Genomic DNA, 56407 nt, shown 5'->3' with positions numbered 1-56407 from the left:
ATCGTTCCCGGTTCCGTTGCCCCGTCCGCCGCCAGGTGATTTTTAGAGACCGCGCCGGGGTATCTTCTGGTATAAGAGCGAGGCAATACATGTGCCGGGTGAAATGGAGCCGCCGCCTAAGAGGCGTGAGACCGCGAGGATAGCGGCGCGCCATTTTCGCATCCGCGTGTGCGAAGAGGCCAATCGCCGCCCGGGCTGTGCGGGTTCAAAGGTGCCGCATGCCCGTCGAAGAGGATTCCCCGCGAATGGGTCCCTCCCGCGCGGGGCACGGAAAGCCGTCGGCGCGAACGGCATCGGGCGAGGTATGGGAGAGATGAAAAAAGCCATCATTGTCGGGGCATCCTCCGGAATCGGACGGGAATTGGCTGCAATCCTCTCCCGCGAAGGCTACGCGGTGGGCCTCGCCGCCAGGCGGCTGCATCTTCTCGAAGACCTCAAAAACGAGCTGCGGGGGCCGGTTTTCGTCCAAGCCATCGACGTGTCCGACCTCCCGGCTTCGATGGGTCTTCTGGAGCGGCTCATCGAAGCAATGGGCGGGCTCGACCTGATGGTCGTCAGCGCCGGCACCGGGTTCATCAACCCCGACCTCGGCTGGGCCGAGGAAAAAGCGACCATCGATGTGAACGTTTCCGGGTTCGCCGCCATGGCGAACGTCGCCTTCCAACATTTCAAACGGATCGGCCGCGGGCACCTGGTGGGGATAACCTCCATCGCCGCCCTTCGCGGCGGGTGGGATGCCCCGGCCTACAATGCATCCAAGGCATTTGCCGCCAATTACCTCGAAGGGCTCAGGATCAAGGCCGCCAGAGCCGGCCTGCCCATCGTGGTGACCGATATTCAACCCGGATTCGTCGATACCGCTATGGCCAGGGGCGAAGGACTCTTCTGGGTGGCACCGCCGCGCAAGGCCGCGGAACAGATCGTCGCGGCCATCCGGCGCAAGGCCGCCCGCGTTTACGTCACCCGGCGCTGGCGCCTCGTCGCGTGGCTGCTGAGGCTGCTTCCGGGCTTTGTCTATCGCAGGCTTTGACCGCCGCCGGGGGCCCAACAACGAACGGGAAAGGACCACGAACGATGAATCCGGCACTCATACTCATCGACATTCAGAACGATTACTTCCCCGGCGGGAAAATGGAGGTGGAGGGAAGCGTCGAGGCGGGTCTTGCGGCACGAGACGTTCTTTCCCTCTTCCGGCGCAGACGGCTGCCGCTCGTGCACATCCGGCACTTCTCCGTTCGACCCGGGGCAAGCTTTTTTCTCCCGGAAACGAAGGGCGTCGAAATCCACGAAACCGTGGAACCGCTGGCCGGCGAGACGGTCTTCCCCAAGAATTTCCCCAACGCCTTTCGGAACACGCCCCTCCTGGAACACCTGAAAGGTCTTGAAATCGACCATGTGGTCGTCGTCGGAATGATGACGCACATGTGCGTGGATGCCACCACCCGCGCGGCTTTCGACCACGGGTTCGGCTGCACCGTGGTGCACGACGCCTGCGCCGCCAGGGCGCTCACTTTCGGAGATGAGCTCATTCCCGCCGTACACGTGCACAAGGCGTTCCTGGCGGCGCTCGGCTCCGTGTACGCCAGGGTGGTCGGTGCCGCGGATCTTTTGCGGGACTTCCCGCGATGACGATGCGCGCCGAACCGCACCGAACCGGGGCGGCGAGCGTGGTTTTACCGCTTCCGCCCTTTTGGCTCACAATGGCGACAGTTTCCGTGTCATGGCCTCATAGTGTCATGGTGCTGTGCAATCATTGAATTGTGACGTCATTGGCGCATAATCCCTTAATATGAAATGATCTTGTCGATTCGGGAAGAGGAAAACCGAAAGGGAAGGACTCAAGAAGGCGCTTCGCGAACGGGGTTGAAAATTATAGTTCGTAGCACTATAATTCATTGAACGATAGGGCGGTGCGTGCGAGTATTCAAAACGAAATGGTTTGTTCGCTATGCGCGGCGCGAACGAATCAAGGATCAAAGCTTGTGCGAAGCGATTGAACGCGCGGAGCGTGGGATGATCGATGCGGACTTGGGCGGCGGGGTCATTAAGCAGCGCGTGGGGCGGGCAGGGCGTGGCCGCTCGGCTGGATATCGGGTTCTCGCGGCTTACCGTTGCGGAGATCGAGCTGTGTTCCTGTATGGATTTGCGAAGAATGAGCGCGACAACATCGAGGACGACGAGCTCGCAACGCTAAGCGAGATCGCGACGGGCTGGCTCACCGCAAACGATCAAGGCCTTATGCGCGCCCTTGATGGAGGATTCTTACAGGAGGTGGGTTATGACGAAGAAAAACAAGACTCCTAGCGGGCTGGCCAAAGCCATGCTGGAGACGGCCAAAGATATGGGGCAGGCAGGGCTTTTGGACAAAGAAGCCTACGAAAAGATCACCATGCGGCACCTTGGCGTAAAGGAAAGGGCCAAATTGGAGCCGCTAAGCGGTGATGATATCCGGGCACTGCGTGAGAAAGCGCATATGAGCCAGGCCGTCTTTGCTCATGTTCTCAACTTGACGGTTGGCTATGTATCGCAGTTGGAACGCGGCCTTAAACGCCCAGCGGGCGCGGTTTTGGCTCTTCTCAATGTGATCCGCACCAAAGGGATCGACGCCATCCTTTAACTCGCTCTGAGCCACATCAAAGCTTGATGTCATAATATCATGACACCATATCGTCTCGCTCAGGACCGATCCTGGCAAGCAGAACGGGAAGGGGTGCCGCGGATCTTTTGCGCGAATTCCGGCGATGACGATGCGCGCCGAACCGCACCGAACCGGGGCGGCGATGATCCCGCCGGATCAGGCCCGGACCGCCTGCGTCCGCTTCCGGGCCTCAAACGGCAGACCGGCGGGAGGCGCTTTCCTCCGCCTTATTTGGAAGGATCCTCATCCCCCGCGTATCGCCCTTCATAGACGAACAGCCGTTTGAACTTCTCCCAGAATTCACTCCCCGCGACAAAGAAACTCACGATGAACAGGACGTCGGCCCCCGCGAGGATCTTGATTTTCACCGTGTCCTGCGTCGGCATCGCGCCGGGGAAATAACCGTAGAGGTAGAGCGGGAGAACGCTTCCAATCATCATGGTCAGCCCGAGATAGTAGCGAAGCCTCGATACGGGCCGTGAAGGAATCCTGATCTTCATGAGGGAACGGATCTTCGCCATGTAATGGTTGAGGGTTTCCCGCCCCCAGAAAAGGACCGCCAGGATCATGAAGACTTCCGGTCCTCCGACCAGGAGGGCGCCGATGACGAAGGCCGTGACAGCTTTCGGAAGCTGCAGCCAGATCACCAGAGGACTGAAGGCCGGGAGAATCCAGGCCAGCACGAAACACGTCATCCCCGCATAAAACCGCCAGTTTTTGCGCAGTTCCGGGGCGGGGGTTCGCTCTGCGTTCACCTGTGCGTCGCTCATATCAAGATGTTCCTCTTCGGTGGACGGCAGCCAAACCCGACCGGCGGCGAATGGGCATCCACCGGACCTGTCCCCGGGGAAAGGCCGGTCTCATCGCGTCTGACGGTCGGCCCTGATGCAGTCCGGCAGACCCCTGAGCATTTGCGCGTCGATCCCGATGCCGTCACAGTCAGTCCTTCCCGCGGCACCTGCCGAACGCGGCTGTCGACAGGTCCGGACCGCCGCAGGCCGGTCCACCGGGAAAGAAGCCGTTGCGGCGCATCGGGTTTGTTGCCTCACGGAAGTGGGGGCAGAGGGTGTCAAGGGTTGTCTCAAGGCTGATCGCCCAAAGCCCCGTCGGTTGATTCAGCCGCTTGTCCCCGCGCACTTCCTTCCGGGTTCGGCTCGTATTACGAGCGGTCTCAATCACATGCTCCGCGTGCCGACGGGGGCAGGCGGGGTTCTCGTGCCGCGGCCACAACGGCGCGCGGTCATGGCGACATTATTGCTCAGGCAATGGGTTTGTCAACCGTGGTCGGAGTCGGACTCAGCGACTTTTGACGGCATACCCCATGTAGGACGCTCTCAGGTCTTCGCTTTCACGTAACGCGAAGACGGCAGCCATCTCCCGATTGCTCAGCCTTCCTTTCTTCAGGGCATGCAGACCGGCGATCAGTGCCAGGGGATTCCTTCTCGCGGAAATGCCTCTCAGCTCCTGGTTCGCGAGCCCGCAGCGGTTCATGACCGCAATAAGCTCGGCCGGTTTGATGAATTTCTCCCAAACATGGACATTGGGTTTGCTCCAGCTGGTGAAGCCCCAGTCCTGGCTGATCTTGATCAAAGCGAGCTTGCTGAACCAGGTCCGATTGACCGTGTCGTAGCAGAATACTCCCCCTGCCCTCAACGTGCGCGCGACTTCTCCGATCACCAGGCCGAGGTCGTCCACGTGCTCGAGCACATCGCAGCAGGCAACGATATCGAAGGAGCCGTCGGGAAACGGTAAGGCTTCCCCCTTTCCCTCACGATAATCGATCTCCAGGTTGGTGTCGGCCGCATGCTTGCGCGCCGCTTCGAGGGAACGAGTCGCCGGATCGATACCCGTTACGGCAAAACCGTCCCGCGCGAATTCCTCCGCCAGAAGACCGCCTCCACAGCCGACGTCCAAGATCGTCCCGCCCGGAAGGCGCAGCTCCCGCAGCTTGCGTTTGAAATACCCGTACCTCACGGGATTCATGCAATATCTGAGGCTGAACACATTGAAGCCGGCATTCTCGGACCACCATTCATGGCCGTACGTCTGGTATACTTCATTGTCGATCCGCATGAATCCTCCCCGTGTTCGAGTGATCTCCCCTCGATGAGGCTGAGTCGTGGAGCTCCTAGTGAATCGCGTGGCCCACCGCAATGGACAGCATTACCACGACAAGGATGACGGCCCCGATGGCTTCTTTGCTTATGCCCGGACGGACGGCACGACCTCGGACGTGGTTGAGGAATGTGCGACGATTGAGAAGCGCGTGCGAGACGCTCGATACAATGAAGAGGACGCCCAGAACGTTGTGTGCCGACATCCAGGCGTGTCGCGAGACGGACAGCATGGATTCCATCTGGTGCCAGTGGTTGGCCAGACCGGTGATCGGCAGCCCGAGACCGGAAACGGCCGCTGTGAGCATGACGAAACCCCGCAGGTTGAACCACTTCGTGCCGGTGTTTTTCATTCGGTTTGCTCCTTTCAGGGCAACGCTTCGAGAGCGGCACGCAGGCGAACCAGGACACGTGCCGCTGCGGCCATGTCTTCCGCGGATACGTCGGCGCCGAGTGCCCGCTCGAAAGCGTGCGCCCGCTCGTGCACCTGGAGGAAAGCCCTCAGCCCGTCATCCGTCAATTTGACGTGACTGCGTCGACCATCCCTGGCATCTTTGCAGCGCTCGACCAGCCCCTCCCTTTCCATGGCTTGCACCTGGCGAGTGACCGCCGCCGCATCGATGCCCAGTTGCCGGGCGATCCACATGACCCCGACGGCCTCCGAGCGGCAAGTTCCAAGGAGTCGCATCAGCGCCAGCCGCGCTGCCGGCATTCCCACCCGGCGGCTGAACACGTTCAGCACCGCCTGGTGCGTGCGCATGATCTCACGAATGAGATGCGGCTCATCCCCGGCGTGGTGCAAGTCGAAATCTCCGGTTGTCATCGGCTTGTTCTCCTCGCTACATATCATTGTTTATATCATTGACATTGTCAAGTATTTTTGACGGAGCGATTTGCCCGGACCCGGAATCCTGCCTGCATGCTGAAGCAGCCGCGTCCCGGTCTCCGTCGATCGGACCCGCTTCCCCGGACGGTCGAATGACTGCACGTCTTCCTCAAGGCTGTCCGGCCGAAGCGAAACACTCGATTACACGTGATGAAGCCGCCCCGCCGATTTATCGAAACTCAACGGATTTGCCGCTGTCGCCGTTTTGAGTCGCTTGAGTTGCCGAAGCTCCATTTCATATTCTCTTTTATCAAAAAAATCGATTGATATGTTCGAAACAATTCGTTGGACCCGATAAATGGAATTCAATATTCTCAACCTACGATCCGGATCCGACTTCAGCCAAGTAAGGTGGAGACCCTCTGATGGACGCCGCTCCGGCGGACTTGTTTGAGAGATTTCGAAGCCTTTCGCTTGAGCTTCGTTGTACCGGACCGGCCTGATCCGGCGGTCTGCCGGGTCAAGGTCCGGGCCGGTCGCGCGCAGGCAAGGACAAGAAAAGCGAAGGCAGCCCGGAGTGCGGCAAATCGATTCCGTAAAGCATCACAAGGAGGAGAAGATGGCAGAGAAGAATCAAGGTGAGCAGAAAAAACAGGCTTCTGGTGCCCCGGGCGCGGAAAACAAACAGGATGACAATAATTCCATGAAAACCCTGGTCATCCTGGCGACCGATTGCGTCGGAAGGGGAAACGACGAACTGGGACGGGGCATAGTCATCAGTTTTGTCAAGACGATGAAAGAGATGAAGGACGAATTGTGGCGTCTCGTGCTGTTGAATGGTGGAGTCAAACTGGCGGCGGAAGGCTCTGAAGCACTGGCCCCCCTCCAGGAACTGGCCCGGGATGGTCTCGGCATTCTCGTTTGCGGCAAATGCCTGGAGACTTTCGGCCTGGTGGAGAAAAGGCGGGTGGGTGCCGCCGCAAACATGCTGGATATCGTGACCGCCATGCAGGTGGCGGAAAAAGTGATTTCTTTCGGCTAAATGTTTGCGACACATCGTTCGGACGCAGACTGGAAACCACAAGGGGGACGGTGTGGTCAGTACCGCCCCCCCGCATTCAATATGCTGAAGAAAAACCATCGTCTTTTCCGGCGCCGCAAGAAATTCCCGCGCACCGGCGGGGGCCTCCGGTTTCCAATCTCGCTGCAACAAAGTTCTTTTGTCCTGACCAGAGTTGCGATATTCGTGACACGGCCGTGCGTACAATCTCCTTATCACGGCGATTCGGAAGCAGACCGGGTCAGGCAGGAGCGGTAGACGAGCCTGGAAGGTCTTTTACTCTGAAAGAGCCGGTCGGACTGGACGGGTTTTTGCCGCTTGTGTCCCAATCCGTTTTCTCGAATTGCTAGGGGGGAGGCTGGTGAGCCTGATCATCGGACTTATTGGAGGTGTTTTTGGCGGCCTGGTCGGATTTGGCGGCGGAGTCATCATGATACCCCTCATGGTGGATTTCCTGAAAATGACACAGCATCGGGCGCACGGCACAAGTCTTGTTGCAGTCGTTTTCACGGGACTCGCAGGGGCTGTGACGTACTTCCAGAACGGGTCGGTCGACCTCACCGCCGCCGGTATTCTGGCCACGGCCGCCATTTTCACCACAAGAATCGGCGCACGATTCGCACACGCCTTGCCGGAGTGGAAGCTGAAAAGATCCTTCGGCGCCTTTCTCCTCTTCGTGTCCGCGATGATGCTGGCCAAACCCTACCTTCCCCATCTCGAATCGTTTTTCCCCAGCCAGGAAGCACGGGCAGTGATCCTGCCGGCATCGGGCACTCTTGCCGGCTTCGCTTCAGGCATGATGGGAGTTGGAGGCGGCACGATCATGGTTCCCGCAATGGTTCTGTGCCTGGGTTTCACTCAACATGCCGCGAACGGCACTTCACTTGCCGCCATGGTCGTTGCAGGCTCGGTGGGGGCATGGACCCATTTCAGGCTCAACAATGTTCAAACGGGACATCTGATCGGCCTGGTTCCCGGCGTGATCGGAGGCGGCATAATTGGAGGGATGGCGGCAAACCATATGCCTGAGGCGTACCTGAGGGTTCTTTTCTCGGCAGTCCTCATCTGGCCCGGTATTCGCAACCTTAAGGCCAATCCCCCCCGTAAGACCGCCTTCGTTGCCGGAAACACCCCGCACGGGCAAGCGATCGACACCGAACGGAGTTGTTGAAACCATCCGCTGCCCCGTCCCGTTTGCCTCGTCCAGGCATCGAGCTTATCCTGATACCGGCGACTATTCGAGAGATTCCGACCGACTGCGGTCGGGGCGGGAAGCGGGCCGGGGGCACTGTAACCGCGACCCCGGCCCAATCGCGCCTCAACGGCTTTGCATCAGGTAGAAGACATAGCCATACCAACTGGAGTACTTGCGATAGATGTCGACCTCCTTGCGGATGGATTCGACTGTTTCGCTTCCGGCACGGTCCGCGGCATACTTTTCCTGGAGTGACCGAAGCCGATTCTCGATGGGGCGATAAAAGCTTTCCAGCCATGCCGATTCCGGCAATGCAAAGTATCCCAGCACCTCGTATCCGCAGTTTTCGACGGTCGCCAGGTTAGCGGCGCTATCGACCATGGGAGGATAGACGCCGGCAAAATACTCTCGACACTCGGCCGGCGGGTCGGGCCGGAACCAGGTGAGCTCGGATGCGGCCATCAACCCGCCCGGCACCAGCAGCTTTCGACAGGCGGCCAGCCCTTCCGCAAATCCCATGAAGTACACGGCTCCTTCCGACCAGATCAGATCGAAGCGTTCCTCTCGCTTCGTGAAGTCGCGCATATCGTCGAGGCAGGTATGGATTTTGTCCGAAACGCCCTGCGCGACGGCCCTCCGCCTGAGCTCGGTCAGGTATTGCTCGTGGTTGTCGACCGCCACGATGGTTCCGTCGAGGTGCTTTGCCAACTGGATGGTCTGAGCCCCGTTTCCACACCCCAGATCAAGGATCTTGAGCCCCAACGGGCCCGGAGGATTCATCCGTTCCGGCTTTGCCGCGCGCAGCAGGCTGATGGCCTTTTGTGTGGAAAGATCGTCTCCAGGCCCCAGACGAGGCAAAGAGGCGTCGAAGACATCATAAAAGCAAACCGTCAGTTCGGATTGGTCCATCGCTCATATCTCCTCTGATATTCCGATGAAATGTGCTCAAACAGCAGTATTTGCGGGGATTGCCGAACGAGGAGACCAGAAGCCGCACCACCACATTCGCATTGGACGGGTCATCGGCCCGATGCGTTGGAGTTCGCTTAACGCTGCGCGGCTTCTGTTAGAGGACAATTGCCATAGGCCTTCAGTCTATGACCGTGTGAAGGGTTATGTCAAGGCGGTGTTTCGGCGCCCCCGGCGCGGGGAACCCGGGGAAGGCGATCATGGGGGGGAACCGGCGGTAATTTCCCCCAAGTATTTCAACGCACGAGGCAGTTGCGATTTCAGGCAAAACCCGCGAAAAATCGAGCACTTCAAAGGCGGAAACCGTCGTTCCGAACAGACCGGGACTTCGGATTCGCGGCTGAAATGTCGATGCCGATGCATCTATTTATCGATATTTTCGATTTGACGCATCGGTAGAGTATATTTATTAAGCATCCTAAACCGCCGTGGTTGACAAAACGGCAGGTGTCGAAGTGCCGGAGACGAGCGGCGCCGCATCATGAACCTGCACTCAACTGCCAACCGCGTCGGAATTCCATCTCCCTTTCCGCTCCGGGAGCAAAGTGGTGCCGAACATGCTGCGGCCGGCATCCACCTCTCGGGAGAGGTTCAATGATACGTTTCGTCAACAGGGATGCGGTTTTCATCAAGCGCCGGAAGGTTCTCCTCAAGGCCGGAGGCCGCGCGGCCCTGGCCGCTGAGCAGGCGGACCGGATCATCGACGGCCTGATTGCCGAAGGGCCTCGCGGTCTCAAGAACATCGGGCGGCCCACCAAATACGGAGAAGGAAGAATCAAGAACTGTCTCAAGTACGATCTGGGCAACGGTTACCGACTGGTCGGCCTGAAAAGGGAAGATGAAATCGTATTTCTGTATATCGGAACTCACGACGACTGCGACCGTTGGATCATGGACAACAAGGGTACGCGGGCGATCCCGTCGAAAAACCGGAACGCGGCCGAAGAAGTCCGAGCGGAAACCCTCGCGATCGAACGCGAGGACCCGGAGTCTGCCGCAGCGGAAGCGGACCGTTACGAGCAGGTATTCTCCGAAATCGATGAGAAGGACCTCAGGGAGATTTTTTGCGGCCTCACGGGTGCAACCTCCAGGTGAACGCGGACGACGTTCTTCCATTCCTCGCGGCTCAGCCGGAAGCGTGCAATCCCCAGGTGAATGCAAACCACCGCTTGCAATCCCCGCCGAGTGAATTAGATTCCAAAACAAGTCCCGTTTTCCGGCACGGCGAATTTCAGAGCCATGGGTTCGCCGTTCCGTAGGTTGCCCGCCACTGAAATTTCTCGTCGATGGAGGTCATGCCATGATACGCGTCAACCAGGACGATTGCACCCCGGGGTTGTCCCGCCGCAAGTTCCTAGGAGTGGCTTCGGGCGCAGCCTGCCTGCTTGCCTTCCGAAGCTTCCCCGGCATTTCGAGGGCCGCTGCAGCCGCCCATGAGCTGCCGCCGCTGCCGTACGCCGAAAATGCGCTGGAGCCCGTGCTTTCCTCGGCGACGCTCGGTTTCCACTATGGAAAACACCACAAGGCCTACCTGGACAACGTGAACAAGCTCATTGCCGGCACGGAATTCGCGCAGATGCCCATCGAGCAGGTCATCTCCTCCACGGCCGGGAAATCCGACAAGGCCGCCATTTTCAACAATGCGGCGCAAACCTGGAACCATACATTCTATTGGAAGTGCCTGAGCCCGAAGGGTGGCGGCGATCCGCAACCCGCTCTGAAGCAAAGGATCGAAACGTCCTTCGGCAGTCTCGACGCGTGCCGGAAGGAACTGGCCAGTGCGGCCGTCACCTGTTTTGGAAGCGGCTGGGCCTGGCTGGTCCTGGACGGGGACAAGCTGAAGGTCGTCGCCACGAGCAACGCCGACAATCCCATGACCCGGAACATGAAGCCTCTTCTGACCATCGACGTCTGGGAACATGCCTACTACCTCGATTACCAGAACCGACGGGCCGACTACGTCAACGGCGTGATCGAAAAACTGATCAACTGGGAATTTGTCGCGGCGAATCTCGGGCGCAGCTGATGCATCGGATGCCCGCCCACGCGCGGAGGATGCGGCGCAATCGGGAATGCAAACCTGCTCTCCGCGGATGCCCGCCCGTGCGCGGGTGATGCTACCGGAACGTCCGCCATGCAAGGATACGGCGTGGACAATCTCAGAACGCACGGTACGGGTCCGTTTTGCGTGGCCGTCGTCCACGGTGGCCCCGGAGCAGCCGGGCAGGCGGCTCCGGTGGCACGGAGGCTGTCGCGCGGCCGCGGCGTTCTCGAACCGCTCCAGACCGCCGCTTCGCTCCGGGGGCAGATCGAAGAGCTGGAAACGGTCCTGCGACGGCACGGGACACTCCCCGTGATCCTCATCGGCTTCTCGTGGGGGGCGTGGCTCAGTTTCATGGTGGCGGCCCTGTACCCGCCCGTGGTGAAAAAGCTGGTGCTCGTTTCCAGCCCGCCTTTCGAAGCCGGGTATGCCCGCGGAATTCAGGAAACCAGGCTGAGGCGTCTCGAGGAAGGGGAACGATCGGAGCTCGAATCCCTCATCCGGCAATTGGACGATCCCGCCATGGAGAACAAGACTGCCGCCTTCGCGCGTTTCGGGGCCTTGTTTTCCAAGGCCGACGCCTACGATTCGGACGATGAGGATCCCGCTGCAATCGACTACCGGCCCGATATCTTTGAGAGTGTGTGGCGCGATGCCGCGGGCCTGAGACGAAGCGGCCGGCTCCTGGAGCTCGGAAAACGGATTCGCTGCCCGGTTGTGGCGATCCACGGCGACTACGACGCCCACCCGGCGGAAGGGGTCCGCACGCCGCTGACGGACGTCCTCGAGGATTTTCGGTTCATCCTGCTGGAGCGTTGCGGACACGTGCCCTGGACCGAGCGGCATGCAAGGGACGCGTTCTATCGACGGCTCGAGGAAATACTGGCCTGCGGTATTTGACGAGGACCGTCCGGCATCCCTCCCTGCCGGCGGGCACCCGGTGAAGATACTCGGTCCGGCGGGGAATGAGCCCTGACGCAAGCTTTGAGCTTCGGTCCGGTCGTGGCCGCGCCACCCGTCGGTTTCCCGAAGTCTCCCGGCATCCGCGGCAGCCCGGAATTCGCTCCTCATTGGAGCCTCTCCCGGCTGCGTCCTTCGATTCCCGCGTTTTCGACCCCCAAACGAGTGACCCGTCCCTCCTGATGTTGCGTCTTGGCCGGGCCGGCTTTTTCCTCTATGATGCCCGTGCTTGACATTCCCGCGAAAATTGGGGCCAACGAGCCCGAGCGGCTTGCGGGCCCGGACGATCTTCCGTTCGGACAGCCGGGGCGAACGGTGGGGATGCCGCGCGGATTCGGGCAAGGAATACAAATTCTTCGGGGAAGCGATTCCGAGAGTGATCTCCATAGACTCCATCAAGAAGCTGGTGTGGGAAGCCACGGACATCACCCTGAGCCTCTTCAGGATCATGGTCCCCATCCTGATTGCCGTCAAGATTCTCAAAGAGCTGGGCATGATCGAGATTCTCGCCGGCTGGCTGGCTCCCGTCATGCAAATGGTCGGGCTTCCCGGGAGCATGGGGCTGGCGTGGGCATCGGCCATGTTGAACACGTTCTATGCCGGGCTGATCGTGTTCGCCTCCCTGAGCGCCGATAATCCGCTGACCGTCGCTCAGACGACGGTGCTCTACTCCATCATGCTGGTCGCCCACGGCCTTCCGATGGAATTGGCCATTGCCCGAAAAGCGGGCGCGCGCCCCGTCGCGATGGGTTTGTTTCGCGTCGGCTGCGGCTTCCTGTTCGGCCTGTGCCTCCACCACCTCTACCAATGGGGAGGCTGGCTCCAGCAACCCAACGTCCTCGCCTGGGTCCCCCCCTCCCAAGAGCCGTCTCTCGTCTCCTGGGCCGTCAACCAGGCCAAAACCCTGGCCATGATATACGTCATCATTCTTGCCCTGGTCATTCTGCTGAGAATCCTGGCTCACCTCGGGATTACCGGCATCATCACCCGCCTGCTGCAGCCCGTGCTCACCGTGCTCGGCATCGGCAGCTCCGCGGCCACCATCACGATTGTGGGCATGACACTGGGGCTGGCATATGGAGGAGGTTTAATTATCCGGGAAGCAAACTCCGACCGAATAGACAAAAGGGATATTTTCTCGGCCCTGGCCCTGATGGGATTGTGTCACAGCCTCATCGAAGACACCCTGCTCACGGTCATTCTGGGTGGCGACATGTCGGGCGTATTCTGGGGAAGAATCGTGTTTTCAATGGCTTGCGTCTTTCTTCTGGTCCGTGTAATATCTCGAATCTCCGACGCCGGCTTTTACCGCTATTTTTTCATGCCTGGAGCCGCCGCCACCGAGTCCGAACAAGGAATGCCGCATTGACGTTAAAAATTTGAAATAATCGCTGCGTGCCCGTTCATCAAACCGGAGTATAAGACATGCTGAACGATCCTGTAACAGCCGCCGCAATTCACTTGCTGAAGAGCCTCGCCGAAGCTCCCGGCGCGCCGGGTCATGAAGACGCCGTGCGCCGTATCTTCCGGACGGAAGTGGGGGGGGACACCACCACGGACAAAACCGGGAGCATCATTTACACGAAAAAAGGAACTTCCGAAACCCCTCGGATCATGCTTGCCGCGCACATGGATGAAGTCGGGTTCGTGGTGCAGAGCGTCACGCGGGAAGGACTGATCCGGTTCCTCCCGTTGGGCGGCTGGTGGCCGCATACGATCCTGGCCAAACGGGTGAGGATAATCACCCGCAACAACACGGAGATCATCGGCGTCGTGGGGGCCAAGCCACCCCATTTCCTGACCGACGCCGAACGTGAAAAAGTGATGAAAATCGAAGATATGTTCATCGATGTGGGAGCGCGCGACGCGGTGGATGTCCGGGATCGTTTCGGGATCGAGGTGGGAGACAGCATCGTTCCCGACAGCAGCTTCACCGTGCTGCACGATCCCGACGTCTTCCTGTGCAAGGCGTTCGACAACCGGGTGGGGATGGCCGTGGTCATACATGCCGCCGCCATGCTGATGTCGATGACGCACCACAACACGGTTTGCGCGGTGGGAACGGTCCAGGAGGAAGTCGGGGTGAGGGGCGCCCAGACCGCGGCGCACGCCGTCAATCCCGACGCGGCCATCATCCTGGAAGGCACGCCGGCGGACGATCTGCCAGGAACGACGGAAGAGGAGCGACAGGGAAAACTGCGGGGAGGCGTCCAGATCAGGCTCATGGACCCGTCGGCGATCATGAATCGCAAGTTCAGCCGATATGCCGTCGAACTGGCCCGAGAACACGGAATCGCGCACCAGGTCGCAGTCCGCCGAAGCGGATCGACCGACGCCCGTGCCGTTCATCTGACGCGGGAAGGCGTGCCGACCATCGTTCTCGGCGTACCCTCCCGTTACATCCATACCCACAACGGGCTCGTTCACATGGAGGACTACCTGAGCGCACTCGACCTGGTCATGAAATTGCTCGAACGGCTCGACGAGGATGCCGTTCGGTCGTTTGTTACCTACGACGACAAGTAGAGATCCCCTCGTCGGCGAGGAAGCCGTCTCGAACGGCATCCTCGCCGCGCATCCGGCCCGACATGAGACGGGCGCGGGGAAATCCCGCCCGGCTGCAAATCGAGGGAAAGCACCGCGTCCGCCGTCTCAAGGCGACCACCGAGCCGACCTGCGGAATACCCCCCCTGCCTGGCGGGCGTGCGCCGCTCCCTTGCCTGATTAACGGGCGGCAGGCTGAGCACGTTTCCCATCCACGCATTCCTTGTGCAACGTGCAACCCACATCACGGCGACGATACGAAAGCCAAACGACTGCCGGAGGACAGGAACAGTCCCGGGATGCACGACTCCGATTCCCCGCCTTGATCCCGCCGTCCAAGCCGCGGCAAAACTTCTCGGACGGAACATTGTGAGCCCTCCTCGGGAACATTTTGTACCTTCAGCCCACCTTTCGTTCGTTCCGGCGGGATGCGTATTCCCGCAACCCTCGTGTTGTTCTCTCCTCCGGCATGAATTTTGCCCCGGACAGGGTCGGGTATCGGCTCAGAAACGGGCTACCGGAGCCGGCGCGCTTCACGGGCGCTTGCCCCCGCAAGGACGGTGTGCGCTCCTCGCATTTCATGCAACCGGCTTCGATCCGCTTCTGACGGAAACAATCCTTTTGAACCAGGGAGGAACGACCATGCCGGGCAAAGACAGAACCGGTCCGCAAGGACTGGGCCCCATGACGGGCAGGCAACTCGGTTTTTGCAGTGGTGCAGTCGAGGGCGACGCACTGGAGGGATACCACGGACCATTCTTTGGTCGGGGCCCGGGTCGCGGCCGAGGGTGGAGACGATTCACCGCCGGGATGGCGGCTCCCGTCCGGCCGTGCGCCGGAAGAGGCCGCTTCGAAGCCGCGGGCTATACCCGGTCGGCTCCCCGGGATGAACTCAATGTCCTCAGGGACCACATCGCGCACCTTGAAGGGGCGCTTGACGCCGCCAGGGCAAGGATAGCCCAAATCGAGAGGGATCGGAACGCAGAGTGACGGATAACATGACGGGAGAGCTTCCGAGAGGAGGCTGCCCCATGGGTGCGATCCTGAAAACCCCCATGCGGATCGGATCGATCCCGACGGAAAGGGATGTGAATGAGAATCGCTGTATCAGCACCGGAACCGAATCTGGACAGCGAGGTATATCCTCGCTTCGGAAGAAGCCGTTATTTTCTTTTGATCGATCCCGAAACAATGCGGTTCGAGACCGTGACGAATCCCGACATCGACGCCCCAACCGGGGCGGGGACCAGTGCGGCTCAGCTCGTGTACAACAAGGGCGCCGCGGCCGTCATTACCGGCACGATCGGCCCCAAGGCACACCAGGCGCTGGCGGCGGTCGGCGTCCGCATGATAACGGGCATGAGCGGGTCCATTCGCGAGGCGGTCGCACGCTTCAAGGCGGGCGGATTGTCGAGTGAGGCCGATTCGGCAACGGATACGGGAACGGGACCCGGCGCGGGCATGCTCGGCTGCGGAGGAAAAGGCACGGGGCCTGGACGCGGCATGGGTCGAGGCCGGGGATGTGGAGGCGGAAAAGGAATGGGAAAGGGAAACGGACGCAGAGGAGGCGGCGGAAACGCTCCCCGCCGGTAGAATGTTCCCTGTTCCGATGCCGTGATGCCGATGAGCCGCCATGACGATCGGTGCCTTGACGGACAGAACCTTTGCAGCCCGAGCGATGCGCCCAGATGAATCGAGCGGCCATCGAGCGGACGAAAGAGCCGCCCGGGCCGATCGGTGGGGGCGCTGTCCGGCAGGGCGGCGCGGAGAAACGGGAGCGTCTTGCCGTCCGGAATAGCCGAGAGAGCGACCGTGTTGGATCAAAGGGTGCCTGCGGCGGCGTTCATAAGCAGGTCCAACGGAGCAGGTCCGGTCATCGCCGCCCGGAAAGGGCCGGTCAGGCTCGCGCCGAGACAGCGGCGCCCCGGTGCCGGTCGGCTGCTTGCTTACGAGATCGGTGGAGCTTCAGATCTGCAGAGCAAATGGGAACATTTTGTTCCCTCTCCTCAGGGCATGGGTCCAGTTTGCACCCATGCCCATCTCTTCTGAAAGCCCGCACCAAGTACACGCATGCCGAATTATCCTCGCCGTCCCGGTGGAATCCGGGAGAAACACCTCCACCTGGAATGAGTATTGCACCACCACCGGGGTCCATGACCGGGTGTCATTCCGGTTGCGTTGAGTGAACAGCGATGGCAGCGGAGCTGCAGCGGAGAATCATGCACAAAGGATTGCGGCAGATGAGCGACCTGGAGAAACTGATCAGCAGTCAGACCCAAAAAAGCTACGGCCCCAAAGAGCCGAACACGAATCCGCGACAGATCAAATTCGGGAAATTGCCCAAGGCGACTTCTTCCGCCAAGGTGACCGGCCCTTGCGGGGAAACGATGGAGATCCACCTCGAGATTCAGGAAGACGAAATCGTCGACGGCTCTTTCGTGACCGACGGATGCGGCCCCAGCAAGGCCTGCGGATTTCTCGCCGTGATGCTCGCGATAGGGAGGAACCTCGACGACGCGGCCATGATCGAAGGAGACACGATTCTCGACATGATCGAGGACCTGCCCGAAGACCATCATCATTGCGCGTATCTGGCCGCCGCGACGCTGCAGACGGCGATCCACAACCATGTGGCCGCGCCGCCGCATCGCCACCATCTCGCGACGCCCACGGCGGAAGAATAGGAGCGGGCATGCCCGTCATGCCCTATTTCGGAGAGGGAGCACGAAGTGAGAAAAATTGCCGTTACGAGTGAAGGGCCCGGTCTCGATGACCGGGTGGATCCCCGGTTCGGCCGGACTGCCGGGTTCGTGATCGTGGATCTTGAAACCATGGAGACCCGGTACATCGACAACGGCCGATCGCAAATTCTGGCCCAGGGCGCTGGAATACAGGCCGCCCAACTCATCGTGCAGGCCGGCGCCGAGTGCCTGCTCACCGGATATGTCGGCCCCAAGGCTTTTCAGGCCCTGACCGCGGTAGGAATTCAGATCGTGCAGGACCTGGATGGAATGACCGTACGGGAGGCCCTGGAGCGGTTCAAGAGCGGTTCGGTGCGCGTTGCCGACGGCCCGAACCGGGAGGGCGAAAAATGATCGTTTCCGTGGCGAGCGGCAAGGGCGGAACGGGCAAGACCACGGTGGCCGCATCTCTTGCCACGATCTGGGATCGGCCGCTGGTGGCCGTGGACCTCGATGTCGAAGAGCCCAACCTGCATCTCTTCCTCAGACCGAATCTCGAGGAGAGCGAAGCGGCCCATATGGAGGTCCCCGTCGTCGACGCCTCCAGGTGCACCTTTTGCGGCGCCTGTTCCGAGCTTTGCCAGTTCAAGGCCATATGTGCGATGGGCAAACTCATACTGACCTTCCCCGAGATGTGCCACGGCTGCGGCGGCTGCATCGCCTTGTGCCCGGAGAAGGCGCTTTCCCCCGGCACGCGCGAACTGGGGGAAATCAACCGGGGCCGGGCCGGGACAATCGGATTTCTCATGGGTCGGCTGCGGGTGGGCGAAGCGATGAGCCCGCCTTTCATGCGCCTGGTCAAGGCAAAGCTCAACGAAATGATCGCGCAAAGCGCTCGGGACGCCATCATCGACGCCCCGCCGGGCGTCAGCTGTCCCGCGGTAAATGCCGTCATTGACAGCGATCTGATCCTTCTGGTCACCGAACCCACCCCCTTCGGCTTTTACGACTTCCGGTTGGCATGGGAAGCCTTTTCCCCTCTGGGAAAACCCATGGGCGCCGTGGTCAACCGCGCGGGGCTTGGCACCGACGACCTCTATCGGTTCTGCCGGGACAAAGGACTTCCGATCCTGACCGAGATCCCTTTCGACAGGGCCATCGCCGAGGCCTACGCCCGCGGCAGGGTCATTGCGGAAGTATCCCCGCGGCTCAAGGAGACCTTTGTCTCCCTGCGCGATGAAATCCGTGACCTGGCGGAGCGGTCCCGCCCGCGGGAGGCGGCCCATGCGTGAGATCGTGATCATCAGCGGCAAGGGCGGAACGGGCAAGACCTCGCTTACCGGCGCCTTCGCTCACCTGGCTGCAAACAAAGTCGTTTGCGACCTGGACGTGGACGCCCCCGACCTCCACTTGCTTCTCCGCCCCGTTCGGGAACGGGAGGAGCGTTTCCTCTCGGGCTACGAAGCCCGGATCGACGGCGAGCGGTGCACCGGATGCGGTGTGTGCGCCTCGCTTTGTCGATTCGATGCGATACGTGAGGGGGAGCGAGGGTATACCGTCGATCCCATCCGGTGCGAGGGCTGTAAGGTGTGCGTGGCCTTCTGCCCGGCCGAGGCGATCCGCTTTGAACTGAGACACTGCGGGCACTGGTACGTCTCGTCCACGCGGTTTGGTCCCATGGTCCACGCCCAGCTCTTTCCGGGAGCGGAAAACTCCGGCCGGCTGGTCATGGTGCTCAAACAACAGGCCCGGGAACTGGCCACCGCCAAAGGGCTGGACCTGGTGCTCTGCGACGGGGCGCCGGGCATCGGCTGTCCCGTGATCAGTTCCCTCTCGGGAACCCATCTGGCAGTGGCGGTCACCGAGCCCACCCCGTCGGGACGGCATGACCTGGAGCGGGTGGCCGATCTGTGCAGGCACTTTCAGGTTGCCTTCGCGGTTATCATCAACAAGCACGACCTCAACCAGGATGAAGCCTCCCGCATCGAGGCGTACTGCCGGGAGAGGGACTATCCGGTGCTCGCCCGTCTTCCACACGATCCGATCGTCACCCGGGCCATGATCCAGGGGCTGGTGGTAACGGAACTGCCCGAGGCGGCCTTCAGCCGGGAGCTCACGAGCACCTGGGCGCGAATCGAGGCGCTGATGAACGGAATCGGCTAGACGGGCGAATCTCCCGTGCGGAACCAGGCATGTATGAGTGTCGGCGGGAGAACGACCTGTCCTCCATCGCCGTGTGTAACCGATGTTTATTTGGCAGAGTGCGGCGTTTCATGACGTTGCAGAAGATCAAGCGCAATCAGGAGAAAGAACCATGAAAAGCACAGTTGTCGCCATTCCCTCGACCCATCCGGGCGGTCTCGAATCCGCCCTCGGCGCCCATTTCGGCCACTGTGATCTTTACACACTGGTGGAAGTCGCGGACGGAAAGGTCGTGAAGGTCAAGACCCTGCCCAACGTCCCGCATCAGCAGGGCGGCTGCATGGCCCCCGTCAATCACCTGGCCCGGCACGGCGTCCAGGTCCTCATCGCGGGGGGCATGGGCATGCGGCCGCTCATGGGGTTCACTCAGGTGGGAATTTCCGTCCTCTACGGCGCCGACGCTCTGACCGTGGGCGACGCGGTAAAGGCGTACCTGAACGGAAGTCTGCCGCAGTTCACCAACGATTTCACCTGCGGAGGGGGCGGCGGACGTTAGGCGGGCACCATGTGATCCTCCGAACGGGGACGGCGGACACTTCCACCGAAGACCATCCTCCACGAGGGCGCGGGGCGGCGCACCGTTTCCCGGACACGCCGCAAGACCCGGGAAACCGCTCTGCACCACGGGCATTACGAGCGGTCGGCAATGAGCGTTCCGAAAAAGGCTCGCCGACGATTGCAGGCCTTATTCGAGCTCCGGTTCAGGAAATGTGGCGGGGCGGGCTGAGCCGTCGTGGAGAAATCCGATCCGGTTCTGAGTGACCGCGGGGAATGCCGCAATGAGCGTCAGCCGGATGGTTCCCCGATCGCCCCGGCCGGCGCATTTCACTTCGACGGGGACGCTGAGGGGGTTCTCCCTGGAAAACCCGCCCGCCCTCTTCACCCATCGAAAAGGAGAAATCATGCTCCGCATTCTTTTGGTCAGCGCACGCCCGGAAACCCTTCGCGCCTTCATCGAAGGCCTGGCCTCGGACCCGGACGTCCGCCTCGAGCAGGCCGGGACCGGCAAGGAATCTCTGGACGCCGTGCGCAACGCTTTTCCGCACCTTGCGATCGTTGATTCCAAGTTGCCGGATACGGAACCGCTGAGCCTGGTGTCGAAACTGATCGAGGTCAACGCCATGGTCAACACCGCGGTGCTCAGCCCGCTTTCCGAAGACGAATTCCACGAGGCGAGCGAAGGTCTTGGCGTTCTTTCCGCACTTCCGCTCATGCCCGGCCGACGCGACGCAACGGAGTTGTTGCGCAGGCTGAGGGATGTCCTCGGATTCGTCGGCTGATTCCCGCCCCTCCCTTCCCAGCCCCGCACTCACTTCCTGGATTCTTCCTTGCTCCCGGAGCCCGGGACCCGGGCTCACGGGCGAATCGTCCTCCACGCTCGAGTCGCGGTTGTCGAGGTTCCCGCACGGTGGCCGCACTCACCCGGAGAACAGCCGTCGTCCCGATGTCGGGCCCGCATCCGACTTCCGGGAGCCGATGAAAACACCCAAGCCGTTGCCCGCTACTTGAACAGGCGCCTGTAGTAGAGCGTACTGCTCAGGACAAGGCCGGTGCCGACAGCGGAATAAATGACGGCAAGCACCGGCAGGGGAAGGTGGGAATGGCGAAGCACGTATCCCAGGATGACCATGACGACGATCAGCAGGTAGCTCCGCCATGCCTGAAAGGCAAACAGGCAGACCTTGTCGGGCTGAGCGGCGATACGGTCGATGTTCCGCCCGGCAATCCGGGAAAACCCGAAACGATGGACCAGGACTCCGGAGCCGAATCCAAGCGCCGCTCCAGCAGCGTTCACAGGCCAACGGGTCGGCAAAAGCCACCCGCATGCCGTGACGCAGAGCGCGATCCCCACGCCGGACCAGAGGACTCCCGCCACCGCCGGCAGCCAAAACTTCAAGACCGCCGGTCGGCATCTCTGTAACAAGGATTGTCCGCGCGGGATTTGCAGGAATCTCACGGTTTCGCTTCCTTTCACATCTCATACGAAGTTGCGTTCAAGAGATGGATCTTTCAAGCACAAAAGAGCGGGGGAATGATTCCCCCGCACCCCCCAAGTTTCGGCCACACGCGCAAGCGCGTGAGGCCGAGTGCTCGGCGCTGTCGGCGACTGGCCGAAGGCCGCCGCCGCAGCGCCACACGGAGCCGCGAAGCGGCGAGGGGGTGTGGGGGATACGTCCCCCACGCTTTTAGAGTATCATTCTGAACGCAAATCCGTATCAGAGGGACCACGCTTTTCATTATAGTGTCTTGAAACGAGGCTGTCTGTCGATAAGTTTGCCGCCGTGTATCCCTTATGCCCGAAGAGGCCCAGCACCCGCAGAGCCTTTGGTCGCGTGCCGGGCTTTTCATTTTGCCCCGCGTCTCGACCCCCGGGAAGAGTCCCTTTCAATTTGAAGCACAAACAGGTTATGGTGATCGTAATCGATGGCGCCATGAAAAGCGGGCACCACCTGCCGGTCCCGGTTGTTCCCCCGGACCGGGGGGCTCAGGCGGAAGGTTGTTTTGAGATCGCGCTGCGTGTCGTTGTTTCCGGGAACGAAGGCGATCGGGGCTCAAGAACCCGCACGCGCAGATCCCGGGGTTGCCGCGTTTTCTGAAGGATTCGACCGATGAACGATATTCCCATACACCCCGAACTGAAGCTGGAAGCACGGTTTCTCGTCGTGGCCGGCATCATCGCCCTGATCGGCGGCGTTTTCCTGACGCTTTGGGGAATCGGCCTGCTGGCCATCGTGACGGGCGCCCTTCCCGGAGTCCCGGTTTTCCAGTCGCCCCCGCCTCTATTCGCGTGGCTGTTGATCGGCACATGTTTTCTCATAGGGTTTTTCCTGTTCTTCCTCGGCCGGCATCTGATCGTTACCTGCCTGCGCCGGCTGCGCCGGGTTTCCTGGGTGCTCGCCTTCGTGCAGCCCCGGAGAATGACCTTGACCTTCCCGGAGGAGAGTTCCGGGAGAGTCGCGGAACTGCGGGAAGAAAAGAAACCGGGGTCGAGCGTGGTCGTCGAGCGGCTGGAAATCCGATCGCCCCATTGGAAGATCGTCGATCTCACCCCGAGAACCGTCGATGCATTCATGGAACCCGACCCGGAGGGCGTCGTGGCGCTGGCCGCCGCCTCCGGGATCATCTGGGGATTTCGGGAGCCCAGGACCACCTTTTCGTAAGCCCGATCCCGGGGCATTTCCCACCGCGTCCTTTACTTCCATTACGGCACGGTCCAAACTTTGTTTCACGCGCCACCGCGACGATGATCGGCCGGCCTCCAGGCACGCCCGCAACGTTGTTCCACCATGGGCGCACCGACCGGCGGGAATCTCCCGTCGTTCCTTCAACTATTGATATTTCCGATGCATTGACGGCATCACATGTAATTTTGCCGATTTGTCAGATTGAACCAACCGATGTAGATTTACCCTTGCGGCTTTTCGTTTTGCAGGGACGCCGGAGAACCGTTTCGCTACGGGGCCGAGGGTGGTTGCCGCGGCTCGCGGACAGCCGGAAGGACCGTTTCGAAACTGGATACGAAGACGCCGCGCGGGCCCGGTTTTCTCCCGGAGTCCCGAATCGGGTTTCACCGGCGGGGTAAACCGGTGGAAACCGTCGGACAGAGCGACAATGGGGCTTCCGCGGACCATCTGCCGCAATGTGTTCGGAGCGATCCACACCGGCATCGGCACCCGACCAGACTCGAACAACGAATTCTCAAGAGGTGTTCCTATGAACGAAGCAACTCTCGACTGTCGTGGCATGGCCTGTCCCCATCCGGTTTTGAAAGCCAAGGAAGTTGTCGATCGGGGCGACGTTGCCCGGTTCAGCGTTATTGTGGACAACCCCGCAGCGAAGGAGAACGTGAGCCGTTTCCTGGCCCGCGCCGGATACGCGGTCAGCGTTTCGGAGCAGGGAGAAACCTTCGAGATAACGGGGAACCGGGACGCGACGTCCTCGCCGTGTGAGCTCCCGGTCGATGAGGCGCGGGAGGAGACCAGGACCGCCGTCCTCGTGGCGACCGAATTTCTGGGTCGCGGAGACGACGTGCTCGGCGGAAAGCTCGTTGTCAACTTCATCGGAACCTTGAAAGAAATGGGACAGGACCTGTGGCGCCTCATCTTCCTCAACGGAGGGGTCAAGCTGACCGCCGAGGGTTCGGCGGCTCTCGACGCGCTCCGGGAATTGGAACGGGAAGGCGTCACCATACTGGTTTGCGGGACCTGTCTGAACCATTTCGGTCTCCTGGAGAAGAAGCAGGTCGGTGAAACAACCAACATGCTCGATATCGTCACCGCAATGCAACTGGCGGACAAGGTCATCAGTATGGCTTGATCCGTTCGCGGTATGATAGTATTAGTCTGTGCGGGCTCCAGTTGAAAAAGGTATCGTTCTTCAAGATGACGCCCGCCTCGCAACGATGCGAGGCGGGCTGAGCTTTCGATGGAATCCGGAAGTGCGCATGGCTGTTTCAAAGGTGCAATTGGCAAAGAGCGTTCGCGCGGCAGGTTGAGCGGCGAAAATAGGTCCGGAGGACCTGTCCGAGATCCTGGAGGGCCTGCCCATGGAGGAAGACCCGAACCTGCTCGTGGGACGCGAGACGTCCGACGATGCCGGCGTCTACCGCCTGACGGACGAGCTTGCCCTGGTTCAGACCATCGACTTCATCACCCCCGTCGTGAACGATCCTTACGATTTCGGCCGGATCGCCGCGGCAAACGCCCTCAGTGACGTGTACGCCATGGGGGGACGGCCGCTCACGGCCATGAACGTCGTTTGCTTCCCCGTGAAAAGCCTGGATAAAGCCATCCTCAAAGAGATCCTTCGAGGAGGGCTGGAGAAGACCCACGAAGCCGGGGCCGTCCTCGCTGGAGGACACAGCGTGGAAGACCCGGAGATCAAGTACGGTCTTTCGGTCACCGGCACGGTTCACCCCGACAGGATCCTGACCAATGCAGGGGTCCGCCCGGGGGACGCCCTCATCCTCACCAAACCGCTCGGAACGGGGATATTGGCCACCGCAATAAAGGCGGAGCTGGTCTCTGAAGAGGGAGAGAAGCTGGCCATCGAGACCATGGCGACCCTCAACCGGAGGGCCGCCGAGGTCATGGCCGCATACCCGGTGCATGCGTGCACCGACGTCACCGGCTTTGGCCTCCTGGGCCACGCCCTGGAGATGGCGGCGGCGAGCAACGTCTCGATCACGATCGAGGCGGAAAGGGTTCCCCTGCTTCCGGAGGCCCTGGATTTGCTGCAACTGGGACTCCTGCCCGCGGGGAGCTATGCAAATCGCAGCTTTTGTGCCCATCGGGTCCTTCAGACCGAACCGCTGGATCCCCTGCTACTGGACCTTCTCGCCGACGCACAGACCTCGGGCGGACTGCTTATTTCGCTTCCCGAAGAAGACGCCGACTCGCTGGTCGGGGCACTGAAAGCGGGAGGGGTTCCCCGCGCGGCGATCATCGGCCGTGCAACCAGGGCGGACAAGGGATCGATTCAATTGATGCGCCGGGCGTGAAGAAAGCTCCGCCGACGATGCTTCGCGCACCCGCGGGAGACGTCGGCCCCGCCGCGGGCCGGGGAAGGCCCTGACCCGACCGGGTCGGTAGATTATTTTGAGTGCTTCAAGGTGTTGCTCCCCCGCGGAGCTTAAGCTTTCGTAACTCCCCTATTCTCCCGATCAAATATTCTTATTACCTAGAAAATAGATTCCCGGGTGAAACTGTTTTCATGCTTCGCGGGTGTCGCAGGGGGCATGGATAATTGCGTTCAAGACGAGTGCATTGGGCGGGGGGCATAAAGTAACCTCTTACGTCTGACCGGCGCATCGCTCCGTGGCAAGGGGCGGCGTTTATCCTCGCCCGCGTCGCCTCCCGACGGGCAGGTGTTTTGCCATCTTGAACGCACCTCGGTATGAGTACGGGCTGAAAACCGTTAGGATCAGTCATTACGAATGGCGGATTGTTAGTGTCGATAAACCTCGTGTGGATAGTAGATATCTCTTTGCGAACAATAATAGCTTGACAGGATATTGTTGATTTTTCTATGTTGAACAACTGGATTTGCGAGGCTTTCCTGGCACATTTTTGTGCTGTTGCATGACATCGGAACCACACCTTTTCACAACGGAGGCGGTCATGATGAAGACGCGTTCTGTCCTTTGGGCTGTCTGCCTGGCTTTGGCCGTGATTGCCGTATTCCGGACGGCCTGTCCTGCCGCGGAAACGATCAAGATCGGCGTGATCTATCCGCTGACGGGAGGAGCGGCTGCCGAAGGCAGGGAGCTGCGAGCCGGCGCGGAACTGGCCGCCCGAATAGCAAACGACGTGATGCCCGGCATCGACATGGACATGGCCAGAAGGGGTGGAATCACCTCCCTGGGCGGCGCCAAAATCGAGCTGATATTCAAGGATCACGAGGGAAACCCGACGCTTGGCGCCGACCTGGCCAAGCAGCTCATTCTGGACAACAAAGTGGTCGGCATCCTCGGCTGTTACCACAGCTCCGTGACGAAAACCGTAAGCGCCGTGTGCGAGCAGTACGGGATTCCCATGATCAACGATTCGTCCACCTCGCCGGCGCTGACACAGCGCGATTTCAAATGGTTCTGGAGAACCACGCCTCACGACGTGACTTTCACCAGGGATTTGTTCGAACTGTTGAAAGGACTCACCGAAGGCAAAGTCAAGGGGGTGCCCGCGGTTCCGGGGGATCAGATCAAGAAGCTGGTCTCCGCCTGTGAGAAAACCGAGTGGGGTTCCCAGGTTTCGGAGACGATCGAGGGCTTCGCCAAACAATATGGCTTCATCGTTCAGAAATCGATGCTCTATGCGGCAAAGTCCGCGGATCTTTCGAGTGAGGTACGGTCACTGCAAGCGGTGAAACCGGATGCGATGCTCTTTGCTTCTTACGCCTCGGACGCCATCTTGATGGTGAAGACGCTCAAGGCACAGAAAGCCTGCGCCAAGATCATCTGGGGGCAGAACGCGGGTTTTGAGGCCCCGGAATTCAGATCTACTCTGGGCGATGACGTGGTGGGGATCTTGACCCGCACGGTTTTCGCTCCCAGGGTTGCCGCGGTGAAAAAAGTGTCGGGACAGGTGAACGAGCTTTACAAAAAGGAAATCGGGCACGATCTGAGCGGAGCATCGGCCAGGGCGTTCACGGGGTTGCAGACCTGGGTGGAAATCCTGGAAAAGGCCGGGTCGACCAAACCCGAAGACATTCAGAAGACCGCTAACAGCATCAGCATTCCGGGAGAGCAGCTGATCGTCCCCTGGAGGGGGATCAAGTTTGCCGCCGCCGGCGCCGACAGGGGCCAGAACGAGCTGGGGTCGGGGATTATCGGCCAATACCAGAAGGACAAGGACGGCAACATCGTCCTGGAGATCATCTACCCGTTCGATGTGAGCACGGCGAACATGATTTATCCGTTCAAGGCTTTCTGATCGAGCGCCGCACCGAGGGGGCGCCGGGGACTCGGGAGCGGGCGCTCATTCGGCGCCGTGCATGGAAGATCGGTGAGGTGGACCGGGCGGTGCGGCGCCGTCCGGCCATCGGTAGCCCGGGCATTCTCCCCCGGGCAGGCATGAATTGAGCGCGACACGGCTTATGGAAATTCTCGTCGGTTCACTGGTTGCGGGTTTGCTCATCGGGATGCTGTTCGCTTTGATAGCGCTCGGCTTGACGATCATTTTCGGCATGATGGACATCGTCAATTTCGCCCACGGCGAATTCCTCATGCTCGGCATGTACACCGCCCTCCTTACTTCCCAGGCCTCCGGCCTCGATCCCCTGCTGATGATTCCCGTCGCCGGGGCGGTCGGTTACGCGCTGGGGGTGGCCTGCTATTACGGTTTCGTAAAATTCCTCTTGCGCGGCCCGATGGTGGCCCAATTGCTGGGCACATTCGGCCTGATGCTGTTCCTGCGCAACCTCGCCCTGCTCTTGTTCGGCTCCGAGGACCGTACGATCCACAGCGGCGTCCTGGTCAACCGGGCATTCGATCTCGGCATGGGAGTGGTCGTTCCGGCCACGAAACTGGCCGGAGCGGTCATGGCCGTGATTTCCTTCGCCGCGGTCTGGCTGTTGATGCACCGGACGCGGACCGGCAAGGCCATGGTGGCCACCGCCCTGAACCGCCAGGGAGCGCGCTACATGGGGATTTCCACCGAGCGCATGAACGGCCTGGCATGGGGCATCGGCGCGGCCACGGTGACCATCGCCGGGGCGCTGCTGGTCAACTTTTGGTCCGTGACCCCCTACGTGGGGCTGCTGTTCACCATGATCGCCTTCGCAATCGTTGCTCTGGGCGGGTTCGGCAGCGTGCCGGGCGCGTTTTTTGCCGGTTTGATCGTGGGCCTGATCACCGAGATCCCCGGTTTCTGGGATTTTTTCACCTATCTCACCGGCAGCTCGTGGATGGCCGGCATCTCCATGACTCCATTCAAGTACACGTGGGTATATCTTGCTTATTTTCTCATCATGCTGATTCGTCCCAGAGGATTGTTCGGGTGGAAAAACTAAAGAACTTCTTCGACTTCAGGGATCTCCCCCGCCTCGACCTGGGCATCGCCGCGGCGGTTGGACTCGCCTTGCTGGTTTTTCCGTTCTTCCCGTTTTCCTCTTTCGCCATGTCCACGGTGATCCAGTTTCTGATGTTCTCCCTGTACGGCATGGGCTGGAACACGATCGGGGGCTACGGGGGCCAGGTGGACCTGGGTCTGGCCCAGTACCTCGGGATTGGCGCCTATGCCACCGCCGTCTCCATGATCCGCTGGAACACGCCGTTCTGGGTGTCCATGCCCGTCGGGGTCCTCATCGCGATCGCCTGGTGTTCCGTCATCGGTTACTCGGTTTTCCGGCTGAAAGGCCACTATTTTGCCATTGCCACCATCGCGACGTCTCTGGTGCTCAAGGACATCTTCGAGGTGTGGCGCTTCGTGGGCGCGGCGCGCGGCCTCGAAATTCCCGCCACGCGATTCTCTTCGCCCGATTTCCTGCACCTTTTCTTCACACAGGACGACACCTATTATTACATCATTCTGGCCTTCTTCTTTATCGGCATCCTTTACGTCAACTGGTTCCGGAAATCGCGTCTCGGGTTTCAACTTCGTTCCATAAAGGACAACGAAGAGGTGGCCCGGTCGCTCGGGATCAACGTGCAGTGGGCCAAGATCAAGACGTACGCCGTTGCCGTCACGTTCGTCAGCGCGGTGGGCTCGTTTCACGCGTGTTACGTCAAGAATATCGAGCCGGAAGACACCATGAGCCTCGACATTTCGATCCTGATCGCGCTCATGGCCATGCTCGGCGGGGCCGGTTCCCTCTGGGGCCCCCTCATCGGTGCGGGCATCCTGATCCCGCTCAAAAGCTACCTGAAAGAATGGCTCGGTGCGCGCGCCGGGCTGGTCGGAATCGATCTGGTCATCTACGGGGCCATCATCATGTTCATCTCGGCGGTGGAACCCCGGGGAGTCTGGGGTATCGTGGAAAGAATAAGGCGGAGGAAGCGGGCGTGACGGCACTTGTGGAAGTTCGCAACGTCACGAAAAGCTTCGGCGGGCTGGTCGCCAACAAGAATATCTCCTTTGAAGCGGCCCGGGGGGAGTTGCTCGGCATCATCGGCCCCAACGGGGCCGGGAAAACCACGCTGTTCAACTCCGTTGCAGGCACTCACCGCATCGATTCGGGCCGGATCGTCTTCGACGGCCGGGACATCACGGCGCTGAAGGCCCATGAGATCGCCCGGCTCGGCCTCACCAGGACCTTCCAGATCTACGCCGCGTCCGGGGACCTCACCGTGAAGGAAAACATCATGGTGGGCTGTTTCATGAAGACCGGTTCACGGTCCGTCGCCTCGGCCCGCGCGGATGGACTGCTGAGGGACTTCCAGCTTGAGCCTCTGGCACGCCACATGGTGGGAGAGCTTCCCATCGCCGCCCAAAAGCGCGTGGTCATGGCCACGGCCATGGGTACCGAGCCGAAGCTCCTGCTGCTCGACGAGGTTGCCGCCGGCCTCACGCCGCACGAAGTGGACGCCACCGTGGCGAGCATCCGTTTCATCCACCAGGACCTCGGGGTGACCGTGATTCTTATCGAGCACGTTATGGAAATGGTCATGAACGTCTGTCACCGGGTGCTCGTCCTGGATTACGGGGAGAAGATCGCCGAAGGGCTGCCCCGGGACGTCGTCAAGGATCCGGGCGTCATCAAGGCATACCTGGGCGAACGCTACGCTCGAGAATACACGGCGGAGTCAAGCTGATGCCCGAACCGCTGTTGCAGGTCAAGGCGATCAAGGTCCGTTATTCGGGACTGCCCGTCATCCACGGCGTTTCCCTGGAGGTGTATCCCGGGGAAACGGTTTGCGTGGTGGGCTCGAACGGCGCCGGGAAATCGACCATTTTGAGGGCGGTGATGGCGGCGCAGAGGGCCTTCGAGGGCGAAATCCGGTTCGGCGGCGTCGCGATCCACGATAAGCGGACCGAGGCCATCGTTCGACTCGGCGTCGTTTACGTCCCGGAGGAAAAGATGCTCTTTCGACCGCTCTCCGTCGAGGAAAACCTGCTCCTTGGCGCCTACTGCCTCGAGGACCGGCAGCGCATCGCGGAAAACCTGGAATTCGTGTTCACACTCTTTCCGCGCTTGCGGGAGCGGCGCCGGCAGGCCGCATCCACCCTCTCCGGAGGCGAACAGCAGATGGTCGCGGTCGGCAGAGGACTCATGTCGAACCCCAGGATCCTCATGCTCGACGAGCCATCGCTGGGACTCTCGCCGTTGCTCGTGGACGAGCTCTTCGACGCGATCGTGAAGCTCAAGAAGGAAGGTCTCACCATTCTGCTCGTCGAACAGAACGTGAGGGAATCCCTCGAGATGAGTGATCGGGGCTACGTCCTGCAGACGGGAAAGGTGGTGCAGGAAGGCTCAGGCGCCGAACTGCTGCAAGACGACAGCGTCCGGAAGGCGTTCCTGGGGTTGTGAGGACGCGCGGGGGCGCTGATCGCCATGCCCGAAGCCGAAAACGGATTGTGTGCCATGAAAGCCTATCGCGAACCGCGCATCCTGCTTTGCGGCGACACCGGCATCAGCGTGGAGTTCGGGAACGACATCGCCCCGAGCATCAACGGCCGGGTGCAGCAGCTGTTCAGAAGTCTCGGAGCACGGCGGCTTCCCGGAATCCTGGGGCTGAACCCCACCTATCGTTCCCTTTTCATTCAATACGATCCCCGGGAGTGCTCTTTTGAAAACCTGCTGCTGGTCATCGACGAATGCCTGGAATGGAGCGCCGAAGTCGCCATGGAGGCCGCTCCTCCCATCGAAATCCCCGTGTGCTACGGAGGTGGGCACGGTCCGGACCTGGACGAGGTCGCATCCTTTCACGGCATATCCCCGGAGGAAGTGGTCAAATTGCACTGCGCCTCCGTCTACACCGTCTGCATGATCGGCTTCACTCCCGGCTTCCCTTACCTGGGCGGCCTGGACGAGCGGCTTTACACCCCGCGCAGGAAGGAATCGCGCAAGGTCGTGCCGGCGGGCAGCGTCGGCATCGCGGACCGTCAGACCGGGATCTACCCCATCGACAGCCCCGGCGGATGGCGCTTGATCGGGAAAACCCCGCTGAAGCTATTCGACCTGGGGAAAAATGATCCCTTCCTTATCCGGACCGGGCAGACCTTGAGATTCAAGGCCATCACGAGGGACGAATTTGAGAGCTATCGGGATCATTGAGGCCGGACCCCCGGCCACGATCCAGGACCTTGGCCGGTTCGGTTTCCGGGATCGGGGCGTGCCCGTGTCCGGGGCCATGGACCGGCAGGCCCTGGTGGTGGGGAACCTCCTGGTGGGAAACGACCCCGGCGCCGCCGCCATCGAAATCACTCTTGGAGGATTCATGGCGGAATTCCTCTGCGATGCCCATTTCGCCGTCACCGGCGCGGACCATGCCCCCACTCTGAATGGAGTCCCCGTGTCCAGCTGGACGTGTCACGCCGCCGGGAGAGGGGATTCCCTTCACCTCGATTACGCCCGTTCGGGACTGCGTTCCTGCCTCGCCGTGTCGGGAGGAGTCGCAGTGCCGGAAATCATGGGCAGCCGGTCGACCTACCTCCGCGGAGGCTTCGGCGGGCATGAGGGAAGGCCTTTGCGAAAAGGTGATATCCTGCCGCTCGGCAACGTGGTCGGAAAACCGATTTTCGCTTTTCCGTCGGGCTTGATTCCGCCCTATTCGGACCGGCCGACGGTGCGGATCATCCCCGGTCCTCAGGACGATCGCGTCACCGAGGAGGGGATGCAAAGCTTCCTATGCGGCCTCTACGAAGTCACCGTCAGGTCCGACCGTATGGGAATCGGCCTGTCGGGGCCGCCCATCGGACTCGCACGCGGGGCCGACATCATTTCCGACGGGACATGCGCGGGCGCCATCCAGGTGTCCGGGAACCGGCAGCCCACGATCCTTGCCGCCGATTGCCAGACCACCGGAGGATATGTCAAGATCGCCACGGTCATCTCGACGGACTTGCCTTTGCTGGCCCAGCTTTCCGTCGGGGCCGGGATCCGTTTCACAGCCGTCGGCCTAATCGAGGCGAGGGAAGTCTATCTGAAGAACCAGTATCAGCTCAGGAGTTTCTATGACCGGTATGGAATCGCCACGTGACATCAGGGCAAGAATAGCCCGCAGCCAATGGACCAAGCCGACCACCGGCCTGGCCCCCGCTTACGCCCAGGCCAATGTCGTTATCCTCGACCGGCGATACGCTTTCGACTTTCTCCTGTTCTGCGTCCGGAATTCCAAGCCCTGCCCGATCCTGGAAGTCCTGGAACCCGGGGTGACCGAGCCGCATGCAACCGCTCCAGGAGCCGACATACGCACGGACGTACCGCTCTATCGCGTTTGGAGGAAAGGCAGACTGGAACAGGAGGCGACCGACATCACGGGCTGTTTCGACGCAGGCATGGTCTCGTTTCTGCTCGGATGCAGCTTCACCTTCGAAGCGTCCCTGACGGGCGCGGGGGTGCCGGTGAGAAACATCGAGGAAGGCAAGAACGTCTCCATGTACGTCACCAACCGCAAGTGCGCTTCGGCGGGACCTTTTTCCGCCCCGCTCGTCGTGACCATGCGCCCCATTCCCAACGACCTCGTCATGCGCGCCGTCCGGATCACCTCCCGTTACTCCCTGGCTCACGGCGCCCCGATCCAGGTGGGAGATCCCGGCGCCCTGGGAATTCGCGATCTCGACCGGCCCGATTTCGGCGACCCCGTCACCGTCAAGGACGGAGAAACCCCCGTGTTCTGGGCCTGCGGCGTGACTTCGTCCCTGGCGGTCCTGTCCGCCGAGCCTGAGCTGTGCATCACGCATGCCCCCGGGCATATGTTCATCACGGACGTGCTCAACGAGACACTGGCAGCGCTCTGACCCGAAGCGGCGGCTACCGCGCCCCGGCGCGCGAAAACCGGGGATCGCCTGCACCCTGTCGTGCCCGACCGGATGCGAATGCCCGGGGCTTGCGCCATCGGTGAAATGACGGGCAGCCGGTAAGTTCCACGAATGATCTCCGGTTCGGCGCGCCGGTTACGCGCCGGCCGTCCCGAACCCTTACCATTCCAGACCGGAAAGGATGCGAGTCGACGATGCGGACCGACATCAATTGTGACATGGGCGAGAGTTTCGGTTCCTACAGGATCGGGGAAGACGAGAAGGTCATGCCCTGCATCACTTCGGCCAACGTCGCATGCGGCTGGCACGCAGGCGACCCGATGATCATGGCCCGGACCCTGGAGCTTGCCGCAAGGCACGGCGTCGCCGTGGGCGCTCACCCCGGCTACCCGGACCTCCTCGGATACGGTCGGCGCAACCTGGAGACCTTTCCCGGCGAGGTCAGGAACTACATTTTGTACCAGATCGGAGCACTGGCTGCGTTCGCCGGGGCCGCCGGGGTGAAGCTCCAGCACGTCAAACCCCACGGGGCGATGTACAACCTGGCGGCCAGGGACGAGCGGACGGCAAAGGAAGTGATCGAAGCGGTGAAGGCCTATGATCCCGGCCTGATCCTGGTGACCCTGGCCGGATCCCTGTGTGCGCAAATGGCGGCGGATGCGGGGTTGCGGGTTGCCGCGGAGGTCTTTCCGGACCGGGCCTACCTGACCACCGGTCAACTGGCCCCGCGTTCCATGCCGGGTGCCGTGATCCACGATCCGGAACAGGTGAAGGAGCGCGTCCTGAAACTCGTCCGGACCGGGATGATGACCAGCATCGACGGTCGCGACCTGGCGCTCCGGGCGGACACTTTGTGTGTCCACGGCGACAATCCCGGAGCCTGTCTTCTGGCCGCGAGCATTCGCGAGGCGCTGGAAACCTCGGGGGTCCGGGTGGTCGCCATGGGAGCGCAGTAGCCACGGGGCCGGACGGGAGAACGGTTCATGGCCCGGATGGCGCCGATCCCATCTCGTCGAACCACACGAGATCCAGCGGGTTGCGTTCCGGCAGCCGATGGTAATGGTATTTCGGGAACCCCGCCATCAACATGCCGGTGACGGCCCGGTCCGCCGGGAGTTTCAGGTACTTCAGGAGCGGTGCATATTCGCGCGCGCAGGCCTGGGCATAGCCGGCCCAGCATGTCCCCAGGCCCAGGGCCGGAGCGTAGAGCTCGACATATTCGAGGGCCAGGCAGGTCGAAATCTGCGCTATCTGCTCCACCGTTTTCGGCGCCATGGCGACGATCACAAGGGGCGCATTCCTCAGAATGCGATCGTCCCCGCTTTCGCAGAACTTGACGATCGCCTCCATGTGAAAACTCCGGGCAATCGGGTGTTTCTCACGGATCAGCCGGCGCATCCACTCGGTCACCAGCACGGTCATTTCACCGATCGCCTCGCGCCCTTCGACTGCAAGGTACGAGAGGCCCTGGCTGTTGTGGCCCGAAGGAGCGAATCGGGCGATTTCAAGGAGTTGCCGCGTCGTTTCGCGCGGCACGGGCCGATCGAGATAGCGCCGCACCGAACGGCGCGCTCTCAGAAACGTGAATGCCGCGCGGGCGTCGGGCAGCTCGGCCCGCTCGTAAGGCACCTGGCTTTGCAGCGGATTTTTCACGTTGTCGAGCGCTCCGTGAGGGCAAACCGCCACGCAGTGGCCGCACCCGATACACAGCATGGCGGAACCCGGCCGAGTCACCGGCCCCTTTTCCTCATCCAGGGCGAGAATGCCGAGAGGGCACACTTCCACGCAGGCCCCGTCCTTGTCACACTTATCCCTGTCGACGCGAATCAATGCCATTCCTGAGTCCTTTCCTGCAATCCGCTGCCATGGGCACAGCGCGGCCCAGCCCGGTCCAACCCGGTTCACAAGACGGTCCACATCGGCGACCTTTGTCCCGGCACGCGTATTAGTAATGGAAAATCACGCGACGATCAAGAGTCTCCGATTCTGGAGAAAGATCGGCCCCGCGACGGGCGACGGAAAAGCCGCGGATGCACGGAGAATTGCGGGCCGCGCGTTAGGGACTTGACCCGAGGGGAGGCATCCCAGTATATTTCTTTCTAAGAATATATAGCGGGGGGGGTGGATATGAGAGCGTTCATCCGGGTCATGAAAGCCTTGTCGGATCCCGGCCGGGTGAAAATCCTGAAAATGCTCGAACACAAGAGCATGTGTGTTTGCGAGATTCAGTCCGCTCTGAAACTGGCGCAGCCGACCGTCTCCAAGCATCTCAAAACGCTCGAGGACGCCGGCCTCGTGACCTGTCGAAAGCAGGGACTCTGGGTAAACTATCACCTGAACGAAACTCGTGAAAACCCATACGCCGCCGCCCTGCTCGAAAATCTCGGGGATTGGCTGGGCGACGATCCCGAGGTGCGCGGGCTCCTGGAACGGTTGCCCCATATCAGGCGGGAAGACATCTGCCGGAAATCCTGAAGTATTGGGAGGGATGCAATGGCTGAAAAGGACATCACCCGGATCACCGTGGGCAGACAGTCCATCAGTCTCGTTGGACTGCGAAGCCTCCTGGAGGAAATGGCCGAGAGCCACGCGGGCAGGGACGAGAAAGAAATCATCGAATACATGATGAATCATCTCGGCCGGCAGAACTACATCCCCGCCTCCGCCAGGGAGGAATACGGTCGGGCTTTCATCCGGGAATTTCGCAAATTCACGGGGCAGCCTTACACGGAAGCGCCGCGCGAAGGGCTGGATATCAAAGTCCTGGGAGCGGGCTGCAACCAATGCGACAAGCTGACGCAGCTGGTCATGGAAGTTTTGAGCGAAAACCGGCTGCCGGGCAGTGTGGAACATGTGACCGACTATAAGGAAATCGCGGGTTACGGGCTGATGGGCGTCCCGGCACTCGTGATCGACGGCAAGGCCTATTCGGTCGGCACCGTGCCGCCCAAGAGCCAGATCGAGAAGTTCATCGCCCGGGCCGTCGCCGAGGCCGCGGCGCGAACGGAATGAAGGGGTGCCGGCCTGAAGGCCCGTGAACCGGGCTACGGCCGGCCGGAGCTGCGACGCAAACGGCGGAACGCGGTCGGGGAATCCTTTGCGGGACATCCCGCCGGGGGAGGAGGCAGTTCACGCCGCGAGAGCCGGGACGCCCCGCCGGCATTGGAGCACAAGAAACGGAGGCCCTGGTTTGAAAAGACCTTTGCTGCTATGCCTGCGCTTGGCGACAGGGACGATTTTCATCGCCGCCAGCATCGACAAGATCATCCATCCGGGGGCCTTTGCCCAGATCGTGTACAATTACCAAGTGCTCCCGAACGGCATGATCAATCCGATCGCGATCGTTCTTCCCTGGATCGAGCTGGTGATGGGGGTCCTGCTGCTGGCGGGGATATGGCTGCCCGGAGTTGCGCTTCTGTCCGTTCTCCTGTTTCTGACCTTCTTTGGAACCCTGGTTTTCAATCTGGCCAGGGGTTTGAACGTCCACTGCGGATGTTTTACCACCAGCCCGGCGGACAACCCGCAAACGACCTGGTACGTCATCCGGGACAGCCTCTTTTTGATCCTGGGCATTTCGCTTTGCTACCAGGTCTTTCGACGCCGCAACGGCTGACTGATGCGCCTCGACGCCCCGGGTTACCGCTTCGGCGCATGATGGAGCCCCACCGCGGTACAGCGAGCGTTCTGCGGGCGGCGGCCGAAATCCGGAAGAACCCCCGGACTCCGGCGCAGCTTCCGGAATCCCGTCCGTGGTTTCGGCGGGGTGGTCTCCCGCCGGCCCCCCGCCAATGGCGGCTATATGGAAAGCCGCATCGAGCTAGTTTCGCGTCAGCTTGCGAGCTATTTCCGCGACATGCCTGCCTTGATACCTTGCCCCCGCCAGTTCGTTGTCGCTGGGGGTCCGGGCTCCCGTCGGACCGGCGATCGTCGACGCGCCATAGGGTGATCCGCCCGTGATCTCGTCCATCGTCGACTGCCCCTGGAATGAATACGGCAATCCGACGATGACCATGCCCTGGTGGAGCAGATTGATGTGAAAAGACAGGATCGTCGATTCCTGGCCTCCGTGCTGAGTGTTGGAGCTTGTGAAGACGCTTCCCGCCTTCCCGACCAACGCCCCGCTCACCCAAAGCCGGCCGGTGGCGTCCAGGAACTGGCGCATCTGCCCGGCCATGTTTCCGAAACGGGTCGGCGTCCCGAAAATGACCGCATCCGCGGCGCCGAGCTCGTCGACCGTGCACACGGGAATGTGCGCAAATTGTTTCTGCGCCTCGGTTGCCCCCATACTCGCCAGGATTTCCGCCGACAGTGTCTCCGGGACGCGGCGCAACACCGCCTCCGCCCCATCAACCGAGCGAACCCCCTCCGCGACGGCTTCCGCCATTCGATAGATATGGCCGTACATCGAATAGAACACGATCAACACCTTCATTCCATATTCCTCCCTTCCGTAAAGCACCCGGGGAAGTGGGCCGGCAGCCCGCGCGGCGGGCGGACCCCGGTTGCTCGCACAAACGTCCGCCTTCCTGCTGTTGCGTACACCAAAGAGCGTTCATTCCCGGCGCGATCACCGGGACCTTCAGCGAGATCCGCGCTGCCGGGCGAACGCCTTCCTCCGTGAGATGAACCGGGACCCATCGATTGTCCTCTCATGCCCGCCCTGCCTCATCAATCCGCTTCAGTCGAAGCGGCCGATCACCGGAATGAGTTTGTCGGCGCCATCGAGGATGGCTGTCGCCGCCCTCACCCCATGACAACGGGCCCTGACGAAAAAGCGCCCCGGGCATCCCCAAACCGGCGGATCGTCCCATCCGCGATGTGAGAATTCACATGGCCCATCAGTGAACCGGCGGCGCGCATGAGCCTAATGTAAGCATCAAGGGCCGCGATTCCAGTTTTGTTTTCATCGAAGGGAGGTGCCTCCGTATTGAGCCATTCCGTTCACTGGGCGGGAGAAACACGATTCACTGCGAGCGGAGGGCGATCCCAAGGGTTTTCATGCACGCGGGATTTTGTGTAGTGCGGGGACGCAAGGTCAGGTATGCTTGTGGCCGAACCGGATGCAGGAGCGAAAGTGTCCCGTCAGGGCGCGAGCATCGGCGGGAACGGCGCGCGTTACGATTTTGCACGGGGGCGATCCGACGATGGATGTTCTTTGTGTCGGACATGCGTCATACGATCTGATCATGCTGGTGGATCATCATCCCGGAGAGGATGAGAAGTGCCTCGCCGCCGGCATGTGGGCCTGCGGCGGCGGGCCTGCCGCAAACGCGGCCGTGACCGTGGCCAGGCTTGGAGGCTCCGGCGCCCTCGCGGCTTATCTCGGGGCCGACGCATACGGATGCCTGCATTTCAGCGAACTGGAAGCGGAAGGGGTTCTCACGGACTTCATTGTTCGCGGGGTTCATCCGACACCGCTTTCCGTCATTCTCGTCAAGCCCGACGGCACCCGCACGGTTGTGAACCACAGAGCCGCCACCCCTTCCCTCTCAGCCTTCACCCTCGATCTTTCGCTCTGCCGCCCGGGCGTCATTCTCTTCGACGGTCATGAACCGATTATCTCTTCTTCCCTGGCGCGGTCCGCGCGGGCCGCCGGAATTCCCACGGTCCTCGACGCCGGCTCGCTTCACGATGGAACCCGGGAATTGGCCCCCCTGGTCGATTACCTGGTGGCTTCCGAGAAATTCGCCCGCCGGTTCACCGGCCGGGATGATCCGCAACTCGCTCTCGACGTACTTGGCCGGCTTGCACCCTGCGCGGTGATCACTCTGGGCGGGAACGGACTTGTCTGGAAGAAGGGGGAAGCATCGGGCGCGCTGCCCGCCTTCTCAGTACCCGTGCGCGACACCACCGGGGCGGGGGACGTCTTCCACGGCACCTTCGCCCTGGGCATCGCGCAGTCCCTGGAATTTCCCGCGCTACTGCGCTATGCGAGCGCGGCGGCGGCCCTGACATGCGGGAAGGTCGGCGCGAGGACGGGGATCCCCTGGCGGGGTGAAGTCCATGATTTTCTTTCGTCCGTGGGACCTGTTTTCGAATAATGTTTCTTCTTCTCGTTATATTTATGGTATCGAACGGATATGCCGATTGATTCAAGTGCAATGGGGAGCGACTTTCTGCTCGGAATCGGAGTAGCCGGAATATGAGGGAAGAGGCAGGCAGAGGCCTTTTCGGGGCGGCGACGGATGGACGATATCCGCATGGGAATGCTCGCCGAACCTTGCGGCTCTGCGGAGACCGAGGTTCTGCGGGCGCTTTGCGGCGGTCAACGGATCATCCATGCGGGTGACGGCGACACCGGCGGGCGAAACCTGGAGAAACGGCTCCTTGTTCTTCGGCCCGGGAAGCGAGGGGCCGAGGCGATCCAGGTTTCCGGTCAGCTCCGCATCCCACAGCTCAGCGGGAAGATGTTCGAGGCAACCGTTACCATTCCGGGAACGTGTACCGGCTCAAAACCGGCGCGGGACGCCCGGCGGGAGGAAGGCGGGCGAGGGTCTGCCTGGATTTGCAGCCGGGGCGGACAGGGAAAAACTGCTTGTCAATAGAGATGCAAAATGGGATTAAGCTTAAATATTGTGGTTGGAGTGCGGTTGCATGCTTGCATGAACGTATATCAGGAAAATGAACTCATCGATCGTTCTTGATATGCGAGACTCCGAGATCGCTTTTTTCCGGAATAGACAACTGTGGGGATCACGATAAAACGCATCAACAGGAGATAGACGATGAAACAGGGGAAAGGCATATTTTACGGAGCGGCGGTGTGTTTGTTGGTTTTCCTTTTCTCGTCCTCGGCGATTTGCCAACAGAAGGTGGATCCCACCGACCAGAAAAAGCGAGAGGCTGCCGCCAGAACCGAACGGGCGAATGTAGATCTCCTCGATGCGGCAGTCAAAGGGAAATCGCACAAGATTCGGAAGATCGTTTCCCAAGGCGCCAATATCAATGCGAGGGACCGGGAAGGAATGACGCCGCTCATGCTGGCATCCGTCCAAGGGTATTCCGACATTGTCGCCGACCTGCTCAGCCTGGGGGCTGAAGTCAACCTGCACGACGCCTACGGAGCCACGGCACTGATGCAGGCGTCCTGGGCGGGGCGTCGCGACATCGCGGAAATGCTGGTCGCTGCCGGCGCCGATGTGAACCTCAAGAGCACCGACGAGGGACCGACCTTGCGGAAGAAAGGCTCGACGGCTCTGATGGGTGCGGCCATGAGCGGCAACCTGGACATCGTGATGTACCTGGCTTCGCAGAATGCAATGGTGAATCTCCAGGATGCGGAAGGCCAGACGGCCCTGATCTATGCCGCCAAGTACGGCCATCCCGAAGTGGCGCGCTCGCTGATGAGCCAGGGAGCGAACCTCGAGATCCAGGATCAGTTTGGCCGAACCGCCCTTACCGTTGCCACGGTTCATGGCAATCTGGAGGTCGTCAAGCTGCTGGTGGCTGCGGGCGCCGATACCGAGACGAGGGATTTGAACAACCTGGCGCCGATCACTTATGCGTCGGCTCTGGACAAGGCCGATATTTACCGGGTGCTGAGAGACAGCAGCCGGGGGCGCGCCAAGGCCAACAACAACCGAACCAGGAAAAGTTCTTTTTATTAGCCGGTGCGCAAGCGATCATGCGCCTTTCGAGCACGGTGGGGAATGCGGAGTCCGGATTTCCAATCGTCCAGGCCCGCTCGGCGCTCGGAAGGCGGGGAACCACGAACCAGGGCAAGCCGATCTATTCAATACGTTCCTTTTGGGGTGGGCGGACGCAAGGTTCGCCCGGATTTGATGACTGACCACACAACTTGAGTGGTCGGGGCGGGGATTGCGACCCGAGACTGGCGCCCCAAGCGCAGTCTCCCCGAACAACCGGACCGGTTCGTACACACGAAGAACCGGGCCATTCCGGCTTTCGGTGCCGGGGGTGTACCCGTTCTGAACGAACTCGGACGGAGAAACCGAACATGTGGCCCTTTCGAGACCGTAGGAAACACAAGAGATACCCGGTGAAGTTGGATGCTTTTCTGCGCTGCAAGTCACCTGAATCCGATGACTCTGTTCCCGTGAAGATCCTCGACCTGTCCCTGGGAGGGGCACGAATCGCGCTTGAACGGCTGCAAATCGGCACTCAACATCTGTTTATCCGGGAGGATGCCGTGGACTACGAGCTCACGCTGCCCGCGGGCGATGCACCCCTTACGCTGCCGGTGTTGTTCACCTGGTACAATCTGGACCCCGAATGCCGCGTTTTCTGGGTCGGGGTCTCCTTTTCCGAGATTGCGGGTGAGAGCGGCAACCGGTTGAAGTCGGTGATCCGCAATTTCAAGAAGGGTATCGAACCGATTGCTCTTTCACAGCAATCATGAACGTTTTTCGACCGTTTCGTCGCACATTCTTTTTTCCCCGGTAACGTTCCATGCCTTGAGGAATCGATGAAGCACCAGGCAGTGATCTTCGATGTGGACGGGACCCTCCTCGACAGCCTCGAGGATCTCGCCGATTCGATGGACACGGTATTGCGGCAGAACAACTTCCCGGTCCACAGCCTGGATCGATACAAGTACTTTGTGGGCAATGGGATGGAAAATCTGGTCCGCAGAGCGCTTCCGGAAGAGCGCCGCAGCGACGAGGCCCTCGTGGCGGAGTGTTTTGATCGCATGCGCGAGGAATACGCGAACCGGTGGAACGCGAAGACCCGCCTCTACGAAGGGATCCCCGAGCTTCTCGATGCACTTGCCGGACTGAATGTCAGGATTTCCGTCCTCTCAAACAAACCCCACGATTTCACCAGGAAGGTCGTCGGAGAGCTGCTGGGCCGGTGGCGGTTCGACCACGTGTTTGGAGAGAGGATGTCCGTGCCGCGGAAGCCCGACCCTGCCGCGGCTTTGGAAATCGCCGGACTGAGCGGCATATCGCCCGGCAGGTTCCTCTATCTGGGCGACACCGCAACCGACATGCGGACTGCAACGGCGGCCGGCATGTTCGCGGTGGGAGCGCTCTGGGGATTCCGTACGGCCGATGAGCTCCTGTCCGCCGGCGCCATGGCGCTCATCAGGAATCCGCTCGAGCTGCTGCCCCTCCTTTGAGGGGCGATTGAACCACCCGCTCTCGCTGTCTCTCCAGGACGCCCCGCGCCCCGCCTGACTCGTTGGAGGCGGAGCGTTGCAGCCCGCGGGTCGAAAACGCGGTTGTCGCGCCAAAGGGTCCCCGGGTTCTTTCCTGGTTCCTCCGCCGGCTTCACCCGCTAAAGCCCTTGTAGACGACACGGCCCCTGTTTCAAGGCAAATCGGTCACCGCGGAGATTTCTTCCTCGAGCTTCTTCCCGTCAACGGCCCAATGGGAACCGTATCGCTTGAACATCCACAGTTCCGGGATGATCTCGGACACGATTTCGCCATCGTCGAAGACCCTGACGACGGAGCTCTCGGAAACCACCACGGCCACCGATTGCGTTTGTTTGGTGATCGAGGCGGCGGCCATGTGCCTGCTGCCGAGTCCCAGGGGCAGGTTGATCCCCTCCGAGAACGCATCGACATAACGACAGGCCGACACCACCACGCCGTCGTCGGAGACGATGAAGGCGCCGTCCAGCTGGGCCAGTTCCTTGATGGTCTCGCGCGCATTCGGGTCTTCGATGCGCTTCAGGTGGTCGGGGTGTCCCAGGAGCGGATCGAGGATAAGGTTCCTGGAGTGCTTGAGCACCTCATCGGTATCCGAAACGATGAACATCGTCCCGATCCGCCGGCCTTCTCTCCCCTCGCGGGCAATCTCCACCGCCAGGATCATGACCTGTTTCAGCGTTTCCGGATTGATCCCGCGCTTCTCCGAGCACACCTCGCAGAAAAGATCATCGGGCATTTTCATGAAGTTTTGTTCTCCCCGTATGTGATTCGGTCTTCCCCCGTACGCCGGTAAGCCATGTAGTAGACCAGCGGCACAACGATCAGCGTGAAGAAGGTGGAGACGGCTATCCCGAAAATGAGTGCCCATGCCAATCCGGAGAAGATCGGATCGAGGGTGATCGGCCATGCGGCAAGCATTGCCGCAAAGGAGGTAAGGAAGATGGGCCTTGTCCGCAGAGCGCCCGCTTCGATCAAAGATGCAACCAGGGCCCTGCCCTCCTGCCTCCTCGCTTCGACGAATTCAATGAGCAGAATGGAATTTCTGGTGGCGATGCCCGCCAGGGCGATCATACCGATCATGGCGGTCGCCGTGAAGTAAACCGGGTTACCCCACCCGCCCACCGGCCCGCCGCTGATGAGGTTCAGCACCCAGAACCCGGGAAGAATGCCGATGACCGAAAGCGGCAGGGCGATCAACTGGATGGCCGGAAGCAGATAGCTCCCGGTCTGGTAGAGCAGGAGGATGTAAATGCCCAGGACGGCAACGCCGAACGCAATCCCCAGGTCGCGGAACACCCGGAGCGTGATGTCCCATTCCCCTTCTCCCGACCAGATCACTTCGAATTCCTTGAGCCGTTGGTCCGTCGCGGTCCTTTCACTCAGGCTGATCACCGCTTCGGGGGGAGGCAGGCCGGCGGTCTCCCCGAATACGTACACGACCGGTTTGAGGTTCTTGTGATAGATGGGCTGGTCGATCGCTTCCTCTTCGAAAGTTCCCAGTTCGGACAGGAACACTCCCGCTCCCGTCGCCCCCTTGATCATCATCTGGTCGAGGTCGGCCTTCAGGGCGCGATCCTCCCTGGGCAGACGGAGCTTGATCGATGGAGGATAGACTTCGTTTTCAACCCTGAGCGGGCCTGGAACGGCTCCCTCCACAAGCCCGCGCAGACTCAGGGCGATCATTTCGTCGGTGATGCCGCTCATGGACGCCTTGGTGCGATCCACCCGGAACACGGTCCTGCCCTGGGGAGCCACCACGACATCGTCCACGTCCACAACCCCGCGCAATTCCTCCATGTGCCGGCGCACGACCGATGCGGCCTCGACCAATTCCGCGTAGGGTTGCTCCGAACGCCCATAGACTTCCGCAACCAGGGTGGCGATCACCGGAGGTCCGGGGGGGCTTTCCACGATCTTGATGTTGGCGCCGTGCCTGATTGCGATATCCTGGAGATCATTGCGAAGCCGAAGCGCGACGGCATGGCTCTGCAGGCTTCTGTGCTTTTTCCCCACCAGGTTGGCGTGAACATCCGCGACGTGCGCCCCCTGCCTCAGGTAATAGTGCCGAACCAACCCGTTGAAATCGATCGGACCGCTTATCCCCGCGTGGGTGGTGACATCGGTCACCTCGGGCACACGGACCAGGTAGTCCGCCATGGCCCGCGCAGCCGCTTCGGTTGTCTCCAGGGCGGTACCCCTGGGCATGTCGATCACAACGAGGAACTCGTTCTTGTTGTCGAAGGGGAGCATCTTCAAGGGCACCCGGTGCGAAGTGACGAGCCAGCCGGAGAAGATCAGAAGGATCACCACCGTTCCCAGGATGCCCCAGCGCAGGTCGCGGCGCCGGATGACCGCCGTCATGATCCCGGAGTAAATCCTGTGGAGCGCGTCCTCCTCGGGGACGGGTTCCTTTTCGTGCGGTCGATCGTAAGTACGGCGCAACATGTGGAGGGAAAGCCATGGGGTGATGGTGAAGGCGACGAGAAGGCTCATCAGCATGGCCACCGGCACGTTGAGCGCCATGGGCGCCATGTAGGGACCCATCATCCCGGTGATGAAAAACATGGGGACAAATGAAATGATGACCGCAAAGGTGGCCAGAATGATCGGCGGCCGGACCTCGTTCACCGCGCTCACCACGGCCCGTTCAGGCGGTTCCTTGCGAAGGGAAAAATGCCGGTGAATGTTTTCCACGTCCACGATGGGGTCGTCGACGACCAGCCCGAGGGACAGGATCAGGGCAAAAAGCGTCACGCGGTTGATGGTGTAACCGAGGAAGAAATTGATCAGCAAAGTGAAACTGAAAGTGACGGGCACGGCCAGTGCGATGATGATGCCCTCCCGCCAGCCAAGACTGTACGCAAGAAGGATCACCACGATGACTATGGCGACCAGCAGCGCTTCCACCAATTCGTTCACCTTGTCATCCGCACTTTGCCCGAAATCCCGGGTCACCCTGAGATGAACGCCTTCCGGCAGGATTTCATGGGCAAACCGTTCCGCCTGTTTCTTGACTTCCTCGGACACCCATACCGCATTGGTCCCTTTGCGCTTGGCCACGGCAACGGTCACGGCGGGGTAGTCGGCGAAAGGCCGAATCCCGGCGGGAAGCGGACCCTTCGACGCCAGAGGGTCCATGCCGGAATGGGCCCGCTCGCCGAGGGCAATGCGCGTGTAACACTGCGCTTCCGCGGGACCGTCCGTGACCGTGGCGATTTCCTTCAGAAACACCGGTCTCCCCTCATGGACGCCGACCACGAGGCCCTCCACGTCCTTCGTCGATGACAGGAATCGGCCGGCGTCGAACCGGATTTCCCGGTTGTCTCTCGTGAGGTTCCCCGCGGGCAAGGCCACGTTGGCCGCCTTGACGGCCTGCTGGACTTCCAGCAGGGAGATGTTGCGGCCGGCCATGAGCTGCGGGGACAGGCCGACCGAGATCTGGCGGGGTCTTCCTCCCGCAATGTAGGTCCGCCCGGCATTGTTCACGGCCTGCAGGCGGATCTCGAGCTCCTCGGCCATGCGGCGCAGCTCGAAGTCGCCGTACTCGGCGCTGTAAAGCGTCAGGTTGACGATGGGCACGTCATCGATTTCCACGGGTTTGACCACCCACCCGGCAACTCCCGGCGGCACGTGGTCGATGTTGGCCTGGATCTTGTTGTGGAGCTTCACCCAGCTCCGTTCCCTGTCTTCTCCCACGAAGAAGCGCACCGTAACGATCGCCTGTGACGGGAAGCTCGTGGAGTAGACGTATTCCACCCCGTCGATCTGGTACAGGAGCTTCTCCAGGCGGGTCGAAACCTGGCGCTCGACCTCGCGCGCGGAAGCCCCTGGCATACTGATGAGCACATCCGCGATGGGCACCACGATCTGCGGATCCTCCTCGCGGGGCGTGATGAGGAGCGCCACGGAACCGGCAATCAGGCTGATGAGGATGAACAGTACGGAGAGGTTGCCCTTGAGGAAGGCCTCGACAATTTTGCTCATCCAGTGATGTGAGGAATGACCCGGTTCATTCATGGCGCGACAACCTTCTCGCCTTCCTTCAGACCCGTGAGAACCTCGACAAGGCCCTCTTGTCGCCGGCCGAGAGTGACAAAGCGCCTGCGCGTTGCGCCGTCCGCACCCACCACGCGCACGAAATCGAGCTGGCCGCTCTGTTGCACCGCGGCCGCAGGCACCACCAGGGTTTCATAGTGACCGCGAGAAATGGGAAGCCTGCCGTAGAGACCATTGATGAGCCGCTCGTCCGGGGGGAGACTCACCTTGACCTGGACCGTTCGGGTGACGGGGTCGGACCTGGGAACGATTTCGCTGAGTACCCCCGGGAACGAGCAGTCCAGGGCATCGATTCGAATGCTGAATTCCTGACCCGTCTTGAGGAAGGGCACCAGGGATTCCGTCACCTGGGCGTGCAGCTCCGGTGCCGACCGGGCTTCCAGCAGGAACAGGGGCTGTCCCGGGGAGGCCATGTCCCCCACATCGACCATCTTCCGGATCACCTTGCCCGAAAAAGGAGCCCGGATAATCGTGTAGTCCAGCATGGCCCGAGCTTCCGCAACGGCAGCCTCCGCATGTTCCCGCTGAGCCTCCACCCTCTCGAGCTCTCCTCGAGCGACCTGCACTTCTTTGATCGAACCCTGCAGTTGAGCTTCCGTGGCATTTCGAAGCGCGCGGGCATGCTCGACCTGCTGGCCCGTGGCGGCTTGGTCACGCTTCAGCTCCGCGTAGCGTTTGTAGTCGGAAAACGCTTTTTCGCGGTTCGCCCGCACTGCCTCCACCTGGGACCTGGCGGCGCCCAACCGGGCGGAGGAAACTTCCTTGGCCCTCCCGACCGCAGCCAGTTGTGCCTCCGCCTGGCGCAGACGGGCCTGAATGTCGCCGTCATCCAGGCGCGCCATGACCGTCGGTTTCCCGTCCTTCTCATCCGCACCGACCACCGAATCGCCTTCGCGCACCAGGATTTCCCTGACCTGCGCGATGATTCGGCTGGAGACGCGGGCCTCTGCCCGGGATCTGACCGTTCCGACCTGTTCGACGACTGTCGGGAAAGTGCGCCGCTCCACTGCCTGCATCCTGACTCCGGGCTCCGGCGCCACGGGTTGGGCGGGGCCGGGTCGCACCTTCTTCAAGAAGCCCCCGGCAAGCCAGGCCATCAGCAGAACCAGAATGAGAACCGCACCGGAGGCCTTCAATGTTTCCCTGAAGACTTTCCTGCGTTTTTCGTCTTCCTGCGCCTTATTCATGCTTGGCCTCCAACCATTCCGCGAAGTCCCCCAGGGATTTTCTGAGCAGCGCATGGGCAATCCGGCCTTCAAATACGGCCGCCGTGTAGGCCACTTCCGCCTGGTTCCACGACACTTCGGCCTGCAGCAGGGAGTCCACGCCGGCAATCTGCTTCTCGAAAATGAACCGCACCTCCCGCAGGGCCTTCTCGGCCCATGCCCGACGCTCGTCGGCAACCTTGATCTTCTCCGCAGCCTCCTGGACGGCCAGGGCCGCCTGTTGGACTTCCAGGGCGATGTCCAGCGCGATCTGCCTGCCCTTCGCCTGCACTTCCTGCAGACGGGACCGGGCCTCAGCGATCCGCGACCACGTCATTCCCCCCTCAAAAATCGGCCAGGCGGCTTGTATGCCGAACATCCAGCTTCCCTCGCCGTCCACGATCTCCTCCGAATCCCACTGGTAACGCGCGCTGGTGGACAGCTTGGGCAGGAGTCCCCCCCGAGCGGACTTGACGCGGTCCCCCGCGGCGAGAACCATCGACCGTATGGCCGCCATTTCCGGCCGCCGGTTCAGAGCCTGAGCCACGAGCGCATCGGCGTCTTCCGCGGCGGCTGAAAGCGGCGGCTCATCCGACGAAAGCTCCGGACGCGGGATTTCCCCCTGGGTAATGGACCTGGCAATGAGGCGTTCCAAAGCAGCCTGGAAACGCCTGGCGCTCGATTTCGCAGTGACCAGGCTGCCGCGCACCTCGGCCGTACGGGCTTTCAACCGGAGCACTTCGCTGGGCAAGGCCATTTCGGCCTTGTAGCGCGCCTCACCGAGTCTTTGATCCAATTGAGCGGCTTCGAGCGTTTTCTCCGCCACGTCGATGAACACCAACGACTGCAACCACTGGTAGTAGGTCTCGGTAACCCTTGCCACGAGCTGGTTGCGCATGGCGAAAACTTCGTCCTGTTGAGCCCGGCGCTGATTCAACGCCGCGCTCCGGTCGAACCGTCGGCTTCCGCCTTCGAACAGCGCCCATTCTCCCTGAGCCGAGGAGACCACATCGTGCTGCCGCCCGGGATCGTTGAAGGCGATCGTCGGCTGGAAACGCCTCTGGTTGATGATATACATCAGTGCATAAACCGGATTGTCCGTGGTGTTGTACTCCTGGGAGAGCACGATCCGCGGATAGAACATGGCTTCGGCCTGCCTGACCTGTTCGCCGGCGGCGGCCACTCTGCTTCTGGCCTGGTCCAGCTCGGGACTGACGCTCAGGGCTTCCTGTATTGCACGGTCCACCGTGAGGGTGCCGCCCTTCCCGGCCGAGTCCTCCATCGACGGAGCCGTGGGCGGGAGGACCGGGGATTCGATCGGGAGCGCGGGGTTCGCATTCGGGGCGGAATCGCCGGTGGTTGAACAACCCGAAACGGTGATCGCGGCGATCACGCCCAGTACGTACAGAAAGACGGCACGGTGGCTCTCAAAGCGACGTCTCGCGACACCGCGCCCCGATTGACTTTTCATTCTGTTCCCCCGAAACGGCCCAGTGAAACCCGATCAAGGCGGATTCCCTGAAGCAGACACGAGTGGCGATCCCGAACCGGGTCTCAATACCGCAACATCATCAGGAGTCCCGACAGGATCAGGTAGATGGCGACGATATAGTTGAGGAGTTTCGGCATGATCAAAATGAGAATGCCCGTGATCACGGATACGACTGCCTGTACCGGTACATGTGGAGGATAACTCATTTCACTCTCCAGGCGCAAGGTTGCCGGTTCGGGAGTTCTCCCCGGCGCGGCCGCCCAATGCGGCATCGCGTCGTTGAACGTCGTTCTTCTTGACTCTTCGGCGCACCGCTATACATTGTGGTGTCGGACTACACCATACTAAGTTTTTCGCAAGCAATGTCAATCAGGAGAAAACGTTGCAGGCCGGGCGTTTCGGAAACGCCTGCCCGGCTGTTCCGACGTTTTCATGCGGGGGAGAACGCATCTGATGAAGACCAAACCCGTGCTTGTCATCGGGGGCACCGGCTACGTGGGAGGCCGCCTGATCCCCAGACTCCTCGAGGCCGGCTATCGCGTGCGGGCGATGGTCAGGAACCTGGAGAAGCTCAAGTGTCGTCCCTGGTCAGGTCATTCACTCCTCGAGGCGGTCGAAGGCGACGTTCTCGATCTCGAATCGTTCAAGAACGCCTCACGGGGATGCCGGGCCGCGGTCTACCTAGTTCACTCGATGGTGTCTGCTTCCTCGGGGAAGTTTCCGCAGGCGGACCGCACCGGTGCGAGCAACATGGTTGTAGCCGCCGCCGCCGCGGGGCTCGACCGGATCATCTACCTGGGCGGACTGGGGAGCAAAGACGATCCTGCATTGAGCGAGCACTTGAAATCCAGGCATGAGGTTGCGCAGATTCTGCAATCCGGACCCGTTCCGGTGACCTTCCTGCGCGCAGCCATGATCCTCGGGTCCGGCAGCGCATCGTTCGAAATGCTCCGATACCTGGTGGAACGTCTGCCGGTCATGCTCACCCCGCCGTGGGTGCGTACCCTGGTGCAGCCCATCGCCATCCGAAACGTCCTTCATTACCTTCAGGGATGCCTCGAACAGGAGGCCTCAAGAGGCGAGACGTTCGACATCGGCGGGCCCGACGTGCTCACCTACGAAGACCTCATCCAGATATACGCCGAGGTGTGCGGGTTGCCCAAAAGAGTGATTATTCCGATTTCCTTTCTCACTCCGCACATGAGCGCTTTCTGGATACATATGATGACGCCGATCCCTTCTTCCATCGCGCTGCCCCTGGCTGAGGGTCTGCAGAACGAGGTCGTTTGCGGGGACACCCGAATTCACCATATCATCCCCCAGAGACTTCTCACCTGCCGCGAGACCATCGAACTGGCCGTGAAACGGGTTGAACAGCACACCATCGAAACCTGCTGGACCGATGCCGGCGAAATGCGCCCGCCGGAGTGGACTTATTGCGGGGATGCCGACTACTCAGGCGGGACGATCCTGGAATGCGGAAGCCGGATTCAACTGAGGGCGACCCCGGAGGAAATATGGGAGCCGATCAGTAAGATCGGGGGGCCGAGCGGTTGGTACTTCGCCAACCCGTTATGGTCTTTGCGGGGCTGGGTGGATCGGCTTGTCGGCGGCACGGGGATGAACCGGGGAAGGCGGGATCCGACGGAACTGCATACGGGCGACGCGCTGGATTTCTACCGGGTACTCGATGCGAGGGCGCCTCATCATCTGGTGCTCCTCTCGGAGATGAAGACCCCGGGGGAAGCCATTCTGGAATTCAAGATCACTCCTTTAGGAGAGGGGGTGACCGAGCTCGAGCAGCTGTCGAGATTTGTGCCGCGCGGCCTTGCAGGGCTTGTTTACTGGTATGGTTTGTTTCTCTTCCACGAATGGCTCTTCGGCGGCATGGTTTTCAACACCGCCAAGAAAACCGGGAAACCCATCGTCAAGGGCCCCGAGCGATTCACTCCGCGAATCCACCGGCCTTGCGGGATCAACCCCCGCGACCATTGATACCGTGCCGGACGGCCTCTCGGCCCATCGAACCGGAACGATCGAGAGGGGCGGGAAGTGCAAACGGAAACCGCGGGGGCGAAGATTCGGGCAGGGACTTGAGTGAAAGGTCGATGTTGACGAGGGCTTCCATGGCGGGCGCGGTAGTGATATAAAGATTTGTTGAACTTATGAAACTCCAGGACAACCGGGATCGAGCTTTCCCGGTCACCGACGACGCAGGAGGGGAAGAAGAATGCAGGAATTGATTGCGAAGCTCAGTCAGATGGAGGGTACGCATTCGCCTTTCGAAAATGCGGTGCGGGAACTGCCCATCCAGGTATGCCGGGTCTTTTTGGACGAAAAAGGTCGAATACGACCCGCCGCCTTTCGGGAAACCGACTGTGCCGTCCGGTGCAAAAACCCGGAGCGCATGGCGGAGATATTTCCGAAAACCACAGCCGGGCACGGATATTGTGTGCTTGAAGCATTCAGTTCCGAGCTGCCCTCAAAGGTAACCGGGAAACGAGTGGCCGTGCTGTTTTCGGGAGGCCCCGCCGCCGGCGGCCACAACGTGATCGCCGGACTCAAGGCGGCCCTCGGGCGCGGGAACACTCTACTCGGGGTCAAGCAGGGCCCGAAGGGACTGATCAATGGGGCGCTCTTCGAAATCACCACGGAAAGCATCCAGGCGCGCCTCAACACCGGCGGTTTCGATTTTCTCGGCACCGACCGGACCAAGATCAAGACCCCTCAGCAGTTTGAGAAGGTGAAAGACACCGTTCTCCGGAACAAGCTGGACGGGCTGGTGATCGTTGGCGGGGACGATTCCAACACCAACGCCGCCTACATTGCCGAATACCTCGAGGAACAAGGGATCAAATGCAGCGTCATCGGCATCCCCAAGACCATCGACGGGGACCTGGCCGTCGGCGCTCACCTTCCCATCTCGTTCGGCTACGACACCGCGACGAAGATCTATTCGGAACTGGTCGGCAACCTTACGCAAGACGCGGCTTCGGCGGTCAAATACTACCATTTCGTGAAACTGATGGGACGGACGGCAAGTAAGATCACCCTGGAGGTCGCGTTGCAGACGAGACCCGCCGTGGCGCTGATATCTGAAGAAATCGCCGAGAAGAACATGTCGCTTGACGATATCGTGGATCACATCGTTCGCGTCATCACCGAGCGCCGGCTCAAAGGGATAAACCACGGCGTCATCCTCGTCCCGGAAGGACTGATAGAATTCATTCCCGAGATGAGAACGCTGATCCAGGAACTCAACAGTGTCCTTGGCGAATACGAGAAGGACATTCGCGACCTGCCGACCCTGAAGAACAAACAGGAATTCATCTACCCGCTGCTCTCCCCCCAGTCGGCGCAGCTCATGGCTTCTCTTCCCGAGGATATTGAGGAAATGCTCATCCTCGATCGTGACGACCACGGCAACGTGAAGGTCTCACAAATCGAAACCGAGAGACTGCTGATCGAGAAGATCCGCTACAAGATGTCGGAAGTGAAGAGACATCCGGACAAGTTTTTCGGGCAGGGTCCGGGGAAGATCAACGCCACGCCGGAACAGATCGAGAAGATCCAGGGCACGGCCCTCTCCGTTCAGTCCCACTTTCTGGGATACGAGGGACGCAGCGCCAAGCCCACCTCTTTTGACGCTTCGTTCACATTCAATCTGGGCCTGACGGCCGGCTCCCTTGTCCTCTCCGGGAAAAGCGGGTATATGGCCGCCGTCACCGAATTTTACAGGGGAGGCAAGGTATTGGCCCTCCCGCTGGCCGGTCTGATCACCGTTGAAATGCGGAAAGGCAAGGAGGAAATGGTGATCGAGAAATCTCTCGTGAGCCTGGATTCTCCCGCTTTCAAAGCATTCGCACAAAACCGGGACAAGTGGGCGGCGGAAGACCGCTTCAACAGCCCGGGTCCCATTCAGCACTGGGGGCCCATAAGCAGGCAGTTGCCCCTTTGCGTGGCACTGGACCAGGACTACCCGGATTTCCGGGACTTCGAGCTGGGGGAAGAACATCGGATCACGTCCGAGGAGCTTTAAAGGGTTACGTCGCAAGAGTGGGCTGAGCGCAGCACGGGCCACGCAGGTTCCGAACGGTCCGGGTCCCGTTTCGGCGTTGCATCGGTGTGAGGCAGAGGGCGATTTTGCTGAAAGTCTACAAGGGCGGCAAAGGCTCCCCGCCCTCAAACAAGCGTCCCGTAATCGCCAGGGTCAGGTCCTTCATCCGGCTCCTGTGCGCGATGGTCTTTCTCGCCGTGGGCTGTTCGATCCTGTTGGTGGTCCTGCTGAAGTGGGTTGACCCGCCGTTCAGCTCTTTCATGGTCCAGGAGCGAGTGCGGGGGGCTTTTTCCGCGGGCGGGCAGCAGAAGATCCGGCATCGATGGGTGCCTCTGACCCGCGTGTCCCCCCATATCGCACTGGCCGTGCTTGCCGCCGAAGACCAGAGCTTTACGACGCATCGAGGGTTTGACTTCAAGGCGATCAGAAAAGCGATCCGGCAGAACCGGACGGGAAAACGGTTGCTGGGGGCCAGCACAATAAGCCAGCAGGTGGCCAAGAACCTCTTTTTGTGGCAGGAACGGAGCCTCATCCGGAAGGGACTCGAAGCTTATTTCACCGTGGTCATCGAGCTCTGCTGGGACAAGAGGCGCATTCTCGAGGTGTATCTGAACACGGCGGAATGGGGAGACGGCATCTACGGAGTGGAAACCGCCGCTCTGACCTATTTCAAGAAGAGCGCGCGGGAACTGAGCAGAGACCAGGCGGCCCTGCTGGCCGCGATCCTCCCCAATCCGTCGATCTACTCGGCCAGATCCCCTTCTTCGTATATTCTGCACCGCAAGAACTGGATTCTGCGGCAAATGCGGCAACTCGGCACGAAACCGCTGGATGCTCTAAAGCTCGGCCGCCCCTCCTCCGAGAAACCCGCAAAGGGGTATGCAGCGAAATAATGTTACTGATTCATCCTCCCGTCTTGAAACCCTGCGAGCCGCCGCCGGGTGTCGCCAGGCTGGCCGGCGCATTGAAACGGCACGGCATACGCTGCGCGGTCATGGACCTGAATGTCGAATCCATTCTCGCATCCATTCAGCGACCTTCGAACGCACGAGACAAGTGGACCGCCCGCGCCGTCCGAAATCGTGACGCCAACCTGCGATTCATGAGGAGCCGGGAATGCCGTCTCAACCTGGATCGTTACAAACGAACGGTCATGGACCTCAACCGGCTGGTGGAAACGGCGGCAGCCCCCGTTGCAAGGGCAAATCTCTCGAATTTTCAGCAGGAAGGGCTTTCCCCGGTTTGCAGCGACGACTTGCTCGAAGCGGCGCAAAGCCCCGAGAGAAATCCGTTCTATCCCTATTTCAGTCGTAGACTGTCGGATGCGGTCGAGGCGAACGGGCCGTTCCTGGTCGGATTTTCCCTCAACTTCCTGAGCCAGGCGTTATGCACGTTCGCCATGATCGGCTTTCTCAGGAAACGATGGCCGGAAATCAAACTGGCGATCGGCGGTGGACTGGTCACTTCGTGGGCCAGAAAACCGGGATGGCGAAATCCTTTTGCGGGACTGGTGGATCACCTGGTCGCCGGGCCCGGCGAAAGTGTCCTGCTGTCTCTGGCCGGCATGGAGAAGCCGGACGACCGTCATTCACTCCCCGACTTCGGCCATCTCCCGCTCGGTGACTACCTTTCTCCCGGCACCGTTCTGCCCTACAGCGCATCGAGCGGCTGCTACTGGAGCAAGTGTTCCTTCTGCCCCGAGCGCGCGGAAAATACCCCCTACGTCCCGGTCCCGCCCGGGAGGGTGCTCGACGATCTCCAATCCCTCGTCGGCGTCATGCAACCGGACCTCATTCACCTGCTGGACAACGCCGTCAGCCCGGACCTCATGCAGGCCATCGTGCGCCGGCCGCCGGGAACGCCGTGGTACGGCTTCGCACGAATCACCGAACACCTGGCCGATATCGATTTCTGCCGCGCGCTCAAGAAATCCGGCTGCGTGTTGCTCAAACTCGGGATTGAATCGGGAGACCAGGAAGTGATCGACCGGGAACGCAAGGGCATCCATCTCGAGACCGCCTCCCGCGTCCTCCGTTCGCTCCATGCCGCGGGCGTCTCCACATACGTGTACCTTCTGTTCGGCACGCCCTCGGAGAATCTGCATCGAGCCCGCCGGACCCTCGAATTCACCGTCCGGCACTCCGCTGAGATCGGCTTCCTGAATCTCGCCATATTCAATCTGCCGGTGTACGGCCCGGAAACCGATCGGATGGACACTCTGCTGCCTTACGAGGGCGACCTTTCTCTCTATACGGGTTTCAAACATCCGGAAGGATGGGACCGGAGCGCGGTACGACGGTTTCTTGACAAGGAATTCAAGCGGCACCCCGCCGTCGCAGGCATCTTGAGAAACGATCCGCCGTTTTTTACCTCCAACCATGCGCCGTTTTTTTGCAGTCGGTGATGGGAATCCCTCCTGCGCCGCGGCTCGGGGGGCGACTCCCCGGTGCGCCGTCAACGCGGCAACGGGACTCGGTTTCAAAGATCATTGCTGGGGGATTTGAGCTGTTTCGGCGGCGCCGCGTCGGGGGACCCTGCGCGGGGACGAGAAGGGGTCTGCCGTGTGCGGAGCGTTTGTCGAACAGCACGACGGCATGATCGCGGCTCGAATTGTGCGGGGCGCGGATTCGAGCCTTTTTCTCCCGTTGCCGGCAGCCTGGAACGCCCTCTTCCGGCACTGGCCGCAGCCCGGTGAAATCAGGTCAGGAGGAACATGTTCATGTCGTCCATGTCCACTTCGAGCTGGTTCTGCATCTGCTTGAGGATGATATCGTTGATGCCGAGCTTCTGGAAAATGGGATCGTTATCCGGGTCGAAGGGGCCGTCTGCGACATCATCCTGATCGAAAGCGTTCACGATCCGGTTGGCCGCATACACGGTGGCCGCAATGTGCTGCTCGTAGGGGGCGGCCTCCGGGGTATGATGGCTTCCCACCGCGGAAACCACGTCTGCGGGAAACTTCCAGCGTCGAACGATCAACTCTCCCAGTTCCTGGTGATTCACACCCAGGGCCTTCTTTTCGATGTCGATCAACTTCGAATGGCTTTGCTTGAGCTGCTTGAGACTGGCGTGAAGGTAGATTTTCGCGTACAGATCGAGCACCGTCTTTCCGACATCGTGGAGAAGTGCCGCCGTATAAACGGTCAGAGGCTTCTTTTGATTGAGCACGCGGGCCAGTCTTTCGCCTGTCAGGGCCGTGGCGACCGAATGGAGCCACAACCGGCGATGATGCATTTCCTGGCCGGAGATTTCCCCGGCAAAATAGCGCGAGGCGCTGGCAGCCAGGATCATCTCGATCAGCTTCTCACCCTTGAGGACCAGGACGGCATCCAGGAGAGAACCGATGGCAAAATTGCGACCGTAATGTCCCGACTGGCTCAGAGCAAGCACTCCTGAAGAAATGATGGGATCACTCTTGATCAGTCGTTCGATTTCTTCGTTCGATCCCGTTCCTTTGATCAGGGACATGACCTGCCAGGCTGTGGAGGGAAAGGCAGGCAGTTTTTCCGCAGTAGCGATGATGTCTTTGAGAAGGAGTTCGTAGTGGAGCGCTTTGACTTCAAATTCATCGAGTTCCCGAATCATCTTTCACTCCTGTCAACAATTCGCATCCGGACGCGAACCCTATCCAGCTTTCTTCCCGGACGTCGGGTAACCGCCTGTACAACAGAGAGGTCGGAGCGAGAGATGGCGGGTGGAGCACATGGCAGAGCGTGCGGTTACGAGGACAGACCTTCCCACCGCTCATTATATAAGAGCGCCCGGCGACCCTGCTACCGTATCCTCAGAGGGGACTTAGGCCAGTGGCTTTGCGTCCCGGTCTTTCGACCAGTT

The 56407-nt window shown here is 61.0% G+C and carries 57 protein-coding genes and 1 riboswitch (1 of these 58 cut by a window edge); of the genes, 42 read left to right on the top strand and 15 right to left on the bottom strand.

Annotation, left to right across the window (positions count from 1 at the left end; all coding sequences use genetic code 11):
- Window positions 1–313 precede the first annotated feature (313 nt).
- The 4 genes from SFUM_RS17715 to SFUM_RS17700 all read left to right on the top strand — a co-directional run bounded on the left by SFUM_RS17715 (window position 314) and on the right by SFUM_RS17700 (window position 2617).
- Window positions 314–1030: an SDR family NAD(P)-dependent oxidoreductase gene (locus tag SFUM_RS17715; protein ID WP_011700228.1), complete on the top strand. Its 717-nt coding sequence runs from the start codon at window positions 314–316 to the stop codon at window positions 1028–1030.
- Between the two features lie 44 nt (window positions 1031–1074).
- Window positions 1075–1629: a cysteine hydrolase family protein gene (locus SFUM_RS17710; protein ID WP_011700227.1), complete on the top strand. Its 555-nt coding sequence runs from the start codon at window positions 1075–1077 to the stop codon at window positions 1627–1629.
- 285 nt (window positions 1630–1914) lie between these two features.
- The gene (locus SFUM_RS17705) at window positions 1915–2304 is read left to right on the top strand and encodes a type II toxin-antitoxin system RelE/ParE family toxin (RefSeq protein ID WP_011700226.1); all 390 of its coding nucleotides are present in this window, start codon (window positions 1915–1917) and stop codon (window positions 2302–2304) included.
- The gene (locus tag SFUM_RS17700) at window positions 2279–2617 is read left to right on the top strand and encodes a helix-turn-helix domain-containing protein (protein WP_011700225.1); all 339 of its coding nucleotides are present in this window, start codon (window positions 2279–2281) and stop codon (window positions 2615–2617) included. The genes SFUM_RS17705 and SFUM_RS17700 overlap by 26 nt, the downstream gene beginning before the upstream one ends.
- A gap of 248 nt (window positions 2618–2865) precedes the next feature.
- Here SFUM_RS17700 and SFUM_RS17695 read toward each other — a convergent pair whose 3' ends face one another.
- The 4 genes from SFUM_RS17695 to SFUM_RS17680 all read right to left on the bottom strand — a co-directional run bounded on the left by SFUM_RS17695 (window position 2866) and on the right by SFUM_RS17680 (window position 5575).
- A complete protein-coding gene (locus SFUM_RS17695) occupies window positions 2866–3408 on the bottom strand; it encodes a hypothetical protein (protein WP_011700224.1) in 543 nt (180 codons plus the stop codon).
- Window positions 3409–3934: 526 nt separating this feature from the next.
- Window positions 3935–4711, bottom strand: a complete 777-nt coding sequence (gene ubiG, locus SFUM_RS17690; protein WP_011700222.1) for a bifunctional 2-polyprenyl-6-hydroxyphenol methylase/3-demethylubiquinol 3-O-methyltransferase UbiG — start codon at window positions 4709–4711, stop codon at window positions 3935–3937.
- Window positions 4712–4766: 55 nt separating this feature from the next.
- Window positions 4767–5105, bottom strand: a complete 339-nt coding sequence (locus SFUM_RS17685) for a DUF4405 domain-containing protein (RefSeq protein ID WP_011700221.1) — start codon at window positions 5103–5105, stop codon at window positions 4767–4769.
- Between the two features lie 14 nt (window positions 5106–5119).
- Window positions 5120–5575, bottom strand: a complete 456-nt coding sequence (locus SFUM_RS17680; RefSeq protein ID WP_011700220.1) for a MarR family winged helix-turn-helix transcriptional regulator — start codon at window positions 5573–5575, stop codon at window positions 5120–5122.
- A gap of 622 nt (window positions 5576–6197) precedes the next feature.
- Here SFUM_RS17680 and yedF (SFUM_RS17675) point away from each other — a divergent pair.
- Both yedF (SFUM_RS17675) and SFUM_RS17670 read left to right on the top strand, forming a co-directional pair.
- A complete protein-coding gene (gene yedF, locus SFUM_RS17675; RefSeq protein WP_011700219.1) occupies window positions 6198–6620 on the top strand; it encodes a sulfurtransferase-like selenium metabolism protein YedF in 423 nt (140 codons plus the stop codon).
- 379 nt (window positions 6621–6999) lie between these two features.
- Window positions 7000–7809, top strand: a complete 810-nt coding sequence (locus SFUM_RS17670) for a sulfite exporter TauE/SafE family protein (RefSeq protein WP_011700218.1) — start codon at window positions 7000–7002, stop codon at window positions 7807–7809.
- 147 nt (window positions 7810–7956) lie between these two features.
- On the opposite strand, the gene SFUM_RS17665 is transcribed toward SFUM_RS17670, so the two are convergent.
- Entirely contained in the window at window positions 7957–8742 is a 786-nt protein-coding gene (locus tag SFUM_RS17665; RefSeq protein ID WP_011700217.1) for an SAM-dependent methyltransferase, read from the bottom strand.
- A gap of 654 nt (window positions 8743–9396) precedes the next feature.
- Between SFUM_RS17665 and SFUM_RS17655 the strand changes: the two genes are divergently transcribed.
- The 12 genes from SFUM_RS17655 (at window position 9397) to SFUM_RS17600 (ending at window position 19726) form a co-directional block, all read left to right on the top strand.
- Window positions 9397–9897 carry a hypothetical protein gene (locus tag SFUM_RS17655; protein WP_011700216.1) on the top strand — a complete coding sequence of 167 codons (501 nt, stop codon included), beginning with the start codon at window positions 9397–9399 and terminating at the stop codon, window positions 9895–9897.
- A gap of 205 nt (window positions 9898–10102) precedes the next feature.
- Entirely contained in the window at window positions 10103–10828 is a 726-nt protein-coding gene (locus SFUM_RS17650) for a superoxide dismutase (RefSeq protein WP_011700215.1), read from the top strand.
- A gap of 108 nt (window positions 10829–10936) precedes the next feature.
- Window positions 10937–11743, top strand: a complete 807-nt coding sequence (locus tag SFUM_RS17645) for an alpha/beta fold hydrolase (protein WP_011700214.1) — start codon at window positions 10937–10939, stop codon at window positions 11741–11743.
- Window positions 11744–12179: 436 nt separating this feature from the next.
- Complete coding sequence (locus tag SFUM_RS17640) at window positions 12180–13172, top strand: nucleoside recognition protein (RefSeq protein WP_011700213.1); 993 nt, start codon at window positions 12180–12182, stop codon at window positions 13170–13172.
- Between the two features lie 56 nt (window positions 13173–13228).
- A complete protein-coding gene (locus tag SFUM_RS17635; RefSeq protein WP_011700212.1) occupies window positions 13229–14329 on the top strand; it encodes a M42 family metallopeptidase in 1101 nt (366 codons plus the stop codon).
- A 660-nt stretch (window positions 14330–14989) separates the two neighbouring features.
- Entirely contained in the window at window positions 14990–15337 is a 348-nt protein-coding gene (locus tag SFUM_RS24150) for a DUF5320 domain-containing protein (RefSeq protein ID WP_041440886.1), read from the top strand.
- 102 nt (window positions 15338–15439) lie between these two features.
- Window positions 15440–15940, top strand: a complete 501-nt coding sequence (locus SFUM_RS17625; protein ID WP_011700210.1) for a NifB/NifX family molybdenum-iron cluster-binding protein — start codon at window positions 15440–15442, stop codon at window positions 15938–15940.
- A gap of 626 nt (window positions 15941–16566) precedes the next feature.
- Entirely contained in the window at window positions 16567–17031 is a 465-nt protein-coding gene (locus SFUM_RS22065; protein ID WP_011700209.1) for an iron-sulfur cluster assembly scaffold protein, read from the top strand.
- Between the two features lie 45 nt (window positions 17032–17076).
- Entirely contained in the window at window positions 17077–17442 is a 366-nt protein-coding gene (locus SFUM_RS17615) for a NifB/NifX family molybdenum-iron cluster-binding protein (protein ID WP_011700208.1), read from the top strand.
- Window positions 17439–18320, top strand: coding sequence for a nucleotide-binding protein (locus SFUM_RS17610; RefSeq protein ID WP_011700207.1), 882 nt, complete (start codon window positions 17439–17441; stop codon window positions 18318–18320). Before SFUM_RS17615 ends, SFUM_RS17610 begins: the two co-directional genes overlap by 4 nt.
- On the top strand, window positions 18313–19191 hold the full coding sequence (locus SFUM_RS17605; RefSeq protein WP_011700206.1) for an ATP-binding protein: 879 nt from the start codon (window positions 18313–18315) through the stop codon (window positions 19189–19191). Before SFUM_RS17610 ends, SFUM_RS17605 begins: the two co-directional genes overlap by 8 nt.
- Before the next feature lie 151 nt (window positions 19192–19342).
- Window positions 19343–19726: a NifB/NifX family molybdenum-iron cluster-binding protein gene (locus SFUM_RS17600; RefSeq protein ID WP_011700205.1), complete on the top strand. Its 384-nt coding sequence runs from the start codon at window positions 19343–19345 to the stop codon at window positions 19724–19726.
- A gap of 189 nt (window positions 19727–19915) precedes the next feature.
- Here the strand turns inward: SFUM_RS17600 and SFUM_RS22990 are convergent, their stop codons facing one another.
- A complete protein-coding gene (locus SFUM_RS22990; RefSeq protein ID WP_041440883.1) occupies window positions 19916–20134 on the bottom strand; it encodes a hypothetical protein in 219 nt (72 codons plus the stop codon).
- Between SFUM_RS22990 and SFUM_RS17590 the strand changes: the two genes are divergently transcribed.
- Window positions 20133–20510, top strand: coding sequence for an ANTAR domain-containing protein (locus SFUM_RS17590; RefSeq protein WP_041440880.1), 378 nt, complete (start codon window positions 20133–20135; stop codon window positions 20508–20510). The genes SFUM_RS22990 and SFUM_RS17590 overlap by 2 nt on opposite strands.
- A gap of 221 nt (window positions 20511–20731) precedes the next feature.
- On the opposite strand, the gene SFUM_RS17580 is transcribed toward SFUM_RS17590, so the two are convergent.
- Window positions 20732–21127, bottom strand: a complete 396-nt coding sequence (locus SFUM_RS17580; protein ID WP_150109554.1) for a hypothetical protein — start codon at window positions 21125–21127, stop codon at window positions 20732–20734.
- Between the two features lie 712 nt (window positions 21128–21839).
- Here SFUM_RS17580 and SFUM_RS17570 point away from each other — a divergent pair.
- The 12 genes from SFUM_RS17570 to SFUM_RS17515 all read left to right on the top strand — a co-directional run bounded on the left by SFUM_RS17570 (window position 21840) and on the right by SFUM_RS17515 (window position 33604).
- Window positions 21840–22391 (top strand): hypothetical protein, encoded by a 552-nt coding sequence (locus SFUM_RS17570; RefSeq protein WP_011700202.1) that lies wholly within the window; start codon window positions 21840–21842, stop codon window positions 22389–22391.
- Between the two features lie 553 nt (window positions 22392–22944).
- A complete protein-coding gene (yedF, locus tag SFUM_RS17565) occupies window positions 22945–23547 on the top strand; it encodes a sulfurtransferase-like selenium metabolism protein YedF (RefSeq protein WP_011700200.1) in 603 nt (200 codons plus the stop codon).
- A gap of 127 nt (window positions 23548–23674) precedes the next feature.
- On the top strand, window positions 23675–24730 hold the full coding sequence (gene selD, locus SFUM_RS17560; RefSeq protein WP_083764120.1) for a selenide, water dikinase SelD: 1056 nt from the start codon (window positions 23675–23677) through the stop codon (window positions 24728–24730).
- Window positions 24731–25349: 619 nt separating this feature from the next.
- Window positions 25350–26660, top strand: a complete 1311-nt coding sequence (locus tag SFUM_RS17555) for an ABC transporter substrate-binding protein (RefSeq protein ID WP_011700198.1) — start codon at window positions 25350–25352, stop codon at window positions 26658–26660.
- Between the two features lie 163 nt (window positions 26661–26823).
- Complete coding sequence (locus SFUM_RS17550) at window positions 26824–27738, top strand: branched-chain amino acid ABC transporter permease (RefSeq protein WP_011700197.1); 915 nt, start codon at window positions 26824–26826, stop codon at window positions 27736–27738.
- Entirely contained in the window at window positions 27726–28733 is a 1008-nt protein-coding gene (locus SFUM_RS23605) for a branched-chain amino acid ABC transporter permease (RefSeq protein WP_011700196.1), read from the top strand. The genes SFUM_RS17550 and SFUM_RS23605 overlap by 13 nt, the downstream gene beginning before the upstream one ends.
- Entirely contained in the window at window positions 28730–29479 is a 750-nt protein-coding gene (locus SFUM_RS17540) for an ABC transporter ATP-binding protein (RefSeq protein ID WP_011700195.1), read from the top strand. The genes SFUM_RS23605 and SFUM_RS17540 overlap by 4 nt, the downstream gene beginning before the upstream one ends.
- Window positions 29479–30195 carry an ABC transporter ATP-binding protein gene (locus SFUM_RS17535; RefSeq protein ID WP_011700194.1) on the top strand — a complete coding sequence of 239 codons (717 nt, stop codon included), beginning with the start codon at window positions 29479–29481 and terminating at the stop codon, window positions 30193–30195. The genes SFUM_RS17540 and SFUM_RS17535 overlap by 1 nt, the downstream gene beginning before the upstream one ends.
- 54 nt (window positions 30196–30249) lie before the next feature.
- Window positions 30250–30942 (top strand): 5-oxoprolinase subunit PxpB, encoded by a 693-nt coding sequence (gene pxpB, locus SFUM_RS17530; protein WP_167321374.1) that lies wholly within the window; start codon window positions 30250–30252, stop codon window positions 30940–30942.
- Complete coding sequence (locus SFUM_RS17525; protein ID WP_011700192.1) at window positions 30920–31867, top strand: 5-oxoprolinase subunit C family protein; 948 nt, start codon at window positions 30920–30922, stop codon at window positions 31865–31867. Before pxpB ends, SFUM_RS17525 begins: the two co-directional genes overlap by 23 nt.
- Complete coding sequence (locus tag SFUM_RS17520; protein ID WP_011700191.1) at window positions 31842–32627, top strand: putative hydro-lyase; 786 nt, start codon at window positions 31842–31844, stop codon at window positions 32625–32627. The genes SFUM_RS17525 and SFUM_RS17520 overlap by 26 nt, the downstream gene beginning before the upstream one ends.
- 215 nt (window positions 32628–32842) lie before the next feature.
- The gene (locus tag SFUM_RS17515) at window positions 32843–33604 is read left to right on the top strand and encodes a LamB/YcsF family protein (RefSeq protein ID WP_011700190.1); all 762 of its coding nucleotides are present in this window, start codon (window positions 32843–32845) and stop codon (window positions 33602–33604) included.
- Between the two features lie 25 nt (window positions 33605–33629).
- Here the strand turns inward: SFUM_RS17515 and SFUM_RS17510 are convergent, their stop codons facing one another.
- Window positions 33630–34484 (bottom strand): nitroreductase family protein, encoded by an 855-nt coding sequence (locus SFUM_RS17510; protein ID WP_011700189.1) that lies wholly within the window; start codon window positions 34482–34484, stop codon window positions 33630–33632.
- Window positions 34485–34775: 291 nt separating this feature from the next.
- On the opposite strand from SFUM_RS17510, the gene SFUM_RS17505 reads away from it, so the two are divergent.
- From SFUM_RS17505 to SFUM_RS17495, 3 genes are all read left to right on the top strand, one after another.
- Window positions 34776–35123, top strand: coding sequence for an ArsR/SmtB family transcription factor (locus SFUM_RS17505; protein WP_011700188.1), 348 nt, complete (start codon window positions 34776–34778; stop codon window positions 35121–35123).
- An 18-nt stretch (window positions 35124–35141) separates the two neighbouring features.
- Window positions 35142–35660 carry a thioredoxin family protein gene (locus tag SFUM_RS23600; protein WP_011700187.1) on the top strand — a complete coding sequence of 173 codons (519 nt, stop codon included), beginning with the start codon at window positions 35142–35144 and terminating at the stop codon, window positions 35658–35660.
- A gap of 178 nt (window positions 35661–35838) precedes the next feature.
- Window positions 35839–36261 (top strand): MauE/DoxX family redox-associated membrane protein, encoded by a 423-nt coding sequence (locus SFUM_RS17495; RefSeq protein ID WP_011700186.1) that lies wholly within the window; start codon window positions 35839–35841, stop codon window positions 36259–36261.
- A gap of 204 nt (window positions 36262–36465) precedes the next feature.
- Here the strand turns inward: SFUM_RS17495 and wrbA are convergent, their stop codons facing one another.
- A complete protein-coding gene (wrbA, locus tag SFUM_RS17490; RefSeq protein WP_011700185.1) occupies window positions 36466–37080 on the bottom strand; it encodes an NAD(P)H:quinone oxidoreductase in 615 nt (204 codons plus the stop codon).
- Window positions 37081–37792: 712 nt separating this feature from the next.
- Between wrbA and SFUM_RS17485 the strand changes: the two genes are divergently transcribed.
- From SFUM_RS17485 to SFUM_RS17465, 4 genes are all read left to right on the top strand, one after another.
- Window positions 37793–38689, top strand: a complete 897-nt coding sequence (locus SFUM_RS17485; RefSeq protein ID WP_011700184.1) for a carbohydrate kinase family protein — start codon at window positions 37793–37795, stop codon at window positions 38687–38689.
- A gap of 684 nt (window positions 38690–39373) precedes the next feature.
- Window positions 39374–40255: an ankyrin repeat domain-containing protein gene (locus SFUM_RS17475; protein ID WP_011700182.1), complete on the top strand. Its 882-nt coding sequence runs from the start codon at window positions 39374–39376 to the stop codon at window positions 40253–40255.
- 350 nt (window positions 40256–40605) lie between these two features.
- Entirely contained in the window at window positions 40606–41007 is a 402-nt protein-coding gene (locus tag SFUM_RS17470) for a PilZ domain-containing protein (protein ID WP_011700181.1), read from the top strand.
- 66 nt (window positions 41008–41073) lie between these two features.
- A complete protein-coding gene (locus SFUM_RS17465; protein ID WP_011700180.1) occupies window positions 41074–41727 on the top strand; it encodes an HAD family hydrolase in 654 nt (217 codons plus the stop codon).
- 190 nt (window positions 41728–41917) lie between these two features.
- Here the strand turns inward: SFUM_RS17465 and SFUM_RS17460 are convergent, their stop codons facing one another.
- From SFUM_RS17460 to SFUM_RS22665, 5 genes are all read right to left on the bottom strand, one after another.
- Window positions 41918–42505 (bottom strand): DNA integrity scanning protein DisA nucleotide-binding domain protein, encoded by a 588-nt coding sequence (locus SFUM_RS17460; protein WP_011700179.1) that lies wholly within the window; start codon window positions 42503–42505, stop codon window positions 41918–41920.
- Window positions 42502–45780, bottom strand: a complete 3279-nt coding sequence (locus tag SFUM_RS17455; RefSeq protein WP_011700178.1) for an efflux RND transporter permease subunit — start codon at window positions 45778–45780, stop codon at window positions 42502–42504. The genes SFUM_RS17460 and SFUM_RS17455 overlap by 4 nt, the downstream gene beginning before the upstream one ends.
- A complete protein-coding gene (locus SFUM_RS17450) occupies window positions 45777–47006 on the bottom strand; it encodes an efflux RND transporter periplasmic adaptor subunit (RefSeq protein WP_011700177.1) in 1230 nt (409 codons plus the stop codon). The genes SFUM_RS17455 and SFUM_RS17450 overlap by 4 nt, the downstream gene beginning before the upstream one ends.
- Window positions 46999–48495 carry a TolC family protein gene (locus tag SFUM_RS17445; RefSeq protein ID WP_011700176.1) on the bottom strand — a complete coding sequence of 499 codons (1497 nt, stop codon included), beginning with the start codon at window positions 48493–48495 and terminating at the stop codon, window positions 46999–47001. Before SFUM_RS17445 ends, SFUM_RS17450 begins: the two co-directional genes overlap by 8 nt.
- An 83-nt stretch (window positions 48496–48578) precedes the next feature.
- On the bottom strand, window positions 48579–48722 hold the full coding sequence (locus SFUM_RS22665; protein ID WP_011700175.1) for a DUF3096 domain-containing protein: 144 nt from the start codon (window positions 48720–48722) through the stop codon (window positions 48579–48581).
- A gap of 247 nt (window positions 48723–48969) precedes the next feature.
- Between SFUM_RS22665 and SFUM_RS17440 the strand changes: the two genes are divergently transcribed.
- From SFUM_RS17440 to SFUM_RS17425, 4 genes are all read left to right on the top strand, one after another.
- Window positions 48970–50511, top strand: coding sequence for an SDR family oxidoreductase (locus SFUM_RS17440; protein WP_011700174.1), 1542 nt, complete (start codon window positions 48970–48972; stop codon window positions 50509–50511).
- A gap of 235 nt (window positions 50512–50746) precedes the next feature.
- Window positions 50747–52555, top strand: a complete 1809-nt coding sequence (locus SFUM_RS17435) for a diphosphate--fructose-6-phosphate 1-phosphotransferase (protein ID WP_011700173.1) — start codon at window positions 50747–50749, stop codon at window positions 52553–52555.
- Between the two features lie 104 nt (window positions 52556–52659).
- Window positions 52660–53466, top strand: coding sequence for a monofunctional biosynthetic peptidoglycan transglycosylase (gene mtgA / locus SFUM_RS17430; protein WP_208597071.1), 807 nt, complete (start codon window positions 52660–52662; stop codon window positions 53464–53466).
- Window positions 53466–54977 carry a B12-binding domain-containing radical SAM protein gene (locus SFUM_RS17425; RefSeq protein WP_011700171.1) on the top strand — a complete coding sequence of 504 codons (1512 nt, stop codon included), beginning with the start codon at window positions 53466–53468 and terminating at the stop codon, window positions 54975–54977. The genes mtgA and SFUM_RS17425 overlap by 1 nt, the downstream gene beginning before the upstream one ends.
- A 293-nt stretch (window positions 54978–55270) precedes the next feature.
- Here SFUM_RS17425 and SFUM_RS17420 read toward each other — a convergent pair whose 3' ends face one another.
- The gene (locus SFUM_RS17420; RefSeq protein WP_011700170.1) at window positions 55271–56158 is read right to left on the bottom strand and encodes an HDOD domain-containing protein; all 888 of its coding nucleotides are present in this window, start codon (window positions 56156–56158) and stop codon (window positions 55271–55273) included.
- Between the two features lie 175 nt (window positions 56159–56333).
- Window positions 56334–56407: riboswitch (cyclic di-GMP riboswitch) on the bottom strand (it continues 14 nt past the right edge of the window).

The organism is Syntrophobacter fumaroxidans MPOB, assembly GCF_000014965.1.
Taxonomy (GTDB): Bacteria; Desulfobacterota; Syntrophobacteria; order Syntrophobacterales; family Syntrophobacteraceae; genus Syntrophobacter; species Syntrophobacter fumaroxidans.
The sequence above is the reverse complement of the archived record's forward strand: the minus strand, read 5'-3'. Positions and strand labels throughout refer to the sequence as shown.

Bases quoted from the DNA above. Each gene is read 5' to 3' on its own strand.
- SFUM_RS17715 (WP_011700228.1), top strand. From the start codon at position 314: ATGAAAAAAGCCATCATTGTCGGGGCATCCTCCGGAATCGGACGGGAA.
- SFUM_RS17710 (WP_011700227.1), top strand. From the start codon at position 1,075: ATGAATCCGGCACTCATACTCATCGACATTCAGAACGATTACTTCCCC.
- SFUM_RS17700 (WP_011700225.1), top strand. From the start codon at position 2,279: ATGACGAAGAAAAACAAGACTCCTAGCGGGCTGGCCAAAGCCATGCTG.
- SFUM_RS17695 (WP_011700224.1), bottom strand. From the start codon at position 3,408: ATGAGCGACGCACAGGTGAACGCAGAGCGAACCCCCGCCCCGGAACTG.
- ubiG (WP_011700222.1), bottom strand. From the start codon at position 4,711: ATGCGGATCGACAATGAAGTATACCAGACGTACGGCCATGAATGGTGG.
- SFUM_RS17685 (WP_011700221.1), bottom strand. From the start codon at position 5,105: ATGAAAAACACCGGCACGAAGTGGTTCAACCTGCGGGGTTTCGTCATG.
- SFUM_RS17680 (WP_011700220.1), bottom strand. From the start codon at position 5,575: ATGACAACCGGAGATTTCGACTTGCACCACGCCGGGGATGAGCCGCAT.
- yedF (WP_011700219.1), top strand. From the start codon at position 6,198: ATGGCAGAGAAGAATCAAGGTGAGCAGAAAAAACAGGCTTCTGGTGCC.
- SFUM_RS17665 (WP_011700217.1), bottom strand. From the start codon at position 8,742: ATGGACCAATCCGAACTGACGGTTTGCTTTTATGATGTCTTCGACGCC.
- SFUM_RS17655 (WP_011700216.1), top strand. From the start codon at position 9,397: ATGATACGTTTCGTCAACAGGGATGCGGTTTTCATCAAGCGCCGGAAG.
- SFUM_RS17650 (WP_011700215.1), top strand. From the start codon at position 10,103: ATGATACGCGTCAACCAGGACGATTGCACCCCGGGGTTGTCCCGCCGC.
- SFUM_RS17645 (WP_011700214.1), top strand. From the start codon at position 10,937: ATGCAAGGATACGGCGTGGACAATCTCAGAACGCACGGTACGGGTCCG.
- SFUM_RS17635 (WP_011700212.1), top strand. From the start codon at position 13,229: ATGCTGAACGATCCTGTAACAGCCGCCGCAATTCACTTGCTGAAGAGC.
- SFUM_RS24150 (WP_041440886.1), top strand. From the start codon at position 14,990: ATGCCGGGCAAAGACAGAACCGGTCCGCAAGGACTGGGCCCCATGACG.
- SFUM_RS17625 (WP_011700210.1), top strand. From the start codon at position 15,440: ATGAGAATCGCTGTATCAGCACCGGAACCGAATCTGGACAGCGAGGTA.
- SFUM_RS22065 (WP_011700209.1), top strand. From the start codon at position 16,567: ATGCACAAAGGATTGCGGCAGATGAGCGACCTGGAGAAACTGATCAGC.
- SFUM_RS17610 (WP_011700207.1), top strand. From the start codon at position 17,439: ATGATCGTTTCCGTGGCGAGCGGCAAGGGCGGAACGGGCAAGACCACG.
- SFUM_RS17605 (WP_011700206.1), top strand. From the start codon at position 18,313: ATGCGTGAGATCGTGATCATCAGCGGCAAGGGCGGAACGGGCAAGACC.
- SFUM_RS17600 (WP_011700205.1), top strand. From the start codon at position 19,343: ATGAAAAGCACAGTTGTCGCCATTCCCTCGACCCATCCGGGCGGTCTC.
- SFUM_RS17590 (WP_041440880.1), top strand. From the start codon at position 20,133: ATGCTCCGCATTCTTTTGGTCAGCGCACGCCCGGAAACCCTTCGCGCC.
- SFUM_RS22990 (WP_041440883.1), bottom strand. From the start codon at position 20,134: ATGATTTCTCCTTTTCGATGGGTGAAGAGGGCGGGCGGGTTTTCCAGG.
- SFUM_RS17570 (WP_011700202.1), top strand. From the start codon at position 21,840: ATGAACGATATTCCCATACACCCCGAACTGAAGCTGGAAGCACGGTTT.
- yedF (WP_011700200.1), top strand. From the start codon at position 22,945: ATGAACGAAGCAACTCTCGACTGTCGTGGCATGGCCTGTCCCCATCCG.
- SFUM_RS17555 (WP_011700198.1), top strand. From the start codon at position 25,350: ATGATGAAGACGCGTTCTGTCCTTTGGGCTGTCTGCCTGGCTTTGGCC.
- SFUM_RS17550 (WP_011700197.1), top strand. From the start codon at position 26,824: ATGGAAATTCTCGTCGGTTCACTGGTTGCGGGTTTGCTCATCGGGATG.
- SFUM_RS17535 (WP_011700194.1), top strand. From the start codon at position 29,479: ATGCCCGAACCGCTGTTGCAGGTCAAGGCGATCAAGGTCCGTTATTCG.
- pxpB (WP_167321374.1), top strand. From the start codon at position 30,250: ATGAAAGCCTATCGCGAACCGCGCATCCTGCTTTGCGGCGACACCGGC.
- SFUM_RS17520 (WP_011700191.1), top strand. From the start codon at position 31,842: ATGACCGGTATGGAATCGCCACGTGACATCAGGGCAAGAATAGCCCGC.
- SFUM_RS17515 (WP_011700190.1), top strand. From the start codon at position 32,843: ATGCGGACCGACATCAATTGTGACATGGGCGAGAGTTTCGGTTCCTAC.
- SFUM_RS17510 (WP_011700189.1), bottom strand. From the start codon at position 34,484: ATGGCATTGATTCGCGTCGACAGGGATAAGTGTGACAAGGACGGGGCC.
- SFUM_RS17505 (WP_011700188.1), top strand. From the start codon at position 34,776: ATGAGAGCGTTCATCCGGGTCATGAAAGCCTTGTCGGATCCCGGCCGG.
- SFUM_RS23600 (WP_011700187.1), top strand. From the start codon at position 35,142: ATGGCTGAAAAGGACATCACCCGGATCACCGTGGGCAGACAGTCCATC.
- wrbA (WP_011700185.1), bottom strand. From the start codon at position 37,080: ATGAAGGTGTTGATCGTGTTCTATTCGATGTACGGCCATATCTATCGA.
- SFUM_RS17485 (WP_011700184.1), top strand. From the start codon at position 37,793: ATGGATGTTCTTTGTGTCGGACATGCGTCATACGATCTGATCATGCTG.
- SFUM_RS17475 (WP_011700182.1), top strand. From the start codon at position 39,374: ATGAAACAGGGGAAAGGCATATTTTACGGAGCGGCGGTGTGTTTGTTG.
- SFUM_RS17470 (WP_011700181.1), top strand. From the start codon at position 40,606: ATGTGGCCCTTTCGAGACCGTAGGAAACACAAGAGATACCCGGTGAAG.
- SFUM_RS17465 (WP_011700180.1), top strand. From the start codon at position 41,074: ATGAAGCACCAGGCAGTGATCTTCGATGTGGACGGGACCCTCCTCGAC.
- SFUM_RS17460 (WP_011700179.1), bottom strand. From the start codon at position 42,505: ATGAAAATGCCCGATGATCTTTTCTGCGAGGTGTGCTCGGAGAAGCGC.
- SFUM_RS17455 (WP_011700178.1), bottom strand. From the start codon at position 45,780: ATGAATGAACCGGGTCATTCCTCACATCACTGGATGAGCAAAATTGTC.
- SFUM_RS17450 (WP_011700177.1), bottom strand. From the start codon at position 47,006: ATGAATAAGGCGCAGGAAGACGAAAAACGCAGGAAAGTCTTCAGGGAA.
- SFUM_RS17445 (WP_011700176.1), bottom strand. From the start codon at position 48,495: ATGAAAAGTCAATCGGGGCGCGGTGTCGCGAGACGTCGCTTTGAGAGC.
- SFUM_RS22665 (WP_011700175.1), bottom strand. From the start codon at position 48,722: ATGAGTTATCCTCCACATGTACCGGTACAGGCAGTCGTATCCGTGATC.
- SFUM_RS17440 (WP_011700174.1), top strand. From the start codon at position 48,970: ATGAAGACCAAACCCGTGCTTGTCATCGGGGGCACCGGCTACGTGGGA.
- SFUM_RS17435 (WP_011700173.1), top strand. From the start codon at position 50,747: ATGCAGGAATTGATTGCGAAGCTCAGTCAGATGGAGGGTACGCATTCG.
- SFUM_RS17425 (WP_011700171.1), top strand. From the start codon at position 53,466: ATGTTACTGATTCATCCTCCCGTCTTGAAACCCTGCGAGCCGCCGCCG.
- SFUM_RS17420 (WP_011700170.1), bottom strand. From the start codon at position 56,158: ATGATTCGGGAACTCGATGAATTTGAAGTCAAAGCGCTCCACTACGAA.